Origin of the sequence: Collinsella phocaeensis (assembly GCF_900119895.1) — a bacterium.
Taxonomy (GTDB): Bacteria; Actinomycetota; Coriobacteriia; order Coriobacteriales; family Coriobacteriaceae; genus Collinsella; species Collinsella phocaeensis.
Genome location: NZ_FQLR01000004.1, coordinates 1 through 56,819 on the forward strand (window position 1 = coordinate 1; position 56,819 = coordinate 56,819).

50 protein-coding genes, 2 tRNA genes and 1 pseudogene (1 of these 53 running past the window's edge) are annotated in these 56,819 nt (G+C 64.3%); 12 read left to right on the plus strand and 41 right to left on the minus strand.

From position 1 onward, the window contains the following. Window positions 1–148 precede the first annotated feature (148 nt). The 3 genes from BQ7355_RS02180 to BQ7355_RS02190 form a co-directional block, all read right to left on the minus strand. Window positions 149–1,549: a phosphohexomutase domain-containing protein gene (locus BQ7355_RS02180; RefSeq protein ID WP_072414743.1), complete on the minus strand. Its 1,401-nt coding sequence runs from the start codon at window positions 1,547–1,549 to the stop codon at window positions 149–151. A 136-nt stretch (window positions 1,550–1,685) separates the two neighbouring features. Then, window positions 1,686–2,654 carry a homocysteine S-methyltransferase family protein gene (locus tag BQ7355_RS02185; protein WP_083581459.1) on the minus strand — a complete coding sequence of 323 codons (969 nt, stop codon included), beginning with the start codon at window positions 2,652–2,654 and terminating at the stop codon, window positions 1,686–1,688. A gap of 5 nt (window positions 2,655–2,659) precedes the next feature. After that, on the minus strand, window positions 2,660–3,082 hold the full coding sequence (locus tag BQ7355_RS02190) for a metal-dependent transcriptional regulator (RefSeq protein WP_072414744.1): 423 nt from the start codon (window positions 3,080–3,082) through the stop codon (window positions 2,660–2,662). A gap of 209 nt (window positions 3,083–3,291) precedes the next feature. Between BQ7355_RS02190 and pepT the strand changes: the two genes are divergently transcribed. After that, window positions 3,292–4,533, plus strand: coding sequence for a peptidase T (pepT, locus tag BQ7355_RS02195; RefSeq protein WP_072414745.1), 1,242 nt, complete (start codon window positions 3,292–3,294; stop codon window positions 4,531–4,533). 101 nt (window positions 4,534–4,634) lie between these two features. Here pepT and BQ7355_RS02200 read toward each other — a convergent pair whose 3' ends face one another. The 18 genes from BQ7355_RS02200 to BQ7355_RS02290 all read right to left on the minus strand — a co-directional run bounded on the left by BQ7355_RS02200 (window position 4,635) and on the right by BQ7355_RS02290 (window position 23,349). Continuing rightward, window positions 4,635–5,798, minus strand: coding sequence for an LCP family protein (locus BQ7355_RS02200; RefSeq protein WP_072414746.1), 1,164 nt, complete (start codon window positions 5,796–5,798; stop codon window positions 4,635–4,637). 14 nt (window positions 5,799–5,812) lie between these two features. Then, window positions 5,813–7,096: a UDP-N-acetylglucosamine 1-carboxyvinyltransferase gene (gene murA, locus BQ7355_RS02205; RefSeq protein ID WP_072414747.1), complete on the minus strand. Its 1,284-nt coding sequence runs from the start codon at window positions 7,094–7,096 to the stop codon at window positions 5,813–5,815. An 83-nt stretch (window positions 7,097–7,179) separates the two neighbouring features. Then, the gene (gene atpC / locus BQ7355_RS02210; RefSeq protein ID WP_338027640.1) at window positions 7,180–7,578 is read right to left on the minus strand and encodes an ATP synthase F1 subunit epsilon; all 399 of its coding nucleotides are present in this window, start codon (window positions 7,576–7,578) and stop codon (window positions 7,180–7,182) included. Window positions 7,579–7,582: 4 nt separating this feature from the next. Next, complete coding sequence (atpD, locus tag BQ7355_RS02215) at window positions 7,583–9,016, minus strand: F0F1 ATP synthase subunit beta (protein ID WP_072414748.1); 1,434 nt, start codon at window positions 9,014–9,016, stop codon at window positions 7,583–7,585. Continuing rightward, a complete protein-coding gene (gene atpG, locus BQ7355_RS02220) occupies window positions 9,016–9,939 on the minus strand; it encodes an ATP synthase F1 subunit gamma (RefSeq protein WP_072414749.1) in 924 nt (307 codons plus the stop codon). Before atpG ends, atpD begins: the two co-directional genes overlap by 1 nt. Window positions 9,940–9,944: 5 nt before the next feature. Beyond that, window positions 9,945–11,558 (minus strand): F0F1 ATP synthase subunit alpha, encoded by a 1,614-nt coding sequence (atpA, locus tag BQ7355_RS02225; protein WP_072414750.1) that lies wholly within the window; start codon window positions 11,556–11,558, stop codon window positions 9,945–9,947. Window positions 11,559–11,563: 5 nt separating this feature from the next. Further along, window positions 11,564–12,037, minus strand: a complete 474-nt coding sequence (locus BQ7355_RS02230; RefSeq protein WP_072414751.1) for a F0F1 ATP synthase subunit delta — start codon at window positions 12,035–12,037, stop codon at window positions 11,564–11,566. Continuing rightward, the gene (atpF, locus tag BQ7355_RS02235; RefSeq protein WP_072414752.1) at window positions 12,030–12,620 is read right to left on the minus strand and encodes a F0F1 ATP synthase subunit B; all 591 of its coding nucleotides are present in this window, start codon (window positions 12,618–12,620) and stop codon (window positions 12,030–12,032) included. The genes BQ7355_RS02230 and atpF overlap by 8 nt, the downstream gene beginning before the upstream one ends. A gap of 45 nt (window positions 12,621–12,665) precedes the next feature. Next, a complete protein-coding gene (locus tag BQ7355_RS02240; protein WP_072414753.1) occupies window positions 12,666–12,860 on the minus strand; it encodes an ATP synthase F0 subunit C in 195 nt (64 codons plus the stop codon). A 119-nt stretch (window positions 12,861–12,979) separates the two neighbouring features. Continuing rightward, complete coding sequence (gene atpB, locus BQ7355_RS02245) at window positions 12,980–13,777, minus strand: F0F1 ATP synthase subunit A (protein WP_072414754.1); 798 nt, start codon at window positions 13,775–13,777, stop codon at window positions 12,980–12,982. A 552-nt stretch (window positions 13,778–14,329) separates the two neighbouring features. Next, window positions 14,330–14,977 (minus strand): uracil phosphoribosyltransferase, encoded by a 648-nt coding sequence (gene upp, locus BQ7355_RS02255; RefSeq protein WP_072414755.1) that lies wholly within the window; start codon window positions 14,975–14,977, stop codon window positions 14,330–14,332. Window positions 14,978–15,003: 26 nt separating this feature from the next. Further along, the gene (gene rpiB / locus BQ7355_RS02260; RefSeq protein WP_072414756.1) at window positions 15,004–15,441 is read right to left on the minus strand and encodes a ribose 5-phosphate isomerase B; all 438 of its coding nucleotides are present in this window, start codon (window positions 15,439–15,441) and stop codon (window positions 15,004–15,006) included. Window positions 15,442–15,495: 54 nt separating this feature from the next. After that, window positions 15,496–17,040, minus strand: a complete 1,545-nt coding sequence (gene glpK / locus BQ7355_RS02265) for a glycerol kinase GlpK (RefSeq protein WP_072414757.1) — start codon at window positions 17,038–17,040, stop codon at window positions 15,496–15,498. Between the two features lies 1 nt (window position 17,041). Next, on the minus strand, window positions 17,042–17,743 hold the full coding sequence (locus tag BQ7355_RS02270; RefSeq protein WP_072415855.1) for an L-threonylcarbamoyladenylate synthase: 702 nt from the start codon (window positions 17,741–17,743) through the stop codon (window positions 17,042–17,044). Window positions 17,744–17,931: 188 nt separating this feature from the next. After that, window positions 17,932–19,068, minus strand: coding sequence for a N5-glutamine methyltransferase family protein (locus BQ7355_RS02275; protein ID WP_072414758.1), 1,137 nt, complete (start codon window positions 19,066–19,068; stop codon window positions 17,932–17,934). A gap of 347 nt (window positions 19,069–19,415) precedes the next feature. After that, window positions 19,416–20,081: a phosphoribosylglycinamide formyltransferase gene (gene purN / locus BQ7355_RS02280; RefSeq protein ID WP_143761800.1), complete on the minus strand. Its 666-nt coding sequence runs from the start codon at window positions 20,079–20,081 to the stop codon at window positions 19,416–19,418. 154 nt (window positions 20,082–20,235) lie between these two features. After that, window positions 20,236–21,345, minus strand: a complete 1,110-nt coding sequence (purM, locus tag BQ7355_RS02285) for a phosphoribosylformylglycinamidine cyclo-ligase (RefSeq protein WP_072414759.1) — start codon at window positions 21,343–21,345, stop codon at window positions 20,236–20,238. A 336-nt stretch (window positions 21,346–21,681) separates the two neighbouring features. Continuing rightward, a complete protein-coding gene (locus BQ7355_RS02290; protein ID WP_072414760.1) occupies window positions 21,682–23,349 on the minus strand; it encodes an amidophosphoribosyltransferase in 1,668 nt (555 codons plus the stop codon). Window positions 23,350–23,636: 287 nt separating this feature from the next. Between BQ7355_RS02290 and BQ7355_RS02295 the strand changes: the two genes are divergently transcribed. Beyond that, window positions 23,637–24,473, plus strand: coding sequence for a trimeric intracellular cation channel family protein (locus tag BQ7355_RS02295; RefSeq protein ID WP_143761684.1), 837 nt, complete (start codon window positions 23,637–23,639; stop codon window positions 24,471–24,473). A 58-nt stretch (window positions 24,474–24,531) separates the two neighbouring features. Here BQ7355_RS02295 and BQ7355_RS02300 read toward each other — a convergent pair whose 3' ends face one another. The 6 genes from BQ7355_RS02300 to tilS form a co-directional block, all read right to left on the minus strand. Beyond that, window positions 24,532–25,344, minus strand: a complete 813-nt coding sequence (locus BQ7355_RS02300; RefSeq protein ID WP_072414762.1) for a PHP domain-containing protein — start codon at window positions 25,342–25,344, stop codon at window positions 24,532–24,534. Window positions 25,345–25,352: 8 nt separating this feature from the next. Then, complete coding sequence (locus BQ7355_RS02305; RefSeq protein WP_072414763.1) at window positions 25,353–26,534, minus strand: pyridoxal phosphate-dependent aminotransferase; 1,182 nt, start codon at window positions 26,532–26,534, stop codon at window positions 25,353–25,355. A 34-nt stretch (window positions 26,535–26,568) separates the two neighbouring features. Then, window positions 26,569–27,393, minus strand: a complete 825-nt coding sequence (locus BQ7355_RS02310) for a DUF2238 domain-containing protein (protein ID WP_072414764.1) — start codon at window positions 27,391–27,393, stop codon at window positions 26,569–26,571. Between the two features lie 160 nt (window positions 27,394–27,553). Beyond that, window positions 27,554–29,758, minus strand: a complete 2,205-nt coding sequence (gene ftsH / locus BQ7355_RS02315) for an ATP-dependent zinc metalloprotease FtsH (RefSeq protein ID WP_072414765.1) — start codon at window positions 29,756–29,758, stop codon at window positions 27,554–27,556. A 1-nt stretch (window position 29,759) separates the two neighbouring features. Beyond that, window positions 29,760–30,308: a hypoxanthine phosphoribosyltransferase gene (gene hpt / locus BQ7355_RS02320; RefSeq protein WP_072414766.1), complete on the minus strand. Its 549-nt coding sequence runs from the start codon at window positions 30,306–30,308 to the stop codon at window positions 29,760–29,762. Window positions 30,309–30,347: 39 nt separating this feature from the next. Beyond that, the gene (tilS, locus tag BQ7355_RS02325; RefSeq protein ID WP_205407550.1) at window positions 30,348–31,907 is read right to left on the minus strand and encodes a tRNA lysidine(34) synthetase TilS; all 1,560 of its coding nucleotides are present in this window, start codon (window positions 31,905–31,907) and stop codon (window positions 30,348–30,350) included. A gap of 60 nt (window positions 31,908–31,967) precedes the next feature. On the opposite strand from tilS, the gene BQ7355_RS02330 reads away from it, so the two are divergent. Continuing rightward, window positions 31,968–32,795, plus strand: coding sequence for an MBL fold metallo-hydrolase (locus BQ7355_RS02330; RefSeq protein ID WP_072414767.1), 828 nt, complete (start codon window positions 31,968–31,970; stop codon window positions 32,793–32,795). A gap of 181 nt (window positions 32,796–32,976) precedes the next feature. Here BQ7355_RS02330 and BQ7355_RS02335 read toward each other — a convergent pair whose 3' ends face one another. After that, window positions 32,977–33,411: an Hsp20/alpha crystallin family protein gene (locus tag BQ7355_RS02335; protein WP_072414768.1), complete on the minus strand. Its 435-nt coding sequence runs from the start codon at window positions 33,409–33,411 to the stop codon at window positions 32,977–32,979. A 327-nt stretch (window positions 33,412–33,738) separates the two neighbouring features. Here BQ7355_RS02335 and BQ7355_RS09025 point away from each other — a divergent pair, with 327 nt between their 5' ends. The 5 genes from BQ7355_RS09025 to BQ7355_RS02355 all read left to right on the plus strand — a co-directional run bounded on the left by BQ7355_RS09025 (window position 33,739) and on the right by BQ7355_RS02355 (window position 35,455). Beyond that, window positions 33,739–34,092 carry a hypothetical protein gene (locus BQ7355_RS09025; RefSeq protein ID WP_143761686.1) on the plus strand — a complete coding sequence of 118 codons (354 nt, stop codon included), beginning with the start codon at window positions 33,739–33,741 and terminating at the stop codon, window positions 34,090–34,092. A 144-nt stretch (window positions 34,093–34,236) separates the two neighbouring features. Further along, on the plus strand, window positions 34,237–34,596 hold the full coding sequence (locus BQ7355_RS02340) for a hypothetical protein (protein WP_240307294.1): 360 nt from the start codon (window positions 34,237–34,239) through the stop codon (window positions 34,594–34,596). Then, window positions 34,529–34,681, plus strand: a complete 153-nt coding sequence (locus BQ7355_RS09455) for a helix-turn-helix domain-containing protein (RefSeq protein WP_083581467.1) — start codon at window positions 34,529–34,531, stop codon at window positions 34,679–34,681. The genes BQ7355_RS02340 and BQ7355_RS09455 overlap by 68 nt, the downstream gene beginning before the upstream one ends. A gap of 39 nt (window positions 34,682–34,720) precedes the next feature. Then, window positions 34,721–34,999 (plus strand): hypothetical protein, encoded by a 279-nt coding sequence (locus tag BQ7355_RS02350; RefSeq protein WP_072414769.1) that lies wholly within the window; start codon window positions 34,721–34,723, stop codon window positions 34,997–34,999. A gap of 39 nt (window positions 35,000–35,038) precedes the next feature. After that, on the plus strand, window positions 35,039–35,455 hold the full coding sequence (locus BQ7355_RS02355) for a hypothetical protein (protein ID WP_072414770.1): 417 nt from the start codon (window positions 35,039–35,041) through the stop codon (window positions 35,453–35,455). A 207-nt stretch (window positions 35,456–35,662) separates the two neighbouring features. Here BQ7355_RS02355 and BQ7355_RS02360 read toward each other — a convergent pair whose 3' ends face one another. Both BQ7355_RS02360 and BQ7355_RS02365 read right to left on the minus strand, forming a co-directional pair. After that, window positions 35,663–37,534 carry an oleate hydratase gene (locus BQ7355_RS02360; protein ID WP_072414771.1) on the minus strand — a complete coding sequence of 624 codons (1,872 nt, stop codon included), beginning with the start codon at window positions 37,532–37,534 and terminating at the stop codon, window positions 35,663–35,665. A 195-nt stretch (window positions 37,535–37,729) separates the two neighbouring features. Further along, a complete protein-coding gene (locus BQ7355_RS02365) occupies window positions 37,730–38,281 on the minus strand; it encodes a TetR/AcrR family transcriptional regulator (RefSeq protein WP_072414772.1) in 552 nt (183 codons plus the stop codon). Window positions 38,282–38,721: 440 nt separating this feature from the next. Here BQ7355_RS02365 and BQ7355_RS09310 point away from each other — a divergent pair. Next, window positions 38,722–38,823 (plus strand): annotated as a pseudogene (locus BQ7355_RS09310) (transposase); the annotation flags it as partial. A 21-nt stretch (window positions 38,824–38,844) separates the two neighbouring features. Continuing rightward, window positions 38,845–39,090, plus strand: coding sequence for a hypothetical protein (locus BQ7355_RS02370; protein WP_072414773.1), 246 nt, complete (start codon window positions 38,845–38,847; stop codon window positions 39,088–39,090). A gap of 391 nt (window positions 39,091–39,481) precedes the next feature. Here the strand turns inward: BQ7355_RS02370 and BQ7355_RS02375 are convergent, their stop codons facing one another. From BQ7355_RS02375 to BQ7355_RS02385, 3 genes are all read right to left on the minus strand, one after another. Then, window positions 39,482–41,176 carry a phospho-sugar mutase gene (locus BQ7355_RS02375; protein ID WP_072414774.1) on the minus strand — a complete coding sequence of 565 codons (1,695 nt, stop codon included), beginning with the start codon at window positions 41,174–41,176 and terminating at the stop codon, window positions 39,482–39,484. A 347-nt stretch (window positions 41,177–41,523) separates the two neighbouring features. Then, window positions 41,524–41,599: transfer RNA gene (locus BQ7355_RS02380), tRNA-Ala, on the minus strand. A 64-nt stretch (window positions 41,600–41,663) separates the two neighbouring features. Next, a tRNA-Ile gene (locus tag BQ7355_RS02385) sits at window positions 41,664–41,740 on the minus strand. 238 nt (window positions 41,741–41,978) lie between these two features. On the opposite strand from BQ7355_RS02385, the gene BQ7355_RS02390 reads away from it, so the two are divergent. Next, window positions 41,979–42,476, plus strand: coding sequence for a bifunctional nuclease family protein (locus tag BQ7355_RS02390; RefSeq protein WP_072414775.1), 498 nt, complete (start codon window positions 41,979–41,981; stop codon window positions 42,474–42,476). A 68-nt stretch (window positions 42,477–42,544) separates the two neighbouring features. Here BQ7355_RS02390 and BQ7355_RS02395 read toward each other — a convergent pair whose 3' ends face one another. The 8 genes from BQ7355_RS02395 to BQ7355_RS02430 form a co-directional block, all read right to left on the minus strand. Next, complete coding sequence (locus tag BQ7355_RS02395; protein ID WP_072414776.1) at window positions 42,545–44,986, minus strand: glycoside hydrolase family 3 C-terminal domain-containing protein; 2,442 nt, start codon at window positions 44,984–44,986, stop codon at window positions 42,545–42,547. A gap of 214 nt (window positions 44,987–45,200) precedes the next feature. Beyond that, a complete protein-coding gene (gene gyrA / locus BQ7355_RS02400) occupies window positions 45,201–47,960 on the minus strand; it encodes a DNA gyrase subunit A (RefSeq protein WP_072415858.1) in 2,760 nt (919 codons plus the stop codon). 213 nt (window positions 47,961–48,173) lie between these two features. Beyond that, window positions 48,174–50,198 (minus strand): DNA topoisomerase (ATP-hydrolyzing) subunit B, encoded by a 2,025-nt coding sequence (gene gyrB / locus BQ7355_RS02405; RefSeq protein WP_072415859.1) that lies wholly within the window; start codon window positions 50,196–50,198, stop codon window positions 48,174–48,176. A gap of 126 nt (window positions 50,199–50,324) precedes the next feature. Then, window positions 50,325–50,870, minus strand: a complete 546-nt coding sequence (locus BQ7355_RS02410) for a DciA family protein (protein ID WP_072414777.1) — start codon at window positions 50,868–50,870, stop codon at window positions 50,325–50,327. Beyond that, window positions 50,867–51,970, minus strand: a complete 1,104-nt coding sequence (recF, locus tag BQ7355_RS02415; protein ID WP_072414778.1) for a DNA replication/repair protein RecF — start codon at window positions 51,968–51,970, stop codon at window positions 50,867–50,869. Before recF ends, BQ7355_RS02410 begins: the two co-directional genes overlap by 4 nt. Window positions 51,971–51,980: 10 nt before the next feature. Further along, complete coding sequence (gene dnaN, locus BQ7355_RS02420) at window positions 51,981–53,084, minus strand: DNA polymerase III subunit beta (protein ID WP_072414779.1); 1,104 nt, start codon at window positions 53,082–53,084, stop codon at window positions 51,981–51,983. Window positions 53,085–53,320: 236 nt separating this feature from the next. Next, entirely contained in the window at window positions 53,321–55,108 is a 1,788-nt protein-coding gene (locus BQ7355_RS02425; protein WP_072414780.1) for a DnaA ATPase domain-containing protein, read from the minus strand. Between the two features lie 18 nt (window positions 55,109–55,126). After that, window positions 55,127–56,407 (minus strand): ATP-binding protein, encoded by a 1,281-nt coding sequence (locus tag BQ7355_RS02430; protein WP_072414781.1) that lies wholly within the window; start codon window positions 56,405–56,407, stop codon window positions 55,127–55,129. Between the two features lie 379 nt (window positions 56,408–56,786). Here BQ7355_RS02430 and rpmH point away from each other — a divergent pair, with 379 nt between their 5' ends. Beyond that, window positions 56,787–56,819: the 5' portion of a 50S ribosomal protein L34 gene (gene rpmH, locus BQ7355_RS02435; protein WP_022387171.1), read on the plus strand. Its footprint extends 111 nt past the window's final position; the window shows 33 of its 144 coding nt (coding positions 1–33); it begins with the start codon at window positions 56,787–56,789; its stop codon lies beyond the right edge, outside the window.

The following is a 56,819-nucleotide window of genomic DNA, read 5'->3' on the forward strand; positions in this document are numbered from 1 at the left end:
CGCAGTATCCGGTTCTCAAGGTGCCCGCCGCGGCCCGCCCTCGGGGCGCCGCGCGGCAAGGAGATATATTGCCAGACCGCGGGCGGGCCGGGGGCGGGGATCCGGGCCTCCACGGGATGCACACATTCGGATAGCCCGTCTGCATCGCTTACCCTAGTTCCCCGGTGCGAGCCAATTCGCATCCCGCTTCGAGCAGTGCGTCCCTCATTTCGACGGTTGGTGCCTCCGCGTACACGCGCACCACCGTCTCCGTCCCCGAAGGGCGCAACAGCAACCAGGACTCATCTTCGAATTCGAGACGCAAGCCGTCCATGTGGCTTACCGCCGCAGGCGCTCTTCCCGCCACCCGTGCTGGATTCAACCCCGGCAAGACGGTGCGGAGCATCTCCACCTCTTCATTAGCCAATCGAAGATCGCGCCTGGCATACGACATCGAGCCGCACGCGCCCTCCAGCTCCTCGAGAAGCGTGACGAGGCTCTTGTTCTCCCACGCCATCAGCTCGCAGAGCAACAAGGCGCTCAACAGACCATCGCGCTCGGGGAAATGAAACGGATAGCCGAAGCCTCCCGTCTCCTCTCCGCCCATCAGGATCGTGCCCTTGAGCATCTCTCTATATATATGTTTAAAGCCGACCGGTTTCACCACATAGCGGCAACCAAGGTTACGGGCGGCTCGACGCACCAACGTCGAGGTCGAGAGACCGAGCGCGACGTTTCCCGACATACCGCGGTTGCGGACCAGATGATGCAAGATGAGCGCCATCAGCTTTTGAGGACTCACGAATCGCCCGCGCTCGTCGATGGCGGCAACACGGTCCGCATCGCCATCGTTGACGATCCCGATATATCCATCCCGCGCGGCAACCTCCTGCTCGCACTCGTCGACCCACGGCTCGATGGGCTCGGGGCGCATCTCGTCCCTTCCCTCGTCATCCGCTCCGTGAATCTCATGGACCTCGATACCCAGCCGCCTCATCGCAGAGGCCAGGTACCCCGCTCCCGAGCCGAACATCGGGTCGTAGACGACCTTGATTCCCGCTGCAGATATCCTTCTGCGATCGACACGGGACACCAACTCATCTATATAGGGCGAAACGAAATCGACGGTCTTGTAGACGCCGCGCGCGGGCGTCGGGTCGGAATCAATCGCACGCTCAACATCGTCGACGAAGTCGGCAGACCCCGCGCCGCCATCGGATACCCGGAACTTAATGCCAAGATAGTCGTACGGATGATGCGATCCGGTGACCATGAGGGCGCCGCATGCGCGCTCATCTCGCGAAACCGTCCAGGATACGGCCGGCGTAGGCACACATGCGCGCGCGAGGCGCACGCTCAGGCCGCGGGCCGCCAGGACGCGGGCGCAGAGCACCGCGGCATCACGAGCACCGGTGCGCGTGTCGTACCCCACGTAGACGACCGCACCGGGATTGCGCTGGGACCACAGCGCAGCGGCGGCGTCTGCCACGCGCACGACGTTTTCCTCACGGAAATCCCCATCGAGGCGGGCGCGCCATCCATCGGTGCCAAATCGAAGTATCGTGCTCATAGCACCTACGCTCCCGTTCCTAATTCATAGTTCCTGCATCCACCTTACCCGCACCGGGCGGGCGCCAAACGATACGTGGCCCATCTTCAGAGGAACCTAAGGGGTCGGTCGATTCGATGCGCTGCAGCGGCAAATCTCACCAGGCGGCGCGACCGTCCTCGATCACCTCGGCCATCGCCGACAACGTGCGCGGACCCGCACCGCAGCACGCCCCGACGATACGGGCGCCGTCCGCGCACCACCGCTCGCACGCTTCGGCAAACGCGGCGGGATCCTCATCCCACATAAGCTCCCCCTCGTCGGTGCGATGCGGCATCCCGGCATGGGGACGCACCATGATCGGCCGATCGGTAAGACGCGCAAGGCGACGTACGGACTCCGTCGCGGCAGGGATGGAACAGCAGTTGACGCCCACGGCGCAGGCGCCAGCATGAAGCGCCTCCAGACAGGCCGCCTCAATGCTCAGGCCGTCCCCCAGAAGACTGCAATCGTCATCTACCGCGAAGCTCACCAACAGGGGCATGCCGTACAGGACGGAACCCACGCCGTCGAGAGCAGGAACGACATCCCGCATCGAGCAGAACGTCTCCAGCAGAATCCCCGATGCTCCCGCTTCGAGCAGACTTCGCGCCTGTTCCCGATAGGCGCCGACAGCCTCGGCGTGCCCGGCATCGCCCGCGAGCGTCCACTCCACCCCGCAAGGCCCCATGGATCCCAAGGTGCACGGAGCGGCGGCGCGGCGGGCGCAAAACACCGCTGCGCGGTTAACGCGCTCGACCGACTCCGGAATCGCATCTCTGGCGAGGGCGGGACCGCTCGCTTGAAAGGTGTTCGTTATCGCGATGTCGGCCCCCAGCAGACGGTAGAGCCCGTGAATCCGCTCGACCTCCGCACGCTCCGCGATGTTCCAATACGCCGCGGGGATGTCAGCGGCGCCGACCTGAGATTGAAGCAGCGAACCCATGGGGCCCTGGGCCAGCAAGACCCCGCGTTCGAGATGCTCCAGCAGCCATTCGGCGGCAGGCCGGTCATAAGTGGTGGGATCCGTCCGATCCGACTCGGAACCCGAGGCGAACCGGTCCCCGTCCACGAACAATTCGCTCATCTCCGCTAGCACGAGGACGGCGAGACGTGGCGGTCGAGGAACGCCACCAAGCGATTCATGGTGTCCTCGGACAGCGCGTGCTCCATCTGGCATGCCTCGCTGTCCGCGCGCTCGAAATCGACGCCGAGCTCAAGCACGAGGAAGTTGCGCAACGCCTGATGCCGTGCCCACACCGCTCGACCGATCTCGCGACCGAGGTCGGTCAGCATGACCTTGCCGTAATGGGACTGCTCGACGAGCCCCTGTTCCTTGAGCACGGTGACCGCTTTGTTCACCGAGGCCTTGGAGACGTCGAGCGCCTGGGCGATATCAACCGAACGGATCCCCTCGGTTGCCGGCGCCTCCTCCTCGAGACGGACGATGCACTCGAGATAGTCCTCGTTCGCCATGGTGAGATGCAGATGGTGGGCTGTGTCAGTGGTTTCCATGAATCCGTTCTCCTTCGAGCGTTTGGTGAGGACAGTGTAGCGCAATCCCATGATGGCGAGATGTCGTCGAGGCGGCGACCCCATCCCACCGCCTACTCGACGAGCGGATCGACAAGGGGATCGCGGGGAGGGAGGCCGAGTCATATTACTATGGACACGACCGCATTCCATGTCCGCCCGCGAGGCGGGCCCACCTTGAGGAGTTGCCCATGAGCACGCATCAATCCGATGTCCTCGAGCGCTTCCTGCGCTACGTCCAGGTCGATACGCAATCCGCAGACGAGCACTGCGACCGGGTGCCTTCGACCGACATTCAGTTCGATCTCGCCCGCATGCTTGCCGACGAGCTCGGCGAGCTCGGGGCTCGCGATGTCAACGTTTCCGACCACGCCTACGTCACCGCATGGATTCCCGCCTCCGAAGGCGCGGGCAACCGTCCGCGCCTTGGTCTCGTCGCGCACCTCGACACCACCGAGCAGGCGCCCGGATACGGCGTCAAGCCCCATATCGTCTCTTACAACGGAGGCAACCTGGTGTGCGGAACCGTCGACGGCGTCGATGTCTCGCTCTCCCCCGCAAAGGTCCCGGCGCTCGACGAGCTGATTGGAGAGGATCTTGTCTGCACCGACGGCACCACGCTGCTGGGCGCCGACGACAAGGCCGGTGTCGCAGAGATCATGGCGCTCGTCGCCTTGCTGAAGCAGAACCCCTCTCTCCCTCATCCGGAGATCGGCATATGCTTCTGCCCCGATGAGGAGATCGGACACGGAGCGGAGCTTCTGGATATCGAGGCATTCGGGTGCGCCTACGCCTACACCGTCGACGGCGGCCCCATCGGAGAACTCGAATGGGAATGCTTCAACGCTGCGGAGGCGACCGTCCGTTTCCAGGGCTTCTCCATCCATCCCGGAGATGCCAAGGGACGCATGGTCAACGCATCCGAGCTGTTCTGCCGCTTCCACAGCCTGCTGCCCGCCGTGCAACGCCCCGAGTACACGGAAGGATACGAGGGCTTCTACTACCTCGAGGGCGTAAGCGGCACCGTCGAGCACGCTACAGCGCGCTACATCATCCGCGACCACGATGCGAAAAAATTCCAGGCGAAAACCGACCACCTGCTGCACGCAGCCCGTTTCGTAAACGAGGAGCAGGGGGAGGAGCGCGTGACGGTCGAAGTGAAGCAGCAGTACCGCAATATGGCGGAGGTCGTCTCCGAGCATCCGGAGCTCATCGCCGTGGCGCGCAGCGCCTTTGAGGCCGCCGGCGTGACCCCGAACGTCATCCCCATTCGCGGCGGCACGGATGGCGCCCAGCTCTCCTTCCGGGGACTTCCCTGTCCCAACCTTTCGACCGGCGCATATTGCTGCCACGGTGTCAACGAGTTCATCCCCGTCTCGTCCCTGAGCACGATGGTCGATGTTCTCGTCCAGCTGGTCGCCCGCTTCGCATAGCCGCTCGGTGCCGCGACGCAGCGAATCCAACATAACGACGAAGGCCCGGAATTGCTTCCGGGCCTTCGCTTATCCACGCGCTGCTGCCAGCATCGAGTCATCTATTCCGACTCGGTTTCCTCGGATTCAGCCTCCGAACTCGCGATCGTCGCGGTTCCGTTCGACCAGTCGCTCGACTCGTTGCTCACCAGGTCACCGGTAGTTGCGGAATCATCGCCACCTTGGCCCATGGTCTGAGGACCCTTGGGGTTCTCGCCGTTATTCACGCGCTCCATCATCTCTGCGAGCTCGTCCTCGTAAACAAACACATAGCTCACGCCATCGATATAGGTGTCCTCGCCGGCCCATGAGGGCAGGTTGGCGGTCCAAATGTTATCGGTGTCCATGCCACGCATGGAGTTGGCAAGCGCCACGATATCTTGAATGGACAGATCGGTCACGACCATGTCGGACAGCGAGTTCACGAGACCCACCAGATTGCTCGCATCGACCTTGTTGAGGATCGCGTTCGCGAGGGCCGATAGGAAGATGCGCTGATGGCGCATGCGCGTGTAATCACCGTCGACAAAGGCGCGCGAGCGACAGAAGGCGAGCGCCGAGGCGCCGTCGAGCGTCTGGAGGCCCGGCTCGATCACCATGTCGCCCGCCTTGGGATCGTCGATCTTGTCGGGCACGTTCACCTCGACCCCGCCCAGGGCATCGACAAGCTGAACCATGCCGTCGAAACTGATCTCCGCATAATGCGAGATGTCCACGCCGCACAGGTCGCTGACCGCCTCCACCATGCCGGCGGCGGCGCCGTAGGTGTGCACGGCGTTGATCTTCATCGTCTCGCCCTGATACTCAACCTTGGTGTCGCGCGGAATCGAGATGAGCGTCACCTGCTTCTCGATCGGGTCGATTCGAGCCAAGACGATAGAGTCCGCGCGATAGGAGGTCTCGCCGGGCCTGCCATCGGTTCCCAGCAAGAGCATGTAAAACGGGTCCTTTGTGACGTTCGAGTCGGTAAGGGTCTCGAGCAATCCGCTCGTGATGACGCTGTTGTTGTTGAGCTTCCCCGCAATGGAGCCGACCCACACGCCGGCAGCGGTGACGGCGCAGGCCAGAACGCCCACCACGGACAAAAGGATGCCGCGCCGGACAGCTCGACGGCGTCGGCGCTGACGCGCGCGCTCGGAATAGCGGCTCACGTTCTCGCGGCTGTAGATTCTGCTCACGGCGCCGATACTGGGTCGGCGAGATTCCTGCACGGGCTTCTTCTTCATACGGATACCTGAATCTAGTCGTCGATGGGATCGGGAACGGCGACGCGCTCGACATGCGCGCCGAGTGCGCACAGCTTCTCGACGAAGTGCTCGTACCCGCGGTCGATATGATGGATGGCCGACACCTCGGTGTAGCCTTCGGCGATCAGGCCGGCAACGGCAAGCGCGGCCCCGCCGCGCAGGTCGGGTGAGGTCACCTGGGCACCGGAATAGCCGTCGACGCCGTGGATCATCGCATGATGGCCCTCTATGCGGATATCAGCGCCCATGCGAACGAGCTCGGAGGCGAACATGAACCGGTTCTCGAAAATGTTCTCCGTGATAACGGAGCTGCCCTCGGCAAGGGCGGAGAGAACCATGGCCTGTGCCTGCATGTCGGTCGGGAAGCCGGGGAACGGCAGCGTCTGGATATCAACCGGACGGATGCCTCTGGCGCGATGCACGCGGACGCCCTCATCGGTGCGCTCGACGTCGATACCCATAAGCTCGAACTTCTTGAGGACCATACCGAGATGGGCGGGGCTGAAACCCGTCACCTCGATGCCCTCGGGACCGGCGGCAAGCGCGCCGGCGACGATAAATGTACCGGCCTCGATGCGGTCCCCGATCACGCGATGCGTGACGGGGTGCAGCTCGTCGACTCCCTCGATCTGGACCACGGGCGTTCCGGCGCCCGTGATGCGCGCGCCCATCTCGTTCAACATGTTGGCGAGGTCCACGATCTCGGGCTCGCGGGCGGCGTTATCGATAACGGTGGTCCCCTCCGCGCGGACGGATGCCATGATGAGATTCTCCGTCGCGCCGACGCTCGCGAACTCGAGCGTCACCGTGGTACCCGAAAGGCCCTGCGGAGCCGAAGCGTGAATGTATCCGTGATCCGTGTCGAATTCGACACCGAGAGCCTCAAGGCCGAGGATATGCATATCGATCTTGCGGGCACCGAGGTTGCAGCCGCCGGGCATGGCGATCTTCGCGCAGCCGAAACGCCCGAGCAGCGGGCCCATGACCGCGGTGCTCGCGCGCATCTTGGCGACGAGCTCGTACGGCGCCTCCCATGAATCGACCGCAGAGGTGTCGATCGCGAGGCTGTGCTCATCCACCACTTCGATCGTGGCGCCCATGCGCTTGAGAACCTTGCCCATCACATGGACGTCGGAGATATTGGGAACATTGGTGAGCGTCGTGACGCCAGGCGCAAGCAGCGTGGCGGCCATAAGCTTGAGCGCGGAGTTCTTTGCTCCGGAGACATGGACGGCGCCCGCAAGCGCGTGCCCACCCTCGACGCGAATGATATCCAAGCCTCAACCCTTTCAATAGAATCATGCCCGGGGCACAAGGCCCCGGGCATGGTGCATCTCGTCGATGTAGCACTGCCTCTACGCTAGGCTCCGAGAAGCAGCTTGCACCAAGCTATTTCATTATAAAGATAGGCGCGCGTCGCATCGTTCTCCGACAAAACGCTCAGCTTCTCTTCAAAACCTTGAATCTCAGCTTGAACTTCATCCTTATCGACCGTTGCGATATCTTTGGCCCGGTTGGCCAAGATGATCAGCTCGTCATTGGCGACCTGAGCATAGCCGCGCGTCACCGCGAACGTGTGCTCGACGGTGCCGAGCGCTTTCTCCGCTATGCGGATGTAACCTGGCTCGATGGTGCAGATGCTGCTCGCATGGTGCATCATGATGCCGATCTCGCCGTCCGTCGAGGGAATGCTCGCAAACACGGCACTCCCCTCGAAGGCGTTGAACTCGGGACAGACGATGCGAACATGCATGGACATGGACTCACGCCCCCATCTTGCGCGCACGGTCGCGCACGTCGTCGATCGTGCCGGCATAGCGGAACGCCTGCTCGGGCAGATCGTCGCACTCGCCGTCGATAATCGCGGCAAACGAGCGCACCGTATCGGCAACGCGAACGTACACGCCGGGGTTGCCGGTGAACTTCTCCGCAACGTGGAACGACTGGGAGAGGAACTGCTGGATCTTGCGCGCGCGGCTCACGGTGAGTCGCTGCTCGTCGGAAAGCTCGTCCATGCCGAGGATCGCGATGATGTCCTGCAGGTCGGAGTACTCCTGAAGGATCTCCTGAACGCGGACGGCGACGCGGTAGTGCTCCTCGCCGACCACGGCGGGGTCGAGCGCGTCGGAACTCGAGGCGAGCGGATCGATCGCCGGGAACAGACCCAGGCTGGAGATGCTGCGCGAGAGAACCGTCGTCGCGTCGAGGTGCGTGAAGGTCGTCGCCGGCGCGGGGTCGGTCAGGTCATCAGCAGGCACGTAGACCGCCTGGACCGACGTGATCGATCCGGTCTTGGTCGAGGTGATGCGCTCCTGCAGGTCGCCCATCTCGGTTGCCAGCGTAGGCTGGTAACCGACGGCGGAGGGCATGCGGCCCAGCAGCGCGGAGACCTCGGAACCCGCCTGCGAGAAGCGGAAGATGTTGTCGATGAACAGAAGGACGTCCTGTCCGCGGTCGCGGAAGTACTCCGCCTCGGTCAGACCGGCCAGACCGATGCGCAGGCGCGCTCCCGGCGGCTCGTTCATCTGGCCGTAGACCAGGCAGGTCTTGTTGATGACGCCCGACTCGGTCATCTCGAGGTACAGGTCGGTGCCCTCGCGGGTGCGCTCGCCGACGCCCGTGAACACCGAGGTGCCGCCGTGCTCCTGCGCGAGGTTGTTGATGAGCTCCTGGATGAGGACCGTCTTGCCCACGCCGGCGCCGCCGAACAGGCCCGTCTTGCCGCCGCGGATATAGGGCTCGAGCAGGTCGACCGCCTTGATGCCGGTCTCGAAGATCTCGGTCTTGGTCGTGAGCTCGTCGAAGGCGGGCGCCGAGTGATGGATCGGATAGTACCCGTCCACCTCGGGCATCTCCTTGCCGTCCACCGGCTCGCCCATGACGTTCCAGATGCGGCCGAGGGTCTGCTTGCCGACGGGCATCTTCATGGGGGCGCCCGTGTCGGTCACCTCGATGCCGCGCTGCAGGCCATCCGTGGAAGACATGGCCACGCAACGGACCACGTCGCCCGGAAGCTGCGACTCGACCTCGAGAATGGTCTTGATGCGTCCGACCGGGGTGTCGGCATCGATGGTCAGGGCGTTGTAGATGCCCGGGACACCATGTTTGAACTTGACGTCCACAACGGGACCGATGATGCGGACGATATGTCCGACACCAGCGGTGGACGTGGTCTCGATGGCGATGGTATCTGCCATTAGTACTCCTCCAATGCAGCGGCTCCGCCGACGATCTCGTTGATCTCGGTCGTGATGGACGCCTGGCGCACACGGCTGTACGTGCGCTTGAGGTCGGCGATGATGGCGTTCGCATTCTCGTTCGCGGAATGCATGGCCTTGCGGCGCGCAGCCTGCTCGGCCGCGGCCGAATCGATCAGCGCCTGATGTATGACGGTCAGCACGTAGCTGGGAATCAACATGCCCAGCACATGACTCGCCGAAGGTGAATACTCGAACGGCGAGGAAAGGCGCTGGGGCCGATCGGTCTCGTTCGCACGGGGCCCGCGGGCGGTCCCCAAGACGGCCGGATCGAGTGGCAGGACGCGCTCGTCGCGCAACGTCTGCTCGACGCGGTTCACCGCATGAGTGTAGACGATGTCCACGCGCCCGAACTTCCCCGATCCGAAACCCTCGCACACATAGCTCTCGATCATACGGGCGGTCTCGATGGTCGGATTATCGGAGCTACCGACGAACGTCATGACGACGCGGGCGCCCTCATGCTCGTGGTGCTTGAAGTAATCCGTCGCCTTGCGGCCGCACGTGATGATCTCCACGCTCTTCGCGCCATGACGGCGGAAGTGGTCGAGGCGCTTCTCGACCTCACGCTCAACCTGCACGTTGAAACCGCCCGCAAGCCCACGGTCCGAGCTGATCACGATAACCAGTGCGGACTCGTAGTGCTCGGGATTAGCGAGCAGGGGGGAGTTGGTCTCATAGGCCGCGTCGGCGGCGACGGTGAGCATCACGTCGGTGATCGCGTTACGGTACGGCTCGGAGTTGTACTCACGCGTCAGCGCTCGCGCGATCTTGGCCGTCGAGACCATCTCCATGGTGCGCGTGATCTGCTCGGTCGTCTCGATCGAGCTGATGCGCTTCTTTATTTCGCGGAGGTTGGCCATGTGGCTTAGTTCTCCTCAGTCTCCTCGCTCGAGGCCTCCGGGGATTCGGCTGCCTTGTTGGCGAGGAACTCGTTCTTGTAATCAGCGATCGCCTGACCGAGCTGGTCCGCGAGATCGTCTCCGATCTTGGTGTCGCCGATCCTTTCCATAAGCTTGCCGTACGCACCGTTCAGATACTCAAGCAAGCCGTTGCGGAAGGGCACCACGTCCTCGATCTCGAGGTCGTCCAGGAAACCCTGGTTGCCCGCGTAGAGCACCGAGACCTGGTCCGCGACGGTAAGCGCATGGAATCGAGGCTGCTTCAGAAGCTCCGTCATACGCGAACCATGCGTCAGCTGGTGCTGAGTCGCCGCGTCGAGATCGCTGCCGAACTGGGTGAATCCCTGCAGCTCACGATAGGAAGCGAGGTCGAGGCGCAGATTGCCGGCCACCTGCTTCATCGCCTTGGTCTGAGCCGAACCGCCCACGCGCGACACCGAGATGCCCACATCGACTGCCGGACGCTGTCCCTGGAAGAACAGATCGCTCTGCAGGAAGATCTGACCGTCCGTAATCGAGATGACGTTGGTCGGGATGTAGGCGGAGACGTCTCCGTCCTGGGTCTCGATGATGGGAAGCGCCGTGAGCGATCCCCCGCCGAGTTCATCAGACAGCTTGCAGGCGCGCTCCAGGAGACGCGAGTGCAGGTAGAAAATGTCACCCGGGTAAGCCTCGCGTCCCGGCGGACGACGAAGCGTCAGCGACATCTGACGATAGGCGACGGCCTGCTTGGACAGGTCGTCATAGACGACGAGCACATGCCCTCCGGGATTGGAGGCGCTCGCAGGCTTACCGTCCGCGCCGTTATACATGAAGTACTCGCCGATCGCGGCTCCCGCCATCGGGGCGATGTACTGCAGCGGAGCCGACTCGGCCGCAGTGGCCGAGACGATGACGGTGTAGTCGAGCGCGCCGTGCTGAGCAAGCGTCTCGCGAATCGCCGCGACCGTCGACGCCTTCTGGCCAATTGCAACATAGACGCAGGTAACGCCCTTGCCGCGCTGGTTAAGAATCGCATCGATCGCGATTGCGGTCTTGCCGGTCTTGCGGTCGCCGATGATCAGCTCACGCTGGCCACGGCCGATGGGCACCATGGAGTCAATCGCGAGCAGGCCCGTCTGGACCGGCTCGCATACCGGCTGTCGCTGAATGACGCCCGGGGCCTTGAACTCGATCGGGCGACGCGAGGTCGCACCGATGCTGCCCTTGCCGTCGATAGGCTGGCCGAGCGGGTTCACCACGCGGCCGAGCATGCCACGTCCCACCGGGATATCCATGACGCGACCGGTGGTGCGGCAGGGATCGCCCTCCTTGATGGTGTCGACGTCGCCGAACAGGACGGCGCCGACCTCGTCGCGGTCGAGGTTCTGCGCAAGACCGTAGACGGTCTTTCCGGTGATGCCGCTCGTGAACTCGAGCAGCTCCCCGGCCATGGCGCTCTTGAGGCCGACGACATGAGCGATGCCGTCTCCGACCTCGGCCACATGGGACACTTCCTGGGTATCGACGGTAGCGGTCAGCTCGAAAAGCCTCTGCTCCAGGACACGCTCGATGTTCTCGGCGCTAATTGCCTCGGACATGTAAGCTATACCTCCGTCTTCTTGACATTCTGGGTCATGATCTTGCGCGCAGCCTCGAGCTGCGTCTTGATAGACGCATCCCTGCGCTTGCCGTTCGCCGAAATGATCAGGCCCCCGATGATGCTGGGGTCGACGCGCTCGATAAGGAACACGTTGGCGCCCAGATCAAGTTCGCATTTCTGCGTGATAAGCATGCGCAGCTCGGCATCGAGCGGCACTGCGGTCGTCACGGTGACGCCGACCGTCTGCTGATCGCCCTCCGCCATATCGCTGTACATCTCGAGCACCTCGGGAAGGTGATCGAGGTCGCCGTTCGCGGCCATCGCCGACAGAACGGACAGCACCTCGGGACTCGCATCGGCCTCAGCCTTGAGCGGGGTGATGTTCTCGTAGACGCGATCCTCGGTCTTCGCCGCTTCGAGGAGCGTACGGGCATACGTCTCGAGCTTGCGCTTCTGCATGCGGTCCATATCAGCCATTAAGCGTCACTTCCGAGATGTACTTCTTGATGATCTCGCGCTGCTTGGCTTCATCGTTGGCGAGCGTGTCGCCGACGATACGTGAGGCCACGGCGACAGAGACCTTCGCGATGGAGTCCGTGGCGTTCGCATAGGCGCGACGCATCTCGTCATCTGCGCGCTCGCGGGCCTTCGTGATGATCTCCTCGACCTCGGCGTGCGCGTCGGCCACGATGCGGGCGCGCTCCTTCTCGGCGTCGCCGCGAGCGGCGAGAACGATCTCGGACGCCTGGCGGCGCGCATCGGCGATCACAGCATCTGCCTGGTCGCGAATCTCAGACGCCTTCTCCTTGGTCTCGTTCGCCTCATCGATGGACGCCTGGATGGTCTTCTCGCGCGTGTCGAACATACTGAGGACCTTGGGCCAGGCGAGCTTGGCGAGCAGGAACCAGATGATCAGGAAGATGATCAGGGCCGGGATGAACTCGGCGGGCTTGGGGATCAGGATGTCGGCACCGCTGGTCTCCTCTGCCACCGCCACCGCCGGAATCGCCCCGACGAGCGCCGCGACGGCCGCAGATGCACGAATGTTTGCTGCTTTCATAGCTACTCTCCCTTGGAACAGCCTCGATGTCCCGTGACGGGCGGTTTACTTCACGACGAGCGCGACCACGAAGCCGATGAGGGCAAGTGCCTCAGCGAACGCGGAGCCCATGATGAAGACGGTGAAGACGCGATCCTGGACCTCAGGCTGGCGCGCCATGGCGTTCGCAACACCGTGAGCGGCGAGGCCGATGGCCAGACCAGCGCCGATAACACCGAGACCGTAACCGATAACTCCCACAATTCCTCCTTTAGTTGCATGCGCCCTGTGCGCATAACACACAACCGATATCTCAAACGACAAAGCGTTTGGGAACGAATGGTAGCACCGCCGCGCGGCGGCACAGAAACGTCACACGCCTAGTGGCCCTCGGCCTCGGCGCCCTGAATATAGACGGCAGTCAGCACCGTGAACACGTACGCCTGAATGACGCCGACGAACATCTCGATGCCGTAGATGACCAGCAGGATCGCACCGAACGCCAGAGAAGGAAGCGCGCCGACGACATTGGCGGCGGTCAACTGCTCGAGGAGCGGCTGGGCGAACAGGGTCACCATGATCGCGAAGGAACCCATGACGATATGACCCGCAAACATGTTGCAGAAAAGGCGGACGGCGAGCGTGATCGGACGCAGCAGCGTCGAGATAACCTCGATGACCCAGATGAGTACGTTCAGCGGAAACGCGACGCCGGAGGGGGCCAGGCTCTTGATGTACCCGATGGGACCGTGAACCTTGACGCCGCACGCGATGAAGTAGATGAACGCGACGAGCGCGAGGGCAGCGGTGGTGGAAATGGTTCCAGAACCCGGCTTCATGCCCGGAATGATGCCAACGACGTTGTTGACGAAGATGAAGAAGAACAGCGTCGCCAGGAACGGGAAGTGCTTCTTCCAGGTCTTGCCGACGATGGCCTTGCCCACGTCCTTCTCGATGAACTGGATGATGTACTCCATCATGTTCTGGAACATCCCATGGGGAACGAGGCTCATGTTCTTGACGAACGCGAACATGATGATAAGGAGCAGGATGGCAGACACGATCATCCAGAAGGTGTACTGGGTGACGCCTGTCATCAGGTCGCCGACCACCGGAATGGAATGGAATTCCGAAACCAGGTGGTTGATCTCCTCTGGCAGCAATTCAAAAGCTTCCACGACATTCCCTCCTTATGCGACGCCCGGCTGCGAGGCCTTACCTCCGACCGAGCGACATGGCCGCGAGAAGCGCCCACATCCCAAAGAAACCTATGGTCCCGCCCATGACGAACAGCAGGAAACCCTCAGGGTCATATACCCAAGCGAATGCTCCCGTCAACGCAAGAAACGCTGTTGAAACAGCAATCGCCGCCAGACCCCGGGCAACGGTCGGTCGGGCACCCGGCCTGCGCGTCGCGAGGACCGCAGCAAGCAGCGGAGAGAAACCGATCGCACCTATCGCAACGCCCGCCAGGGCCATGACGGCATCCGGAAGGCATAGCGACAAGAGTACACCCCTTTCATCACAACGGCACACCTCAGGAGGTGTGCCGTCCTAGCGTGCCCACATTATACTCGTTTGTCCTTACAGTGAGTAAATGGACATATGACGCATATCTCTGCGAGCGAAGAGATTATATCCCTGGACGATCGCAGGGCAACCGATGCGCGAATCCGTCACCTTGCCTACATATTGCAAGGCAGAAACGGTCGCATTGCAGTCGAGAGGCCCTATAGCGTGCCGAATATCCGGTCCCCCGCATCCCCGAGGCCGGGGACGATGTAGGCCGCCTCGTTCAAACCCTCATCCACCGAGCACGTGTAGACGCGCACCGCGTCGTCTGAGTCGAGCACGGTCTTGAGCCCCTCGGGGGCAGCGACGATGGACAGGAAGCGGATGTCCTGGGCGCCCTGCTTGCGGAGGTACTGAAGCGCGGCGACCGCCGAGCCGCCCGTGGCGAGCATGGGATCGACCACCAGGCAGATGCGCTCCGCGATATCTCCGGGGAGCTTCGCGTAGTACTCATGCGGCTCATGGGTGACCTCGTCGCGATACATGCCGACATGGCCGACGCGGGCAGCGGGGATCAGGTCGAGCAAACCGTCGACCATGCCGAGGCCGGCGCGGAGAATGGGGACGATCGCGAGCTTGCGGCCGGCGATCTTCTTGCAGGTGGCCTCGCAGATCGGCGTCGTGACGGAAACGTCCTCCAGCGGGAGGTCGCGTGTGGCCTCATAGCCCTCGAAAACCGCCAGCTCGCGGATAAGGTCGCGGAACTGCTTGGTTCCGGTCTGCTCGTCGCGCAGAATGGAAAGCTTGTGCTGGACGAGCGGGTGGTCGACCACGGTAACGCGGTCGGAATCAAACGGTACGGTCATCTTCTCTCCCCTGAATCGATGGGAACCTAGTCGAGCGCCATGATCTTAGCGACGCGGTCCGCATGGCGGCCGCCTTCGAATTCCGTCGTCAAGAAGACCCGGACAATCTCGCGGTTGACCTCCGGCTCCACGAAGCGGCCGGAGAGGCACACGACGTTGCCGTCGTTGTGCTGGCGGAACAGCTCCGCGAATTCAGGCGTGGTGATGGAGGATGCGCGAATGCCGGCGACCTTGTCGGCGGCGAGCGCCACGCCGATACCCGTGCCGCATACGAGCACACCGCGGTCGGCATCGCCCTGAGCGACGGTGCGGGCGACAAGGGCGGCGTAATCAGGGTAGTCCACACGCTCTTCCGAGTCGGGACCAAGATCGATCACATCCTGGCCGAGCTCCGACGCGAGATAATCGACGAGGGCCTGCTTCTGCTCAAAGCCGGCATGGTCGGATCCGATTGCGACACGCATAGGTAGATACCCTTTCCCAGTTAAGGCGACAGATTGCGGGCGATGGGCCCCGACTCACTGTACCACGGTTCTCGTGCGCGCCACCGCATCATGCCAACCGGACAGGCAATGCGCGACCCGCTCCGGCTCGTTGACCGGCTCGAAGCGCTCCCCGACGGCATGGTTCTGCATCAGCTCGTCTCGGTCCTCCCAATAGCCCACGGCGAGGCCGGCGAGATACGCGGCGCCGAGCGCCGTCGTCTCGACGGCTTCCGTCTGGACGACGGGAATGCCGAGCAGGTCTGCCTGGAACTGCATGATGAATCCGTTGCGCGAGGCGGCGCCGTCGACCGACAGGCTTCCCAGCCGATGATGCGCGTCCGCCTCCATCGCCCGCAGGACGTCGAACGTCTGGTACGCCATGGATTCACAGGCGGCGCGGACGAGCGTCGCCCGGTTCGAAGCCGCCGTCAGCCCGGTGATCATGCCGCGGGCGCCGGGATCCCACCAGGGCGCTCCCAGCCCGGAGAACGCGGGGACCAGATAGCACCCATCGTTGCCCTCGACGCTCAGGGCTATCTCCTCGGTCTCCCGGGCGCCGCCGATGATGCCGAGCCCGTCCCGCAGCCACTGTATCGTCGATCCGGCATGGAAGATCGATCCTTCAAGGGCATAGGAAATGCGGCCGCCTTCGGCGATTCCGATGGTGGAAAGCAGCCCGTTCGATGAGTGCACGACCTCGTCGCCCGTGTTCATGAGCATGAAGCACCCGGTGCCGTAGGTGTTTTTCGTATCTCCGGGCTCGAAGCAGCAGTGCCCAAAAAACGATGCCTGCTGGTCGCCGGCGACGCCGGCGATGAGCGGCATATGCGTCATGATCTCGCTCGAGACGCGGCCGAACTCCCCCGAGCTCCAACGGACCTCGGGCAGCATGCTCCGTGGGATATCGAGCATCGCGAGAAGCTCGTCATCCCATTCGAGCGTGTGGATGTTGAACAGCATCGTGCGGCTCGCGTTCGTGTAATCCGTCGCATACACCTCGCCGCCGGTCAGGTTGTAGATCAGCCAGGTATCGATGGTTCCGAACATGAGCTCGCCTGCGTCGGCGGCCTCGCGGGCACCGCTCACGTTGTCAAGAATCCACCTGATCTTAGTCGCGGAGAAATACGCATCGGGAGCAAGCCCGGTCTTGGACCGAATCGACTCTTCGCACCCGTCGAACACGAGGCCGTCCACGATATCGGCCGTGCGGCGGCATTGCCATCCGATGGCGCTGTAGATAGGCTGGCCCGAGTCGCGGTCCCACACGACGCAGGTCTCGCGCTGATTGGTGATGCCGATCGCCGCGATGCTATCCGAATGGATTCCGCTTTTGAACTGAACCTCCATCATGACGGCGATCTGGGAGGCCAGAATTTCCATGGGATCCTGCTCGACCCAACCGGGCTGGGGGTAAAACGCCTTGACCGGCTTTGAGGCCTGGGCAACGATGCATCCGTACTCATCGACGATGATGGCACGCACCGATGTCGTGCCGGAGTCGAGGGCCATGATGTACCCGCTCGGCTGCAGCGGATACACGCGGTCGACAAGCCCCAAGTCCTTCAGGCTGAACGCCATGTCAGCACCCTCCTTCGGAAATCTGCGTCATATCGGAAATCACGGATAGAACCTGGCCGGCGGACAAGGCTCCCTCGCGCAAGATGGAGACCTTTCCGTCGCACGCGGCGACGATCGTCGAGGCGTCGCGACACCTGGTCGTGCCGGCGTCCACCGCCACGTCCACCCCTGCGAGCACACGCCGCTCCACGTCATCAAACGACGCGGGGGCTGGCGCGCCGTGCGTGTTCGCGCTCGTCACCGCAAGCGGGCATCCGCAGGAGCGGATGATCGCCTGGATGACCGGGGATGCCGACGCGCGGAGCGCAACGGTCCCGTCACCTGCCCGCATGAATGCGGGAACACGATGAGAGGCGGGCACGACGACGGTCAGCGCGCCGGGCCACAACGCAGATGTGAGCGCCCTGATCTCCGGTGCCACCGATTCGCCGTACTCATCAAGCGCCTCGGGTCCCGAAACCAACCAAGGAACCGTCTGCGTCAGCTCTCGGCACTTCAAGCTGAATATCCGCCGATATCCACTTTCGGGCCCGGGCATATCCCCCTGCGCCGCCGCCTCGGCCGCCGACACCGCGACGCCGAGTCCGTACACCGTTTCGGTAGGAAGCAGCGCAAGCGACCCCGCGCGCAGCATGGCGGCGACGTCCCGAGCCACCAGCGGATGCGGAGCGGCGTTCCCCCATGTCCGATAGACTCGTCGCATGCTCGCCATCTTCCCTTTCTCGTTATGCCTTGCGTGCAGATGTGCACAATCCAGGGCGCATTGTCTCACGCATCATGCGGTCGCGCATTCCGTCGCGACGAGCGACCGGCCAAACGGGCGAGGCCTTCGGCGAAATGGCCCGTTCGTGACCACATTGTGAACCGTCGTGCGCAAAACGCGCACAATCGCTACGCTGGCGCCCGTCCGTCTTCCTCTTCCGCGCGGGCGACAACCGATGCGGGAACGCGCGCCAAAAGGTGACGCGGGCGGCCGGCGAGATCCTGCACGATCTCGACGTCCTCGAATCCTGCGCGGCGGGCGAGGTCCGCGGCTTTCCCCAAGGCGTCTTCATGAAGCTCGCATGCGAACAGCCCATCCGCCCGCAGCATGTGCGGAGCGGCCCGCAAAAGCCTCCGATATATATCCAGGCCATCCGTCCCGCCCGCCAACGCAAGCTCCGGCTCATAGGCCGACACCTCTCGAGGAAGCTTGCGCATCACATCAGTCGGTATATACGGGGGATTCGAGACCAAGACGTCAAACGTCCCCCATTCCGTCGCGCGGTCAAGCGGGGAGACGAGGTTGCCCTCCCGTACGTCCACGTCAGCTTCGGTCAACCCGAGCGCCCGTCGATTGCGCTTCGTCAGATCCACAGCGCGGGGCTCGATATCCGTCGCGACGCACCGAACCCTACCCGGGCGCTCGGATGCAAGCGAGAGCGAAATGACGCCCGTGCCGCAACCGACCTCCAGGACGCGGGCGCACGGCATCGCATCGGACGCGGGCACGGGCGCCTCCTCCGCAACCTCCTCGTCGGGCGCCTCGTCATGATTTCGGGCGTCCCGCGTGTCCCGGTCTTCACCTGCGGCGGCCTGCTCTTCGCGGCGCTGTTCCTCCACCATCTCGTTCCACGGCAGCACCGCGCGAGGGTGCGCGCGAGGGTGGGCGGCAGCATCGACGGGTCGGGGACCCAGGACCTCGGCGTCGAGATAGGAAAGGACCTCCTCGACGAGTACTTCGGTCTCGGGACGGGGGATGAGCACCCCCGGCTCGCACGCGACGTCGATGGTCCTAAACGCGGTCTCCCCCGTGATGTACTGCAACGGCTCGCCCTTCGCGCGGCGAACGACAGCATCGTGCATGCGGGCAAGCTCCGCTGAATCAAGCGGGCGATCGAACTCGGTATACAGCTGGATGCGACTCATCCCCGTCACGGACGTCAGCAGCCATTCCGCGGAAACGCGCGGCCGCTCGATCCCCTTCCGGGCAAGATAGTCATTCGTCCAGTCCAAGCAGCGTTTGATCGTCCACATCTCGTCGGTCATGGCACACCCCGTCCTTCATCGCGCTGTCGTCTGGTGAGGATTCTAATGCACGCGATCGGGACAGGCGACGCGGTCGGCAAGAAGCAGCACAGCGCGCGCCACCTCGCCATTCCTCCATACAATCCAACAGCGAACACGAAGGTGCCGACCCCGCTCCGACACGCATGCGGTCGGCGAGACGACCGGGGCGGCGCGATGCGGGACGCCGTCCGAGCATCCAATGCGTGACCCGCAGACATCTCGCCTCACCGACGGCTCCACGGACATCAGGTTGACGCCCATGTAAAAGCGGGCCCGGACAACGGACGTCCAGACCCGCTCGATGGCTCGCGTACCGTGCGCAGCGCTTATCCGCGCGGGCGCACCTCGACCGTCAAATCCTCACGGACGTGCACGCGCCCGTCGGCAAGGAGCTGGACGACATCGGGGTACAGCGCGTGCTCGATCGCGTGGATATGTTCCTCCAGCATCTCGACATCCCATCCCTCCTCGACCGCCAGCGCGCGCTGGGCGATGATGGGACCCATATCGTAGGCCGCATTGGCGATATGCACGGTCACGCCGGTGACCTTGACGCCGCGGTCAAACGCATCCCGGATACCATGAGCCCCGGTGAAGCTCGGCAGGAGCGCGGGATGGATGTTGATCACGCGATTGGGAAACGTTGCCAGCAGCGGGGCGTGAACCATGCGCATGTAGCCGGCCATGACCACGTACTCGCATCCGGCGGCCAGCAGTTCATGCGCGATGACCTCGTCGGCCTGGATGGGATCCGCGTAGACGTCTTTCGAGAGCGTGAGCGTCTGGATGCCCGCCGCCTCGGCACGCTTGAGGCCATACGCTGAAGGACGGCTGGCGACGACGAGCTTGATCTGGGCATTGAGCGTCCCAGCGGCGATGGCGTCGATGAGCGCCTGCAGGTTGGTTCCCGAACCGGAGAGCAGCACACCGATGGGAAGCGGAGCGCGCGAGGAGGCTTCCTGCGCCGCGCGCGCATCCTGCAGATCGTTGATGTCGAGCGGCTTGCGGACGGCGGCGGCGCGGCCGGCATCGACCTCGCGCTCGGCGCTTTCGTCGAAAAACACTTCGCCCGGCAGGGCCTCGGGAGAAAGCTCCGCGCCCTCGACCAGGCAGCGGTATTCCTCGGAGGCCGTGACCGAATCGTCCCTACTGCTCATCGGTGTACTTCACCTCGCCGGAACCGGCGATGCACGAACCCACGCGGAACGGCTTCTCGCCCAGAGCGGCGAGGGCCTCGGCCACAGCGGTCTCGTCCTCGGGAGCCACGATCAGCATCAGGCCGACACCCATGTTGAACGTCTTGCAGGCCTCGTTGGGGGCAAGCCCGGCATGCTCGGAGACATAGGTGATGACCGGCGGGACGTCCCAACCCATCCGGGAGCCGTCGCGCTGCACGAGCGCATCGACATCCTGGGGCAGGGCGCGGTTAAGATTCTCGGTAATGCCGCCGCCGGTGATGTGCGCGATGGCGTGCACCTTCGAGCCCGCCTCGCCACGAAGCAGCTCGAGGATGGGCTTGACGTAGATGCGGGTGGGAGCGAGAAGGGCGTCGGCGAGGTTGAGGCCGGGCGCGACCTCGATACCCTCGAGCTCTGCCTTCTTGGCAGCGGCCTCCGGCGTTCCGGGAACGATCCCGTCGACACCGATGACCTTGCGAACGAGCGAGTACCCGTTGGAGTGAACGCCGGTGGAGGGCAGGCCGATGATCACATCTCCCTCGCGCACGTTGGCCGGGTCGATCATCTTGGGACGGTCGACGACGCCCACGGTAAAGCCGGCGAGATCGTAATCATCCGGGCGCATGACGCCGGGGTGCTCAGCCATCTCGCCGCCCACGAGCGCGCAGCCCGCGAGCTTGCAACCGTCGGCCACGCCGCGCACGATCTTGGCCATGTGATCGGCCTCGATATGGCCGATGGCGACGTAATCGAGGAAGAAGAGGGGCTCGGCGCCGGAAGCGAGGATGTCGTTCACGCACATAGCCACGAGGTCCTGACCCACCGTCTCATGGCGATCGAGGATCTGGGCGAGGACGAGCTTGGTGCCGACGCCGTCCGTACCGGAAATGAGGATCGGGTCCTCCATGTCCTTAAGGGCGGCGGCGGAGAACAGGCCGCCGAAGCCGCCGATGCCGCCGATGACCTCAGGGCGATTCGTGTCGGCGACCATCTGCTTGATCGCATCGACCGCACGGCCGCCCTCGGCCGTATCGACGCCGGCGTCCTCATACGTTACATGCTTAGGTGTATCGGCCATGAGAGGTTCCTTTCGACCCAGGGAATTCCTAACTCAGCATGATAGCAGGCACTATCGCGCGGGGCACCTCAGGAGCTCGCGTCGGCCACCTCGCCTCAGAGATGAGGCGGCCGACGCGCCCGCGAGGTCTTGCGACGATGCCAAGACCCCAAATGGGGGCAGGCGCTTAATTGGGGCAGCGACAGGAGGGGACGCCGGGCGCTGAAGAGACGGCGGTCGAATGTCCCGGCCGCCGAATTGCGCGCCGTCCGCGCGCCCGCCTTCGGATTCGCGCCCCGCCTCAATCCCGCCTCAATGTAGGGACTGCCCCCAAATTGAGGCGGATCGGCATGGAGGCTACTGCCTGTGCGCTTCCTCCCAGCTGCGGTCGCTGGCCTTCTCGACAACGCAGCGCCCGGTGACGGGCTCGGGCTTGGAGAGGTTGCGCGGCACGTACCCCTCGATGAATTTATCGCGGCCGAAGCTCTCGGGGATCGCGACGGGATACTCGCCGGTGAAGCACGCGGTGCAGTAGCCCGCGTCGGGCACGCACTCGAGCAAGGCGTCGACCGACAGGAACGCCAGCGTGTCCGCCCCGATGAACTCGCACACCTCGTCCACGGACTTCGTAGCCGAGATGAGCTGGGACTGCTCGCCCGTATCCACGCCGTAGAAGCACGGCCAGATATCCTCGGGGCAGTTGATGCGGATATGGATCTCCTTGGCGCCCGCTTGGCGCAGCATGCGCACCAGCTGCACCATGGTGGTGCCGCGCACGATGGAGTCGTCCACGACGACGATGCGCTTGCCCTCGATCACGTCCTTGAGCGGATTGAGCTTCAGGCGCACGCCCATGGCGCGCAGCTCCTGCGTCGGCTCGATGAACGTACGGGCGACGTAACGGTTCTTGATGAGGCCGGTGCCGTACGGAATGCCGCTCTGATACGCATAGCCTTCAGCAGACGGCAGGCCGGAATCCGGTGTACCGATGACCATATCGGCCTCGACCGGGCACTCGAGCGCCAGCTTGCGACCCATGTCGTAGCGGCAGGCATAGATGGACTTGCCATCGACGATGGAGTCGGGGCGCGCGAAATAGACCTGCTCGAAGATGCAGTGCGCGCTCTTGTCGGCGGCAGGCACCCCCTGCTCCGACACCAGGCCCTCGGCGCTGATGCGCAAGATCTCTCCGGGACGGATGTCGCGAACGTACTCGGCACCGATGATGTCGAGTGCACAGGTTTCGGAGGTGACCACCCAGCCGGCGGCGGAAGCGACGACCTCGTCGCCCACCAGGTCTTCAGCGGAGGCGGCGTCGCTCGGCAGCGCGGCGGCAGCGGCGGCGGCGCCGGCGGCGGCAACGCCCTCGTCGTTCGTCAGGCGGCCCAGCACCAGCGGACGGATGCCATGGGGATCGCGGAACGCGTACAGCGCCTCCTCGTTGATGAGCGTCATGGCATAGCCGCCGCGGATGAGCTCCATAGTCTTGCGGATGCCCTCGCGCAGGTGATGCGTTTCCTGGGTGAAATACCCGATCAGCTTGGCCGCGACCTCGGAGTCCGAGCTGGAGTTGAAGTTCACGCCGAGCTCGATCAGCTGGCGGCGCAGCTCGTCGGTGTTCACCAGCGTGCCGTTGTGCGCGAGGGCCACGATCACGTCACCGATGGTGGAGAGGTGGGGTTGCGAGGACTCCCAGCTCTTCGCTCCGGCGGTGCCGTAGCGCACGTGGCCGACAGCGAGCTGGCCTGAAAGCGCGTCGATGTCGGCGTTGGAAAAGACGTTGCTCACCAGCCCGAGGTCCTTGCGGACCATGACGGTGCCACCGTCGCCGGCGGCGATGCCCGCGGATTCCTGTCCGCGATGCTGCAGGGCCCTTAGACCGAAATAGGTCAAGCGGGCGACGTCGCGATCCGGCGCCCAAACGCCGAAGATACCGCACTCCTCGTGAAGCGTGTCGCCGTCCAGATCGGTGAGCAGAACCTGCTTCGCGGCGTTCTCCGCCGCGCGCATGGTCTCTTGAGACATATCTTCCCCTGTCCGTCCCAGGATTGCCGTTACCTGCCCATTATGTCACGTCCCCATGCGCCGCGGCATCGGACGACACGCATTTCCGCGTTCTTTACAGGCCCCTTCCCCGCGTGTCAAAAGGAACGTACCCTAACGGCGCGCGGGGCGCCGTCGACCGGAGCGAAGCGCGCGCTGACGGCGAGAGCCGCTCGATCCGAACTCGAGCGGACGGAAATACCCCAGGACGTGTACCATGGATGCGCCCGGGAAACCGCCCGCGCGCATCCGACCCGAAAGCCGCACGCATGCACCTGATCTACCCGATACTGTGCTCCGCCTCCATCACGGCGATAACCGCCGTGCGCGCCGCGGAGTCCATGGTTCCCGTACCCGTGTGGATGGAGATGGTCGCCATCGTCGTCGCGTCGATAACCGGCACCCTCGCGGCGCGGGAACGCAAGCTCGACCTGGTGGGAGCCATATGCCTCGCCGTGCTCGTCAGCCTGGGCGGCGGTCTGCTCCGCGACGTCATCCTGCAGGTCGGCAACGTCTACATCCTCAACCAGCCCCTCGCGCTACCCGTCTCCGTGATCACCGCGGCTCTGACCTTCGTCTTCCCCTCGCCCTTTCTCAAGCAGGATCGAGTCATCGCGCTGCTCGACATCTTCTCCGTCGGCCTCTACGCAGCCACGGGCGCAGATAAGGCCCTGGTATACGGGTTTGAGCCCATGGTCTGCGTGATGATGGGCTTCTTCACGGCAGTCGGCGGCGGCATGCTGCGAGACGTGTGCCTCGGAGAAACGCCTCGCATCTTCCAGCGCAGCACCTTCTACGCCGTCGCGGCGATCGGCGGGTCGGTCTCCTACACCCTTCTCACCGGCATCGGGTACTCCCATATCGTCGCCCTCGTCGCCTGCGTCGCCGTGACCATCGCCCTGCGTTTCCTCTCCCTGCACTACAACATTCAGAGCCCGACCGATGAGGACATCGCGCGGGCCGCGCACAAGGTCAAGAATCGCGCATCCGCCCTCCGCAGCGCAGAGAGCCTCGAGCGGCGTCGCGGACGCATCCAGGCCGATATCTCCAGAAGGCAGCGCGAGGAGATTCGCCGCGCCTGGAGGGGGCGCTACCGCAGACGCTGACGGCGCGGACGGCTTGCACTCGACCGGGGGGCGCCCCGGTCCCGCCGCCCTCGGATGCCTACGCCACCCGTGCACCGACGGCGCGCTCAAGGGCGGCGAGCAGCGATGCACGGCTCCTGTTCATGATGAGCTCCTCCGGGAAGTGGATCTCCGCGAGCATCTCCTCCGCCCGCGGGAACTTCCCGATGCGGCTCGCCATGTGCGCGTCGCTGGATACGGTGATGCCGCACCCCATCTCGGCGGCGCGCTCGGCGATGTGGGAACACGCCGCGTGGTAGCGGCCGTCCGGCGCGTCCACCGCGAGGCTGTGCTCATTGATCTCGACGAGCTTTCCGAGCTCGGCGGCTCGCTTCAGCACCGTATCGACATCGTAGCGAATGCCCGCGCGACCCGTATGGCCCAAGATGAACACCTTCGGGTTCTCCAGGGCTGCCAGGTACATATCGGTTCCCTGGGCTATGGTGGCCCCGTCGGCGAAGCTCGTGGCATGCACGCTTGCGACCAGATAGTCGAGATGGGCGGTGACGCGATCGATGAGCGGCAAGTCCTCCCCGTACGGCGTGTCGAGGATGGTCTCGGGGCACGAGATGTTCTCTCCGAACAGCGTGCCGTCAAGGTCGACGATGTCGACTTCGGCGCCCCTCAGAAGCGTGACGCCGTCCCATTCACGCGGCCAGATCCTCTGGTTGATGAAGAACTGGAAATTCTTGATCGTAGGCTCATCGAAGAGCATGGGGCTGAAATGGTCCGCACTTCCCAGGACCTCGAGGCCGGCCGCGCGTGCGGCGGCCACGTTCTCGGCGATCGTGGAATACGCGTGGCGCGTGAACAGAGTGTGGGTATGAAGATCGCCTGCGATACGGTACGACATGGGCACCCCTAACGGTAGCTTTGGGCAAGCGCCTCCCAGGCGGGAAGCGAGCGCTCGATGGTCTCATGGCTCACACAGTACCCGATACGGACCCAGCCCGGCACGCCGAAGCTGTCCGATGGAACCGGGAGCAGCTCATAGGCTCGAGCGCGGGCGCAAAACGCCTCGGCATCTTCCTCGAGCGCGCGCATCCATAGGTAGAACGCTCCGTCGGGTTCGACATAGTCGTATCCGTACTCGGACAGCGCCCGCGTGAGAACCTCTCGATTGCGCGCATAGGACTCCACGTCGCACGGCTCGTCCACACAATCGATGACCACGCGCTGGAACAGCGCGGGCGCGCATACGAACCCGAGGCATCGGGCCGCACCGGCCACAGCGGCCATGATGCGGTCATGATCGGCGCACGTGTCGGGAACGAGCACCCATCCGACGCGTTCGCCGGGAAGCGACAGCGACTTCGAATACGAATAGCACACCACCGTGGGAGCATAGATGCTCGGCACCCAGGGAACCTCGGCCCCGTAGACGACCTCGCGATACGGCTCGTCCGAGATGAGGAAGATCGGCTCATCGCGCCCCGCCGAGGCCTCCTGGAGGGCGGCGGCGAGCGCCTCGAGCGTCGCGCGCGTGTACACGGCCCCCGTCGGGTTGTTGGGGGAATCGATGATGACGGCGGCCGTGCGCTCCGTTATCGCCGCGCGCAGCGCATCGACGTCGATCTGGAACGTCTTCTGATCGGCTAGGACCTCGACGCAGGTCGCGCCGGCGTTCTCGATCCATACGGCGTACTCGGGGAAGTACGGCGCGATGACGATGACCTCGTCCCCTGGGGCGACGAGCGCGTGGAGGCAGCAGCTCACCGAAGCGGCGGCGCCGACGGTCATGAAGACATCTTGGGCGCCATACGCCGTCCCGAACCGACGGTTGAGCGATGCCGCGACGGCCGCGCGGGCGGCGGGCAGACCGGGCGCAGGCGTATACCCGTGCAGCACCGCGGGATCGACCTCCGCGACCGAGCGCTCGATCGAGGCCCGGACGGAAGCCGGGGCGGGGACGCTCGGGTTGCCCAGGCTGAAATCGAAGACGTTCTCCGACCCGATTTGAGCCTTCCGTTCGCAGGCGTACGCGAAGATCTCGCGAATCTTCGAGCTCTCTGCTCCGCGTTCATACATCGTCCGGTTCACCATGGACGCCTCCCCTTTCTTGCGCGCAACGACGCAATCATACCGTCCGCCGGCCGCGCCCGCGGCGCACCCGCGGTATGAAACGCGCTGCTAACGAGCGACCGTCGCGCGTCTTCACATATGCATAGCCGATCACTGCGAACACGAGGGCACCGATGAGGTTCACGATGAGGTCGGCCATGGAGTCGTGGATACCGATGTCCAGATAGCCACCAGGAATCTGGACGACCTCACCCGAGGTCAGCAGGATCTGCGTGGATGCGATCCCCTGCACCGGTACCGTCACGTTGGAGTTGGTCGGATCGAGCCATACGGTGTTGAAGCCCTGGACGAGCGTATCTTTCTGCATGTCGACACCGATGAAGCAATCGGCGCCGTACTCGAAGATCTCCCAGCACGCGCCGATGCACATGGAGAAGGCGGCGGCGGAGACCGCCATATAGAGTGGCGTCAGGTGAATCTTGGACGACTCGCTGCGATTGAGGATATCAAAGAGGGCGAATCCGATCCCCGCGCAGAGAAAGCCCCACGTAGTGTGGAGAATGGTATCCCAGAAGGGAATGCGGATGTAGAACGCATCGATCTCACCGAGTATCTCGGCGGCGAAGATGAAGAGCAGGATGATCGATTCAAGAAGATCAGGCAAGTCGATATCGAGCGTATGCTCGATGAACGAGGGAATGAGCAGGAGAACCAGGGTGAGCACGCACAGCATCATGTGTTCGTAGTGACCGAGGAACGCGGAGCGAACCAACGTCACCAGGACGAGGGCGCGCAGGACGAAGTAGAGGACGAACACCGTGGGCTCCTCTTCCCGCTTTCGGTGCATGACCTCTTTCGAGCGCTTGATGAAACCCGACATGACCTTTCCTTTCGAGCGCGGGCGGAAACGCCACGCGTGACGACTCGGCACGCGCGAAGTCTGATGGGAACTAAGCGGCCAAACCTGACCGTAAAGAGCAGGGAGGCGCCACGGCGCTCATGCACCGCAGCGCCTCTTCGTGCGTGAAACGTCGTTTCCCCTACGCGTCGGTCGGGGGAGCGTCGACGGAAGCATCCGATGCGGACCGCTCCGCCGCAACCGCCGCCTCGGCGAATGCAGCCGCGGCGGCGGCGATCTCCTCGTCACTCTGCCTCGACTTCTTCGAAGGCGCGGGGCTCGAAGGAGCCTCGCCCTCCGCTTCCTCGGATGCGACGAACTCGTCCCAACGCCCGTCGAGCAGCGCCTCGACGGCGGCGCCCTCGACGGTCTCGCGCTCGAGCAGCACGCGCGCCATCAGCTCGAGCTGGTCGCGATGGTCGGTGAGGATCTTCTCGGCGCGCTCGTGGGCCTGACGCATGATGCGCTGGACCTCCACGTCGATGCGGTGGGCCGTCTCCTCGGAATAATCCTGATGATCCGCATAGTCTCGGCCCAAAAACACCTGGTGGTCAGCCTCGCCGAACACCTGGGTTCCCAGTTCCTCGCTCATGCCGAGGCGCGTGACCATCTGTCGCGCCATCTTGGTCGCGCGCTCGAGGTCGTTGCTCGCGCCGGACGTGATGTCATCGCACATGAGCTCCTCCGCCACGCGGCCTCCGAGGAACACGGCGAGGTCGTCGAGCATCTCGTTTTTCGTCGTGAGGAAGTGATCCTCCTCGGGACGGGACATGGTGTAGCCCAAGGCCTGCCCGCGCGGGATGATCGTGATCTTATGGACCGGATCGGCGTGCTCGAGCAGGTGGCCCACAAGGGCGTGCCCGCTCTCGTGGTAAGCGATCGTCGTGCGCTCCGTCTCCGTCATGACGCGGGCCTTGCGCTCGGGACCGGCTATCACGCGGTCGATCGACTCCTCGATCTCGGACATGGAGATGTCCTTGCGGTGGCGACGCGCCGCCAGCAGGGCGGCCTCGTTCAACAGGTTCGCGAGGTCTGCGCCGGTGAACCCGACCGTGAGCTGAGCCAGGCGCTTGAAGCTCACGCCGTCCACAAACGGCTTGTTCTGCGCATGCACGCGCAAAATCTGCTCGCGGCCCGCCACATCCGGACGGTCCACCGTGATCTGGCGGTCGAAACGGCCAGGACGCAGCAGCGCCGGATCGAGGATATCGGGGCGGTTGGTCGCGGCGATGAGGATCACGCTCTCGCTCTCCTCGAAGCCGTCCATCTCGACCAGCAGCTGGTTCAAGGTCTGCTCGCGCTCGTCGTGACCGCCGCCGAGACCGGCGCCGCGCTGGCGACCGACCGCATCGATCTCGTCGATGAAGATGATCGAAGGGGCCTGGGCCTTGGCGTCCTTGAAAAGGTCGCGCACGCGGCTCGCGCCCACGCCGACGAACATCTCGACGAAATCGGATCCGGAGATGCTGAAGAACGGCACGCCGGCCTCACCGGCCACCGCTTTCGCGAGCAGGGTCTTACCGGTGCCCGGAGGGCCGACGAGCAAGACGCCGCGGGGAATCTTGGCTCCCAGCTTGCGGAAACGCTCGGGCTCCGCCAGGAAATCGCGGACCTCCTCAAGCTCCTCCACCGCCTCGTCGATGCCGGCGACATCGGAGAATTTCACCTTGGGACGCGTGGCCTCGTTGGTCTTCGCGTTGGTCTTCCCGAACTGCATCGCCTTGTTGTTCGCACCCGTCATCTGCCGCATGAAGTACATCATGAGCAGGATGAGCGCGAGGGTCGGCAGCAGGGTCATGACCAGGTCGGACCAGAAGTTCGGATCATCCGTATCAACCGTGTACGTGGTGTCGGGGTGCTTCGCCATGAGCTCGGACAGCGAATCGGATCCAACGTAGGTCGAGGTGAACGGCACGAGGTTCTTGTCGTCATGCGCGGCGTCCTCAGGCCAGTACTCGCCCGTCATGGTTCCATCCATGACGGTATAGACGACGCTATCCACGCGGTCGTCCTTCACGGCGGTGACGAACTCGCTCGTGGAAAGCTCCTTCGCATTCGAACCGCCTTGGAACGCGCCGCCCATGCTCATCGCCATATAGCCCACGAGCGCGCAGGCGAGCAAGAAGTAGAGCCAGCTCACGCGGGACGGCGGCTTGCGTCCACCCGACCCCTCGGGCCCCCTGCCGGACCCGCCGAACAGGTTTCCCTCGAGCTTGTCCATGAGGCCGCGGGAATCGTCTTCGGGCGCGTTGCCGCGCGGTGCGGAGCCGTCCTCCTTGCTGGGGCCGTCGCTCTCCGCGAAGCGCGCGGCCGAGCGGTCGTCGATACGGTTGTGCAGATTGGTCATGCTACGAATAAACCTCCGGCTTGAGCACGCCGACGTAGGGAAGATTGCGGTAGCGCTCGGCGTAGTCCAGGCCGTAGCCGACGACGAACGCATCCGGGCAGTGAGTGCCGACGTATTTGGGATTCACGGCAGCCTGCTTGCCCTCGACGTCCTTCCACAGGAAGGTGGCGACCTCCAGGGAGGCGGGCTTGCGGCTGGCAAGGTTCTTCATCAAGTACTTGAGCGTGAGGCCGGAATCGAGGATGTCCTCGACGATCAGGACGTCGCGGCCCTTGATGTCGATGTCGAGGTCCTTGATGATGCGGACGATGCCCGAGGACTTGGCGCCGTCTCCATAGCTGGAAACGGCCATGAAGTCGATGGCGACCGGACAGTCGATGGCGCGCATGAGGTCGCCCATGAAGACGACGGCGCCGCGCAGCACCGCGATGAGAACCAGGTCGCGGCCGGCATAGTCGCGGGAGATCTCCTCACCCATACGCTTGACCATGGCGGCGATGTCCTCTTCGGAGAAGAGCACGGTTTCAACATCCGGATGCATTGCGTTCATGACTTGCCTTTCTTGACGTCCGGGCCGGTATGTGTGAGCTTACCCCATCGCCGCGTCCTCGGGGGCGCGATTCAAGGGACGAACAGCCAATTTTATCAGCAGCCGTGAAGCCGGCGTGCATTTGAAACGGTCGTCCAGCCGAATACCCGCAACCCACACAACGGCCCCTCCGGGCGCGGTGCGCACCACGGGAACCGACGGACGGTCCGCCACGGACACGTGGGCCTCGTTGAGAATATCCGAGAGCTTTTTCGTCCGGCCGCTCATCCCGAGCGGGCACATGATGTCGCCGGGGGCGGGGGCGTCCACCCACAAGCGCGCGGAGCGCACGTCGGCCGGGATCGTCGCGTCGGCGCCGCGCAAATGGGACGGATCGTGCACCGCATACCCTAACGCCGCCGCATCGATGTACGCCACCGATCCGTCGGCGGCCCCCCGATCATCCAGGGCGAGCGCGACGGGGTTCGTCCCGGAGGGCACGCGCACGAGCTCGGAGACGAGCATCGCCTGATTCGCCAAGGGGATCGAGGCGGGAACCCCCAGCCATGCGGCGACCAGGCGCTCGCGCGCACATGGAGTTCGAAACGCAAGCGCGCCGAACTCCATGCGCGCGTCGACGCCGCCCGGAAGGCTCAACGAGCCGCTCCCCGAGGCGACGCAGGCGAGCACCTGCTCCACATGGCGCATCTCGATGCGGGCATCGGGAGCGAGGCGCTTGTGGGCTAGGCGCACCATGCGGCGCGCAAGCGCCAGCTCGGCCGAAGCCAGGCGCGAGGCGTCGATGACCATGAGCCCCTCATCGGTCCTCAACGTGCAGGCCCGCAGGGCGCTGGCGGCGAGATGCGCCATGAACGCATCCTCCTCCCCAAGAATGTCGCAGGTCGATCCAATCGCCCGCTCCAGCTCCGGATTCCTTTCCCGGGCCTTCGGGACCACGCGGTGCCTCACGAAGTTGCGCAGGTAGGAGATATCGCCATTTGACTCATCCTCGCGCCAGGGAATACCGGCCACCTCCAGGTAGCGGCACAGGTCCTCATGCGTGCGCTCGATGAGGGGCCTCACAATGATGTTGCGGCGGCGGGGGATGCTCGAGAGCCCTGCCGGCCCCGACCCTCTGATCGCATTCATGAAGAACGTCTCCGTGCGATCCGAGGCCGTGTGCGCCGTGAGGATGCGCGCGGCCGACCGAGGCGTCCCCAGCTTCTCGGACAGCTCACGCACGTAGCGCCGCGCGGCGGCATAGCGAACCTCCCGAGCGGCCGCCTCGAGATTCGACCCCCCGAGATCGGAGAAATCCGCATGCTCGACGCAGAGCGGCAGGCCGAAACGATCGCACAGCTCGCGCACGTAGCGCTCGTCGCCGTCCGATGCGTCCCCGCGTAGATGGTGGTTTACATGCAGGACGTGCAGTCGCTCGCGGGCGACGCGGGCGGTGCCGCGGCCATCTCCGATATCAAGCCGAGACGTGCACGCCATGACGAGAAGCGCCGTCGAGTCCGCGCCTCCTGATACCATGAGCACCACGGGCGCCGCGGCGGGCGGGGCCCCCGCGGCCGCCCGCGCGGGTACCGTCCTGTAGTGCTGCGCAACCGTCGGCATATCACATCTCCCGTCTTATCGTCCGCCCATATTGTATCTGCACGAAAGGTCGTACGCCGCATGCCTTCTTCACGGGACAGACTGCATCTCTACGTTCTCGCCAGCGGCTCAAAAGGCAACTGCTCCATCGTCGCGGGCCCCGGCGGCCTCGTCATGATCGATGACGGGCTTTCGCGTCGCGAGGTTCTTTCGCGGATGGAGGCCTGCGGGCTGCGACCGCACGACGTCCGGGCGCTGGTACTCACCCATGAGCACGGCGACCATACAGGGGGCATCGCCGTATGGCACCGAGCCTTCCCCGTCGAACTCTTCGCATCCGAGGGCTCGACCGAACTGCGGCGGGCCCTCCGCGAGCTCCCGTTCAATCACTTCGCCCCCGGAGAAACCCTCGAGCTCGCCGGGATGCGCGTCGACACCTTCTCGACTTCCCACGACATCGCAAATCCGGTCGGGTTTCGCTTCTCGTGCGACGGCGACGCCATAGGGTACGCCACGGACACCGGGATCATGACAGCCGCGATGCGCAGCGGACTGCGTGGCGCGCGCATCATTGCGCTCGAGGCCAATCACGACGTCCCGATGCTTGCGTGCGGCCCGTACCCCCGCTATCTGCAGGACCGCATTCGCTCAGACCGCGGCCACCTCTCGAACGAGCAGGCGGCGAGCGCGGCCGCGGAAGTTGTTGGCGAACGCACCGAGCACCTCATCGCCATGCATATCTCCCAAGAGAACAATAGGCCGAGCCTTGCTGTGCGCGCGATCGCGGGGACCCTCGGCGCCGAGCTCGATGACGAGTTGGGGTCGACGGCGACGCTCGAGCGCAGCGGCGGTCTCCCTTCTCTGCATATCCGTGCGGCCGGCCAAAACCGTCCGGTCGCCATCCTCTGATCGATCACGCGTCCTGACGCGCGATCGGCCCAACGCCCCAATCTTCTCGTACCGCAGCACGGATCGCACGCGATCGCGCGCCGGCACCTATCTCGCGCCGGCGCGCCAAAAAAACGGGGCGGGCGCACACCGTGCACTCGCCCCGTCCTTGCGTACCCCACCTTGGCGGCAACGCGTTCGACTAGTCGATAGCGATCTTGGTCACGTTCTTCTTCTCCACGATCTTGGGGACCGTGACCGTAAGGACGCCGTCCGCGTAGCGGGCGGACAGCCCCTCAGAAGAGGCGTCCTTCAGGTAGACGCCGCGCGTGGCGCTATAGGACGCGAACTCCTTCTGCAGGTAGTTCTTGCCCTGATCCTCCTCCTTCTCCTCAACGTTGACGGAGATGGAGAGGCGACCCTCATTGAGCTCGACATCGATATCGTCCTTCGAGACGCCGGTGAGGTATGCCTTGACCTCGTAGGCATCCCCCTTGTCCTCGACGTCGATGGGGAACGCCTTGCTCGAAAGCGGCGCGGATGCGAAATCCATCATGTCGTCGAACGCGTCGAGAAGGGAAGCGGTGCTCGCCGGACGCAGACCGAACACCGAACGATACGGAACCATGCTTGCCATTACGACCACTCCTTTGATGTCGCGCCGCACCCGCACGAGCGGATGGGGCCTTCTCTTGACGCTTGGAGTTATTCCCGCTCCACCTTGATTTAAACCATATGCCGAAGATTTTTTAAGCGTCACACCATCATCAAATCTAAGTCACTTCTACTTAAGTTTGAATGCGACCCGTCGGCGGTCGCGAGACGGCAAAAGCGAGACGATGCTCGACGAAGACGTAGCGACGACTCGGATGCATCCCGATTTTGTGTCGCAACCTATTAATCCGGTACGAATACCTCAACCCCCATACAATGAGCTCGTGACATCACGATCCAAGGTGGCCCGATGAGCGAAGACAACGAATCCATTCGTTCCGCGCGAAGCGAAACGCACCGCAGCCAGGCGGGCGTGCGGCATGGCAGACACCTGGACATGGGAATCGCGTCGAGCGACCCCGACTACCTTGCAACAGGCGACGGCACGGCGAACCATCCGTTTCGGGGCAACACGCCAAGCGGAGCCAGAAGGCCGATGCCGGAGGGACGGCCCGACTTCGCTCACCTGCTCGAATCGCCGGCGCCCGGCAAGCCCATCTTCATCGCCCAGCGCAAGCGAAAGGCGCGGCGCGGGCGGATCGCAGCCATCGCCGTGATCGCGATAGCGGCCTTCATCCTCATCTGGTACGCCGTCACTCGCTGACACGGACCGCGCCACCCAATCGATCCAACAGACGATATGAGTTGAACATTGGGACCCCTCCTCTTGTAGCTCTATCGTGGGTCGGGCGACAATGGTCGTAGCGCCAACCGTGGCCGCGCGCCACATGCGACGGAGAGGGGCTCCATGTCCAATTATGTCACAGCCATCGGTCTCGACGTCCACGCCAGGAGCATCAAGGCCTGCGCCCTGAACCCCATGACCGGGGAGGTCGAGCGCGCGTCGTTCGGCTACGACCCGGCCTCGGTCGCCGAGTGGGCGCTCTCCTTCGAGTCGCCCAAGGCGGTCTACGAGTCCGGCGCGACCGGCTTCCACCTCTGCCGCGTCCTGCGCGCCCTCGGCCCCGACTGCGCGGTGGGCGCCGTCTCCAAGATGCAGCGCCCCGCCGCCGGGGCCCTGGCTGGCTACCCCCTACCTGATGACTCCCTCGCAGGTCGCCGCTTTCACCCAGACGACCCCCGCGGGCGTGAGAAAACTCCTCTCTAGCGGAAGGCTCAAGGGGAGCAGGATGGGATCCCGGTGGGTCATACCTAAGTTCTGCCTCCTGCGCTACCTGAACGGGGCCGGCTAGGCCGGGGGGGCGAGAGGGGCTTGCCGTGGAGAGGCTGAGATGCGACAAACCGTACGACGTCGACGAGGCGCGGGCGAGGAAGGGTCTCCCTCGGAGGAAGAGGAAGAACCCGAGGTCGACCTGCTCGAACTCGTGATTCGCATCCCCGAGGAGTGCCAGAGCGCGCTCGGGAGGAAGAAGGTCACGAGGACGGTCTACGCCGTCAACAAGCGCGAGGACCTCAAGGGCCAGATCAGAGATTTCAAGGGGAATGAGCCCCGCGCCGCCGCTGGTGCGTACATAGATATGCAGTCGTCTGCCGCTATAGTACCGATTTGAGCAAACAAAACGCTCTCATCAATCTCAAGGAGGATTCATTTGTTTGGCATCGTCGCAGAAATCATCAACCGTCGTTTCAGCGATTGCCGCGTGCTTAATTGGATCGTGCTGCTAAGCTTTCTGCTAAACGTTTCCGTATTCCTTGGATACAAGTGGATGCTGCCGTATTTTCTGACATTATCTGTCCCGAGCGGCACCGACTGCGCGTCGCTTGCTGAATATACATCCATTGCCCTCGCGCCGATCTTCCTCGTCGACCTTGCAAGCTGGATGCGCTTCGTCTGCTCGTGGAAGAAGAGTTCCGGGAAAAGCGACGGCGAGCTGATGGCGGCCGTTTCGGCCTCGACCCTCATGAGATGGTCGAGCGGCTCCCTTGGATACGTCGTCGGCCAGATTGCCTCGGCACTGCTCCTTTCGGCCAATCTGTTCGAAGACGCTTGCTCGGAGCTCGCCTAAGCCTTTGCCACTGGAACCACGTGAGGCGCCAGAGGAGGCTGAAGGGCCTGACCCCGGTTGAGTTCCGGGAGCAGGCCCTTCGGGAGGCCGCCTAGTGGTTATGATTTAGCGCGTCCAAGTTTTGGGGTGCAGTTCATTATCGGGGCGGCTTCTTTTTGTCGAAAACCACCACAAAGGTGCCTGCCCCTTTGTGGTGGTTCTTGTGTGCTAGATTGCGCCGTACTCCTTGAGGAGTTTGGCGATGTCGGTTCCCTCGACCTTCTTGAGCACTTCTTTGAGAGCAATCCGCTCAACCATAGGCAGCTTCATGCTGGTGATGGGCTCACCGTCGCGTAGTTTAACGCTGCTCATAAGGAGGTCACGCACGTCAAAGACCGAACCCCAGACTTCGGGTACGCCGCGGTCGACATCGCAGAGCGTGTAGACGGCTTCCATGCCGGTGCGCATGGAGTACTCAGTCGTAAAGATCGTGTCACGCGGCGTCTCGGCAAACTGGCCCAGGAACGCGAAGTTCACGGCGCCATCGGGCACCACGTCGGGGCGGTCGCCTGCTTCACGCGGCATAAAGAAGGCGGTGATGTAGGGCATCATGACGGGCACGGTGTTGGCGTGATTTGCCGCCAGCTCAGCAATCTTATCCTCGGGAACGCCCAGGTGATACAGCCATTCCTGGCAAATCTCCTCGCCGGTGCAGTCGCGCATGGTCTTCTTAACGTAGTCGCCGGGCTTGTCGGTAAACAGGCCATACACCCACACGCAAAGCTGGTCTTTGGGCTGATCGCGGAACTGCTGTTGGCGGTTGATCGTCCAGCTCATAAGCCAGCCCGAATCCTTGCAGGTCACAATGCCACCGGTCACGACGTGCCCGGTAAAGGGATCGCGATGGCAGATCCTTTGGATATAGGGCACAATCTCGCCGTCGAGCGTGGTGACCGTGGCGCTCATCCAGTTGCTCTTCTCGGGGTCACCGCAGAATTTATCGGGATGACCAAAGCTCGGATCTTGCGCTGCGATACGACGCCACATGTCCCAACCGCCACCGGGGCGAATCGTCGGATCCCATGCGGCGGGCTTATCCTGCGCGCCGATCGTCGAGTTTTCCACACAGCCGCCGTTGGTGATAAAGACCAGGTCATCCTCAGTGAGGTCGATGTTCGAAATCTCGCCTGCATGCGTCACGGTGATGCGACGCGCGACCTTCTTGGTGCTCGTACTGTAGGGGTTGCGCGCAAAGGCGGCCTGCTGGATGCGCTGAATCGTGTCCTGGCCGGTGCCAGTGACGGCGCGGCGCGGACCCTCGCCGCCGCCAACCTCAAACACCACGTTTTCGACCTTGGTGTCAAAGTGGAACTGCACGCCGTGCGCCTCGAGATAGCGCTGCATGGGCAGAATCATCGACTCGTACTGGTTGTAGCGGGTGAAGCGCAGGGCGCTAAAGTCGGGCAGTCCCGCGATGTGGTGGATGTAGCGGCGGATATAGAGCTTCATCTCGAGCGCCGAGTGCCAGTTCTCAAAGGCGAACATGGTGCGCCAGTACATCCAGAAATTCGAGTTGAGCACCTCGTCGTCAAAGAAATCGGTGATCGGACGGTTCGCCAGTTCCTCGTCGGGCGTAAAGAACAGGTCCATGATCTCGGTCGCCGCCTTGTCCGACAGGCCGAACTTGCCATCGGTGCCGCCGTCTTGGCCACGGTTCTTAGTCGAGCGGCACAGCGAGTAGTTGGGATCCTCCTTATTGAGCCAGTAGTACTCGTCGAGCACGGAGATGTCCGGATCTTCAATCGAGGGAATGGAGCGGAAAAGATCCCACATGACCTCAAAGTGGTTGTCCATCTCGCGGCCGCCGCGCATGACATAGCCCACGCCGGGGATGTCGGCACCATCGCAGGCGCCGCCCGCAACGGGGTCCTTTTCGAGGATATGGATGTGGCTTCCGGGCATTTGCGCGTCGCGCACCAGATAGCAGGCTGCGGTAAGCGCGCCCAGGCCGGTGCCGATGATGTAGGCGCTCTTGTGGTCGATGCCCGCAGGCTTCTTGGGACGAGCAAAGGCTTCGTAGTTTCCGCTTGAATAGTACATGGCTCCTCCTTGCCAACGAAGTTCGTTAACAAGCTTTTGCCCTGATCAGCGCGGCCTAACCGATACAAGATCGTCACCTTGTACGATTTTTAATCAACGGGGGCGGATTGTACAAATCTGCTTGGCTTTGGTCTCCCAAGGTCACGCCGGCCCGGCGTGACGCACTTGGCCGCTTTGCGCTCCAACGTGTAATAGTCAAAATCTCGCCAGCGCTGCGTCAATCTGGCCTTCGCATATTTTGGAAACGCGCTCGGCTACTGCGCTCGGGTCCTCGGCCATGCCTGCGGCAATCCAGTCGAGCATTACACCGATAAATGCATGTGCGAAAAAGCGGGACAGAAAGACCTTGTCGCTTTGTGAGACGCTCTTGCCTGCGGCGTGCTCTTCGACCACGCCTTCGATCAGGTCGAATGTCACGGGCTGCAGAAAACGCTGGATGCGCTCGGCGCTCACACAGTGATAGACGTTCATGATAAAGGGCTTGTTGTCGCGCACCGCGAGCATGATGTTTTCCAGGCCCACCTGCCAGGTATCGGCCGTCTTGTTGTTGGCGAGCGCGCGGCCGGCGTCTTCCTCACATGCCCATTCAACCAGGTCGTAGATGTCCTGAAAGTGATAGTAGAACGTCATGCGGCTGACCCCACAGTCCTCAGTGAGGTCCGCGATGGTGATCTTAGTCAGTGGCTTTTGAAGCAGTAGTCGCTTAAGAGAATCTTCCAACGCGCGCTTTGTCAGTTGTCCAGCCATTGCTCTCCCGCCATCGAAGTTGAATCATGAAATATTCCCATGGTACCCCGCATGCAATCACCATCCACGAAGGGAACAGACACCTTTGTGGCGGCTCGATTCGTCTCAATCTGTAACATCTAGAGCCAGAAACAGCCGCTAGATGTTACGGCTTGAGATAGTAAGGGGACGAGGCCGTAGCGGGTGAGCGTGCCTGCTCCCTATCTCTCAACCACTCAGAAAATCTTATATATGGAGACTTAGATTTGTGTATAAGATCGTACAAAGCTTGCAATAATACTTCTCGAACAACGTGAAGCCGCGCCGTAGGGCGGCCGCCCCAAGAGAGGTGATTCCATGAGAATCGATAAGCTAGCAATGACGTCGCGCGAGGCGCTGCAGACCGCCATGATCACGGCTGCCGACGCGCAGGCCGGCGCGGTAGAGCCGATTCACCTGCTATCCGCCCCGCCCGGTTCCCGAGCGCGCCGTCGTTCGCCTCGCGGTGCGGGCTCGCGCCCTCGGAGCACTCGAGCGGCGAGACCTCGTCGAGGGGCGGGATAACCCGCGCGGGCAACGCCCACGTGCGCCGCGCGCTCGTCGAGTCCGCCTGGCACGTCCCGATGTCCTCGCACGACCCGAAGCCCCTCGCGCCCGGCCAGGAGGTCGCGCCCGCGGTGCGGCGCCACGCGACGAAGTGCAACCGCAGGCTGATCGAGCGCAGGGAGGCCATGGCCGCCGCCGGCAAGAGGCCGTGCGTGGCCAACTGCGCCACGGCGCGGGAGATGGCGTGCTGGGTGTGGGCGATAGCGCGGATGGCGACCTCGTAGCGCGGGCGCCCCGGACAACAGGGTCCGACCCCGGCGCGCGCCGCGCTCGAGGCCGTTGGGAGGCCACTCGAGTTCTTTTTTTGGGCGGCGGGGACACCGCCACGCCCGCCAACAGACTCCGATTTCGCCGCGAGGCCCCCAGCCGTAGCAACGAAATGCGCAGCCGAGAAGGCCACGCGCGGATATTAGAATGCCGAACGTGCGTCGAGAAGACACGCCCTCAAACGGCGCGGTCGCCGGGTGAAGATAGGTAGGCCCGGCCGTGCGCGGTAGCTCCGCGGACGGCCGGGCCGGTTTTGCCTCTTGACAATGTTCAACTCATATTAGAAAAAAGCGGCTCCGCCCCCTAACGGGACGGAGCCGCCTCACTTCGCGATGGCGTCGCAGCAGGCTACGAGAGCAGCTCGCGGCCGGACGCCTCGATAGCGTCGAGCAGCGCGTCTGCGGCCGCCGCGTCCTCGCCCTTGGCGAAGACATACAGCTTGATCTTGGGCTCGGTGCCGGACGGGCGCACGATGGCCTTGTTGCCGCCCTCGAGGTCGAACTCGACGACGTCGGCCTTGGGCAGGCCGTTCACGCAGGTGGCGTAGTCGACCACGGCCTCGACCTTCGCGCCCGCGATCTCGGTCGGTGCGTTCTCGCGCAGGCCCGCCATGATGCCGGCCATCTTGGCGGCGCCGTCGGCGCCGGGATAGCTCAGCGAGATGGTGCGGTTGTGATAGTAGCCGTACCTCTCGTACAGCTCGCGCATGGCCTGGACCAGGTTCTTGCCCTGCAGCTTGTAGCACTGGGCCATCTGGCAGATGAGCAGCGATGCGTTGACGGCGTCCTTGTCGCGCACGTGGTCGCCGGACAGGTAGCCGTAGCTCTCCTCGAAGCCGAAGATGTAGCGATCCGCCTCGCCGGCGTCGGACAGGCCGGTGATGATGTCGCCGATGTACTTGAAGCCGGTGAGGCAGCGACGCAGCTCGAAGCCGTACTCCTCGGCCAGGGCGTCGACCATGGCGGAGGAGACGATGGTGGTGACGGCGACCTTGCTGGAGAGGTCCTCGCCGCGCTCGGCGCGCATCTTGCAGATGTAGTCGAGCAGCAGCACGCCCATCTCGTTGCCGGTGAGCAGCGTGTAGTCGTCGCCGTCGGCGCAGGCGACGCCCACGCGGTCGGCGTCGGGGTCGGTCGCCAGGAGCAGGTCGGGATGGACCTCGTCGCACAGCTCGATGCCCTTCTGCATGGCCTCGCGGATCTCGGGGTTGGGGTACGGGCAGGTGGGGAAGTCGCCGTCCGGGTCGCGCTGCTCGGGGACCACGGTCACGTCGGTGATGCCGGCGCGGGCGAGCACGGTGGTCACCGGGATGAGGCCGGTGCCGTTGAGCGGCGTGTAGACGAGCTTGAGCGGAGCGCCCGCGATCTGCTCGTCGGTGAGGTTGTTAACGGACTGGGCGAGGACGGCGTCGTAGTAGGCGTCGAGCACCTCGTCGTCGATCCATTTGACCAGGCCCTGCTCCACGGCCTCGTCGAAGTCCATGGTCTTGACGTCGGCAAACGGGTCGGTGGCCTCCATGGCAGCCGAGATGGCCGCGGCCGCCTCGGACGTGATCTGGCAGCCGTCAGGACCGTAGGCCTTGTAGCCGTTGTAGGGCGCGGGGTTGTGGCTCGCGGTCATGCAGATACCGCCGGAGCACTTGAGATAGCGCGTGGCCCAGGACAGCGTGGGCACGGGGGAGATCTTCGGATACACGTAGGAGGTCACACCGTTGGCAGCGAGAATCGCGGCGGTGGTCTTCACGAAGAGCTCGCCCTTGTTGCGGCTATCGCGCGCGATCGCCACCGTGGGGTTCTCGAAATTCTTCACCAGGTAATCGGCGAAACCCTGCGTAGCGCGGCCGACCGTATAGATATTCATGCGGTTGGTGCCGGCGCCGATCGTACCGCGCAGGCCAGCGGTGCCGAATGCGAGGTCCTGGAAGAACGCATCGGTGATCGCGCCCTCGTCGCCGGACTCCTTCATGCTCTTAAGCTCTTGCAGCAGCTCCTCGTCGGTGACGTGGGCGATCCACGCATCGAGCAGCTCGTGTACATCAACCATCGAACGTACCCTTTCAGACCATCGGACTCCCGGCATGCGGGAGGGGCGTAAAACACGCACCCACCGTTACTATACGCCATCTTGATAAAGCGTCCCTCCACGTTGCGGCAAGCGCGCCGTTGCGTATGCGGACGGCCGGGCCCCACGAGCTCCTCTATTCGAAAACGCCTCGATTGGGAATAGACGCTTTCTTGAGACCGTGCGAAGTCATCGTTGGGGGAGTGCACCCCCCTCGACACGCCGGACCTCAATGTGGGGACTGTTCCCGAATTGAGGTCCGGCGGGGTTCGATCCCGTGCAGCGGTAACAAAAAAGCCGGGGCACGCGGCCCCGGCTCGTACATTCTATGGTGGAGGTTAGGGGGATCGAACCCCTGACCTCAGGCTTGCAAAGCCCGCGCTCTCCCAGCTGAGCTAAACCCCCAAGAGTAATAAACACCCCAGCGGCGACTCGGCTCTCGCTGGGGTGTTTATTGCGAAAGAAAAGGTGGTGGACCTGACAAGATTCGAACTTGTGACCTCCCGGTTATCAGCCGGACGCTCTAACCAACTGAGCTACAGGTCCTTCGCACTTGACCTATAGTACAGGAGCCCTATCGCGTATGCAACAAGATTTTCCAATTATTTTGAAAATGATTCGCGCATGCCGACACGCGCTCCCGACCTGCGCTTTTGCAGCCCATCGTCGAACGAACCCCTAAGCGAGTGGACAGAATGCATGTATCTTCCCTTCGCTCGACAAGAATTGGGTACCATGTCCGATACCCAATCGCGGCGAACGAACCAGACCAGGAGGTGCCATCATGATTCGCGTTGACGTTGAGACCATTCTCATGGCGGGCGGGCCGATGCCCTCCGTCGTCGTCCTGCGCGAGAGGCAGGCGAGTGAATCCGACGAGGCGCCGTCGCGCTCCCTCTCCATTCAGACCGGCGCATTCGAGGCGGCGGCCATCGGGCGCGGCATCGACGTGGGCCGCTCGGAGCGTCCCCTCACCCACGACATCATGCTCGACGCCATCGACGCGCTCGACGCCAGGGTCGAGCGCGTCGAGATCACGCGGGTCGACGCCCCGGTCTTCTATGCATCGGTCGTGATCTCCGGCAGCGGTGCGGAGCACCAGCTGGATGCGCGGCCGAGCGATGCCATCGCCCTCGCCGTGCGCTCAAACGCCCCCATCTACGTCGAGGACGACGTCATGAACCGTGCGGGCACGGCCAGTTCGGCGGATGCGGAGGACGGCGAAGGGGAGCTCGAGCGCTTCGACCGCTTCGTCCAGACGCTCTCCCCCGACGACTTCTAACGCATAGCCGCCATCATCGCCCGCGGCCCGGCATGATGCGCCCTCCTCGCGGCGGGGCGCCCGGCGAGCTAACTCCCATCTCTCGCATCGCGGAGATGCAGCATCTGCGCCAGACCTTTCATCATGGACGCAAAACCGCGCAGGCGGCGGCCGTTGAGCATCTCCACGAAGCCGTCCACGGCGGCGGCGGGAACGCCGCTCGTGATCATGGACCGCAGCGGCATGTCCCGCGCCATCTCGCGCATCATTTCACGCTGGTCACGATCGAGCTTCCTCGCCGGCTCGTCAAGCACGAGGCGAACCAGGCCAAGCACCCGCCGCCCCAAAAACGTCGCGGCCAGGTCGGTGACGGGGGAATCCTTTGTATAGGGCGGGACCGGGTCTGGTTCGGGCGCGGGCCCGCCGTTCAACATGTCGAACATGGCGCGCGTGTACCCGCCGGAGGGGACATCGACATAAGGGGCGGGCCACGCAACGGGGGAGCGGCCGACGTCGCCTCCGTAGTCGTGGACGTCAAACGGTGCGCTCGAGGCGGCCAGCTCGATCACGCTGTGCAACCTCATGTCCCGGCTCGAGGATGCGGCGAACAGGTCGTAGAGGCCCTCCACCGCGACCCACGCGCCCGCCGAGCGGTCCCAAACGCGGAAGGCATCGAAGTCGAGGCGCATGTGGGCAGCGGTCATTTCACCGGGCGGCACCGACACGCGCTGAAACCCGACGAGACGGCGGGGGCAGGCAAAGAGACTCCGGTCCCGGGCGGCGAGATAGAGCTGGACCACCTCAGCCCCCTCCCGAGACCCCGTGTTCGCCACCTCGACCCTGACCTCGAACGCCCCAGGCACGCGGGACACCGCGATTTCCGTGTAGTCGAACGTTGTGTATGAAAGCCCGTATCCGAATGGATACGCAGGATCGGTTCCCGTGGCATCGAAGTATCGATACCCCACATGCGGACCCTCCATATAGCGCACCGTGCGGTCGAGGCAGGGATACGTCCCGCCGAGAGCCGTGTCATCCAACTTGACGGGCCAGGTCTCCGCGAGCCGTCCGGAAGGGCAGGCGCGCCCATAGAGCAGGCTGACCGTTGCGGCGCCTCCCTGACATCCGGAAAGATGCATGAGCAGGATCGCCGCGGGCAGATCTCTCCAAGGCATCTCCATCGGCGCACCGCCCTGGAGCACGACGACCGTGTTGGAGTTCGCGGCGCACACCGCCTCGATGAGCTCGCGATGGCCGCGGGGCATGACCATCTGCTTGCGATCGAATCCCTCGGACTCATATCTCCCGGGCAATCCGGCCACCACGAGCGCGACATCCGCACGGGCGGCCGCACGGGCGGCCGCACGGATGTGGCGGGGGTGCGCATCGCCCGTCTCCGGATCATAGCCGTCCTCATATGTCAGGTCGGCGCCCATGAGCCCCATCTGATACCAGATGTTGTCGAGACGGACAGGGTTTATCCTCGAGGAGCCCGACCCCTGGTAGCGGGGGCGGCGAGCGAACGAACCGATAACCGCCACGGACAGCTGGGGGTCGAGGGGGAGGAGGCCGTCGTTTTTGAGCAGGACCGCGGACCGCTCGGCCGCCACCCGGGCAAGGGCGAGGTGCGCATCGAGATCGAAGCGATACGGGATGCAGGAGCCGCGACGGACGCGGTCCGCGAGCTCGATGATGTTTGAGGCCGCGGCGTCGAGGGCGGCGGGGTCGAGGGCACCCGCAGCGGAGGCGGCGCACACCGCAGAGGCGTGATCGGGCCGAGGGCCGGGCATCACCAGATCGAGCCCGGCGGCGACGGCGGCGACCGAATCGCTGAGCGCCCCCCAATCGGATATCGTCGCGCCGTCGAACCCCCATTCACCTCGCAGCACGGTCCCGAGTAGCCACGGATGCTCCGAGCAGTACGTGCCGTTCAGGCGATTGTACGCCGTCATGATCGACCAGGGCCGCGCATCGCGCACGACGCGCTCGAACGGAGCGAGGTAGATTTCGCGGAGCGTGCGCTCGTCGATTCGGGAATCCGAGATGAGCCGGGCGTGCTCCTGGTTGTTCGCCGCGAGATGCTTCACGCACGCGGCGACGCCGCGCGACTGGATGCCGCGGACCATCGCCGCCCCCATGATGCCGGAAAGCAGCGGATCCTCGCTGAAGTACTCGAAATTCCTTCCGCACATAGGGCTGCGCTTGATGTTGACGCCCGGACCGAGCACAACGCCGACACCCTGCTCGCGGGCCTCCTCGCCGATTGCCGCGCCCACGCGCTCGACGAGGTCGGGGTCGAACGAACAGGCAAGCGCGCTGGCGGTCGGATAGCACACGGATGGAACGCTTTGACCGATACCGAGATGGTCCGCCTTCCCCTCCTGTTTGCGCAGGCCGTGCGGACCGTCTGAAAGCCACAGCGGAGGAACGTCGAACTCCGGAGCCGCATGCGTCTCCCAATGGGTCGCGCCGGCGAGCAGGCGCGCCTTGGCGCTCGGGGCCATCCCCGCGACGGTCCGATCGACATCCATGCGCTCAACCTCCCGCTCACACCGCATTTCCAAGGGCAACGCTCGGTACCCGTTATCTCACAGTTTCCCCTTGGGGATGGACGAAAGCCCGCCCGCGGCGCGAAACGGCGGACAGGTGACGGGCGAGCCCGCCCGCGGGGGACGGATGCAACGAGGCCCGCCACCGGGATGCATCTCCGATGGCGGGCCCGGCGGGCCTCATGTCTCAGGACGGTTACTCGTCGAGCAGGTCCTCGAGAGCCTCGTCGCCCGATCCGATGTCGACGTGGCCCTCATCGCTCGAATCTTCCGCCGCTCCCGGCGCAGGCAGGCCAGAATCCTCCTGGCCCTCCGCAACATCCGCCTCCGCGGCCTTCTTCTTGGCGCTCGTCATGCGGGCCACGGCGCACACGCGGTCGCCCTCGTCCACGGACATCATCTTCACGCCCTGGGTGGCGCGGCCCGTCTGCGAGATCTCGGTCGTCTTCACGCGGATGACGGTAGCGCCCTCGGTGATGATGAACAGCTCGTGCTGCGGGCCGACCACCTTCATCGCCGCAAGGGCGCCCTTGCGATCGGTCATCTGGATGGTGTAGACACCCTGGCCGCCGCGGTTCTGCTCGGGGTAGTCGGCGATCGGGGTGCGCTTGCCGTAGCCGCGCTCGGTGACCACGACCAGCTCGCCGCGACCGTTGGTGATCTCCATGCCCAGAACCTTGGCGCCGTCCTTCATGGACATGCCGCGGACACCGCTCGTGTCGCGGCCGGTGGCGCGGACCTGATCCTCGGAGAACATGATCGCCTTGCCCGCCGAGGAGGCCAGGATGATCTTGTCGCCGGGCTTCACGCGGCGGACGCCGAGCAGGGCGTCCCCGCTCTTGAGGTTGATGGCGATGATGCCGTCGCGCCGGCTGCGGTCGTAGGCACTCATGACGGTCTTCTTGACCATGCCCTCCGCGGTGGCGAACATCAGGTACTCGTCGTCCGGGAACTCACGGCAGGAGATCACGCTCGCGATCTGCTCTCCATCCTCGAACGGCAGCAGGTTCACGATCGCGGTGCCGCGCGCCTGGCGCGTGCCCTCGGGCAGCTCGTGGACCTTGAGGCGGTACACCTTGCCGCGGTTGGAGAAGAAGAGCACGTACTCATGGGTGCTGGCGATGAACATCTCGTCGATGACGTCATCTTCCTTGAGGTTCACGCCGGAGACGCCCTTTCCGCCGCGCTTCTGGGCGCGGTAGGCGGCCACCGGGATGCGCTTCACGTAGCCGGTATGGGTGATGGTGACGACCATGTCCTCGTCGGCGATGAGGTCCTCGACGTTGAGGTCCTTCTCGGCGGCGGTGATCTGGGTGCGGCGCTTGTCGCCGAACTTTCGGGCGATCTCGCGCATCTCCTCCTTGATCACGCCGAGGATCTTCTCCTCGTGCGCGAGCAGGTCCTCGTAGTAGGCGATCGCGCGGCGCAGGCCCTCGAGCTCTTCCTCGATCTTGTCGCGCTCGAGGCCGGTGAGGCGGCGGAGCTTCATCTCGAGGATGGCCGCGGTCTGCTCGGGGGAGAAGCCGAAGCGCTCGATGAGGCGGCTGCTGGCCTCGGCGTCCGTCCGCGATGAGCGGATGATGGAGATGACCTCGTCGATGTGATCGAGGGCCATGAGGTAGCCCTCGAGGATGTGCGCGCGGGCACGGGCCTTCTTGAGGTCGAAGCGGGTGCGGCGGGTCACCACGTCGACCTGATGGTCGATGTAATGCTGCAGCATCTCGCGCAGCGACAGGCGCTTGGGGATACCGTTCACGAGCGCGAGGTTGTTCGCGCCGAAGGTGGTCTGCAGCGAGGTGTACTTATACAGGTTGTTGAGCACGACCTGCGGGATGACGCCCTTCTTGAGCTCGATGACGAGGCGCAGGCCCTTGCTCGTGGACTCGTCGCGCATGTCGGAGATTCCCTCGATGCGCTTCTCGTTCACGAGGCTCGCGATCTTCTCCTGCAGGGTGCCCTTGTTCACCATGTACGGGATCTCGGTGAACACCAGGCGGTTGCGACCCGTCTTGGTGGACTCGACGTGCGCCTTGGCGCGCACGGTGATGGAGCCGCGACCGGTCTCGTAGGACTGGCGGATGCCGTCGGTGCCCATGATGAGGGCGCCCGTGGGGAAGTCGGGGCCTGGCATGATCTGCATGAGCTCGTCGACCGTCGCGTCGGGATGGTCGATGAGGTAGCAGGTCGCCTCGACGGCCTCCCCCATGTTGTGCGGGGCGATGTTCGTGGCCATGCCGACCGCGATGCCCTGCGAGCCGTTCACCAGCAGGTTGGGGAAGCGGGCGGGCAGCGCCGTGGGCTCGGCGAGGGACTCGTCGTAGTTGGGCTGCCAGTCGACGGTGTCCTTCTGCAGGTCGCGCAAGAGCTCCATGGCGGGCTTGGCCAGGCGGGACTCGGTGTAACGCATGGCGGCGGCGCCGTCGCCGTCGATGTTGCCGAAGTTGCCGTGGCCGTCGATGAGCGGGGTGCGCATGGAGAACCACTGGGCGAGGCGGACCATGGTGTCGTAGACCGCGGAGTCGCCGTGCGGGTGGTACTTGCCGATGACTTCGCCGACCGTCCAGGCGGACTTCTTGTGCGGGCGGTTGGGGAAGATGCCGCTCTCGTTCATCGCGTACAGGATGCGGCGGTGGACGGGCTTCAGGCCGTCGCGGACGTCCGGCAGGGCGCGGGCGGTGATGACCGACATCGAGTACTCGATGAAGGACTGCTTCATTTCCTTGCCGAACTCGCTGATCTGCAGCGAGCCGCCGTTCACGTCCGTGCCGGCGTCCTCGCCGCGGTCGTTGGCGCCGAAGCTCTCCTCGAGCTCCTCGTCGTCATCCTCGTCCTCGTCGGACTCGACGTCCGGATCGTAGCCAGAGGCGTCATCCTCGCTGGCGCGGGCGAGCAGGCGCCTGAGGTCCTCGGGCATGCCCTCGGACGCACCGCCCCGCTCGAGCTCGTCGTTGTTCATATCGTCAGCCACGTAAACTCCTTATCGGTCGTGGTTTCGTTTCGACTTGTAGGTCGAGTACTCAGTCAGCGAGCGGCTGGCAAGTGCCTCGGATTGCCGTGAAAGAGGAGGGAAGCGTACTTGGGTACGCGACCGACGATTGAACGGCAAGACGTGGTGCTTGACAGTCGCGCAGCGTCGAGTCATTCCGCCGTTTGTTAAAACGGCGGAACATCAGGCGTCCAAGAACCTAGCGTCGTGTGCATGCTTCTCGATGTACTCGCGGCGGTACCCGACCTCGGAGCCCATGAGCTCACGGACGGCGCGGTCTGCCACGACGGCGTCCTCGATGGTGACGCGCTGCAGGATGCGGGTCTTGGGGTCCATCGTGGTCGAGGCCAGCTGCTTGGGGTCCATCTCTCCCAGGCCCTTGTAGCGCTGGACGGTGTAGCCGCGGCGCTTCTTGGTGACCTTGCCGTTGGACTGCTCGTCCTCGGGCTCGTCGGGATTGAGCCCGAGAGCGGCGATGGAGTCGCGGAGGATCTCGTCCTCAGCCTGACGGCCGTTGGGATAGACGTAGTGGATCTTGTTGCGGACCTTGATGCCGAAGATCGGCGGGCAAGCGACGTACACGTAGCCGGCGTCGATGAGCGGGCGCATGTACTTGTAGAAGAAGGTCAGCAGCAGGATGCGAATATGGGCGCCGTCGACGTCGGCGTCCGTCATGATGATGATCTTGTGGTAGCGGGCCTTGGTGATGTCGAAGTCGCCGCCGTCGCCGTTTCCGGTCGTCACGCCGCAGCCGATGGCGGTGATGAGCGACTGGATGGTATCGGACGAGAAGGCGCGGTGGTCGCCCACGCGCTCGACGTTCAGGATCTTGCCGCGCAGAGGAAGGATCGCCTGGATGTCTCGGCGGCGGCCGTCCTTGGCCGAACCGCCCGCCGAGTCACCCTCGACGATGAAGAGCTCGGTCATCTCGGGCTCTCGGACCGAGCAGTCGGCGAGCTTGCCGGGGAGGCTCGCCGTCTCCAGCAGGGATTTGCGGCGCGTCGCCTCGCGGGCCTTGCGAGCGGCGTTGCGGGCCTTGCTCGCCTGCTGCGCCTTCTTGATGATCTCGCGTGCCTGCTTGGGGTGCTCCTCGAGATAGTCGGACAGGCCCTCCGAGACGACCTTGCGGGTAAGGGTGCGCATGAAGGAACTGCCGAGCTTGGCCTTGGTCTGCCCCTCGAACTGCGGGTCGGCGAGCTTGACGGAGACGACGGCGGTGAGGCCCTCGCGGATGTCGTCGCCCGTGAGGTTGCCCTCCTTCTCCTTGATGATGGCGTTCTTGCGTGCGTATTCGTTGATCACGCTGGTGAGCGCCGCGCGAAAGCCCTCCATGTGCATGCCGCCCTCGATGGTGCGGATGTCGTTGGCGAAGCTCATCACCGTCTCGGAGTACGAGGTGTTCCACTGGATGGCGACCTCGACCTCGCCGGTCTTGTCGACCGGGACGCCCTCCTCGGACGCACCGGACAGATAAATGGGGCTCTTGAGGCCGTCGGGCACGTCCTTGCCCTCGTTCAGGAACTTGACGAAGTCGATGATGCCGCCCTCGTAGCAGAATTCCTCGACATGCGGCGTCGACTCGCGCTCGTCGGTCAGGACGATCTTGAGGTTCTTGTTGAGAAATGCCGTCTGCTGCAGGCGGTCATGAAGGATATCGTAGTCGTAGACCGTGGTCTCGAAGATCTCCTCGTCCGGCCAGAAGGTGACGGTGGTGCCCGTCGACGGGGAGTCGCCGATCTCCTTCATCTTCTGCGTGGTCTTGCCGCGGGAGAACTCCATCTCGAAGACCTTGCCGTCGCGGCGGACCTGAACGTTCATCTTCTTGGAGAGCGCGTTGACGACGGAGACGCCGACGCCGTGCAGGCCGCCGGAGACCTTATAGGCCGAGTTGTCGAACTTGCCGCCGGCGTGCAGGATCGTCATGACGACCTCGAGGGTCGGGATCTTCTTGACCGGATGCTCGTCGACTGGGATGCCGCGGCCGTTGTCGACGACCGTGATGGAGTTGTCCGCATGGACGGTGACCCGGATCTCGGAGCAGAACCCGGCCATCGCCTCGTCGACCGCGTTGTCGACGATCTCCCACACCAGGTGGTGTAGACCCGTCGAGGAAGTCGAGCCGATATACATGCCCGGTCGGACGCGAACGGCCTCGAGCCCCTCGAGGACCTTGATCTCGCTTCCGCCGTATTCGTTCTCTTTCGCCACGCACATCCCCTTCTCTTGAACGATATGGTGTGAACCTAACCATTCTACCGGAGATTATCGGGCATCCCTTCAACGTTGAAATACCCCTACAAAGCCACCAGACGCCGTTTGCGGCGCGTTGGGGGGCTACCCGGTGACCTCATGCTCAAAACTCGCCTTCATGGCGTTTTTGAGCGCTCGGGCGAGGCGCTCGTCGGCGATCGGGCTCACGCTCTCGTCGAGGGCGGACTCTTGCTCGGGCGTGAGCCCGATCGCCGACGAGCCGCCGCGGCGACCATCCTGGGCGGACCCCGCCGCCGCGGCGGCCGCGCGCTGGGCGGGAGACTGATACTCGGCGCGCGAGACCTTGATCACGAACCCGTCGATGCTCGCGCCGGCGCGCTCCATGCGGGCGCGCAGGATCTCGCGCGCCATCGTGAGCTCGCAGGCCATCGCCTCCGAGTCGGCGTACACGAGCAACTTGTTGGATTCTGGCAGGTAGCGAACGCCGCTCACATGCGCCGCCTCGCGCGTGCCGGCGACGACGGCGCTCCAGGCGCGGATCACGCGCGCCGACCCCTCGGCGGCGCGCATCTGCTCGCGCCGCTCGGGGGTCGCCGCCGCGAGGATGCGGGCGCGCTCGGCCGCCATGAAGTCCCCGACGCCGCGCGCCCCGCCGGCCCGGTCGCTCATCGATCCCCTCCGATCCGGACGACCCGGGAGGATTCCAGGGCCCCCTCGTCGAAATACCCAAGGTTCGTCGTGGTTATGACGGTCTGGACCTCGTCGGCGGCGAGCTCCATGATGGCTGCCCTGCGCACCGCGTCGAGCTCGCTCATCACGTCGTCGAGCAGCAGGAGCGGCGGGCGGCCGAGGATATCGCGCGTGACGCGGACCTCGGCGACCTTCCACGCGAGCACGAGGCTTCGCTGCTGCCCCTGGCTCGCGAAGGAGCGGGCGGGGCGGCCGTCGACGAGGAATTCGACCTCGTCCCTATGGGGGCCCACGAGCGTCATGCCGCGGCGCGCCTCCTCTGGGGCGCTGGATGCAAGCGCGGCGCGGAAGAGGTCCGCGATCTGCTCGCGGTCGCGGGGCAATCCGGCGGCGGCGTCCGGCAAGACCGTCGAGCGGTAGCGGACGTCGACCGTTTCACGTGGAGCGATCGCCGCGTACGCGGCGACGAGGTGCGCCCGCACCCGCTCCAGCAGGGCCGACCGGTGCTGAAGAACCGCCGATCCGGCGCGGACGAGCGCCTCGTCCCACGCGAACAGGAGATCGCGCGAGGCGCACGGGTCCTTGAGGAGGCTGTTCCGCTGCTCGACGGCACGCGCGTAGGAGGACACGAGCTGGGCGTATCCGGCGTTGAGCTGGACACCGAAACCGTCGAGCGCCTCGCGGCGCACGCGGGCGCCGCGCTTCACCATGTCGAGGTCGTCGGGGCAGAACAGGATGCTCGGGAGCACGCCGCGGATGGACGCGGCTCGGCAGCGCTTCCCGTTGCGCACGAACGAGCGCTTGCCGCCGTCCACCGCGACCCCCAGCTCGAGCACGCGCCCCTCGCCCTCGAGCGCGAGCTCGAGGGCACATCGGTGCTCCCCATGCCGAACCAGGTCGGCCGGCGAGGGGCGGCGGAACGAAGCGGCTGAGCAGCAGAGCTGCAGGGCCTCCACGAGATTGGTCTTCCCCGCGGCGTTGGGACCGACGAGCACCGTGGTGCCCGCGGAGAGCTCCAGGAGGTAGTCGGCGTAGCTGCGGAAGTTGCGCACCGCGAGGGTGCGGGCGGTGATGGACATGCGAGGGGCGCTAGATGCGGACGGGCATGACGAGATACAGGTAGTTGATCTTGTCGTAGGACTTGAAGATGCCCGCCTGGCTGTAGGACTGCAGCTCGAGCGTGATCTCCTTCTCGCGGGAGATGGCGTTCAGGCACCCGAAGATGTAGTGGTAGTTGAACGCGATGACGCCGGACGCGCCCTCGACCTCGACGTCGACGGTCTCGCTCGCGAGGTCCTGGTCGTTGGAGATCGCGGAGAGCCCCATGAGGCCCGCCTCAGCGTCGATCTCGAACTTGACCGCCGAGTTCGCCTGCGCGATGACGGCCACGCGCTTGAGCGCCGCGGAGAACGCTTCGACGTCGATCTTCACCTTGGTGGCGCAGCTGGCGGGGAGCAGGGCCTTGTAGTTGGGGTACACGCCCTCGATACGGCGAGACACGTAGGTGGTGTTGCCTGCGACGAACACGACCTGGGTGTCCGTCGACCCGATCATGATCATGCCCTGGCCGCCGGTGATGGACAGCGCGTCGTTGAACGCCTCCGCGGGCACGTTGAGCTCGAAGCTCCCCTCGAGCGAGGATGTCTCGACCTGCGTGTCGCACACCGCGAGACGGTAGGAATCCGTCGCGACGAGACGCACGGTGTTGTTCTCGACCGTCATGTACACGCCGTTGAGGACGGGGCGGTTCTTGTCCGTGGACGTAACGCGCCACACGCGCCCCACCATCTCCGTGAGGATGTTCGCGGGCAGCTCGACGGAGCTCTCGAGCGCGAAGGCCGGGAACTCCGGGAAGTCGCCCGCATCGAGCGTATTGAGCCTGAACGAGCTCTTCTCGCAGGTGATGGAGACCTGGCGCTCGGCGACCTCGAAGGAGACCGGGGCATCGGGGAGGGTCTTGGTGATGTTCGAGAGCATCTTGCACGGGACGACCATCTCGCCCTCTTCCTCGACGCGGGCGGCGATGCGATGGCGGATGGAGATGGTGTAGTTGGAGGTCTGGAACTCGAGGACCCCGTCGGTGGCGCGGATGAGCACGCCGGACAGGATGGGGAGCGTGCTCGCGCTCGCCACGCCCTTCATGACGGTGGCGAGTGCCTCGGAGAGTGCCGGCTGGCTGACGGTGAACCTCATGTGCGTGCCTTTCTTTCTTATATCTATAGATATATATGAGTAAATAGTAGTAATAAGTCGGTGGACGATGTGGAAAATCGGAATCTGCGCAGGTGGGAGCAGGAAAAGAATCCACGGTGCCGCTGTGGAACACCGGGGTGCTTTTCAACAGCCCTCAAGCGGCCGTCCAGAGTTCCACTCATGATGCGCGCTTTCCAACTGCTTTTCAAACGAGTTTCCCGTGGGTTTTCCACATGCTACGAGCGAAGCCGAATGATGTTGCGCAGCTGCTGGATATCTTCGGCGAAGTGCGGGTCCCCCTCCTTGTCCTGAAGCTTCTTCTCGATGACCTTGAGGCTGTGGAGCACGGTCGTGTGGTCGCGCCCGAACTCCGCCCCCACGGCCTTGAGCGACATCTCGCACATCGTGTTGATGAGGTAGATGGCGACGTGGCGGGGGAAGGCGACGTTCTTCGTCTGCTTGCGTCCGATGAGGTCCTCGTGGCTGACCTGGTAGAAGTCCTCCACGACCGCCTGCACGGTTCCCGGTCGAATCACCTTGTGCTGCGTGTCGAAGTACTCCTCGGCGACCGCGTCGATGTCGGAGCTCGCGAGCGCCGATCCGGCCTGCTCGCGCTCGGCGGAGAGGCCGGCGCACCGCTCGCAGAAACCCTCGAGCTCGCGGATGTTGTTGCCCGATATCTCGGCCATGTGACGGAGCTGCTCGTCGGTCAGCTCCCCCACCGTGAACGGGGCGGACCCGAGGATCGACGGCCCGGACGTGCGGGCCTCCTCGGCGCTTCGGCGCGCCCGCTCGTGGTAGTTCTTGAGGATGGTGTACTTCATCTCGAAGCCGGGTTCCGAGACCAGGCAGAGCATGCCGGCGTTGAAGCGGCTCGTGAGGCGCTCGTCCATGCCGAGCTTCTTGGGCGCGCGGTCGGACGCGATGGCGAGCTTCTTGCCCGTGCGCATAAACTCGTCCACGAGCTGGAAGAAGAACTCGACGCTCGCCTGCTTGCCCACGATGTTTTGGATGTCGTCGATGATCAGCACGTCCGCGTCCCGGTACTCGCTCATGATCATCTCGCCGGGCTTGCGCTGGAGCCCCAGGTTGCGCATGTAGTCGTTGAGGTACGACTGGCTGTTGGCGTATTTGACGCGCGTTCCGGGGAGCTCGTGCTCGATGTAGTTCTTGATGGCGAAGAGCAGGTGGGTCTTGCCCAGGCCCGAGTTTCCGTAGATGAACAGGTTCGTGTACTGCCCCGGCTCGTCGGCGAGCGCCGCGAAATACTGCGCGCTGCGGTACGCGTGCATGTTCTCGGCGCCCGAGACGAAGTTCTCAAAGGTGAATTTAGACATGACGCCCACGGCCGCCCCGGCGCTTTCCGCCGGTTTTTCGGTTGCCTGCTCGATCGCCGCCGGAGCCGCCGGCTCCGCCTCGCGTCCGATCATCGCCTGGAACGCCTTGGGGGACATGGTGTTGTTGATGCGAACCTGCCGCGCGCCGTCGGGCGCCCCGAGCGGCGCGCGGCCCGGATGGGGCGCCGCCTGCCATCCGCTGGCCCCCGTGGCCGGGGGCTCTGCTTCCTGCTGGCCCATCGCCGCCCGCGCCGCCGCCGCGGCTGCGCGTATCTGGGCGAGGGCGTCCTCGGCCGGCGCTCCCGCCTGCTCCCGTGCGTTCGATGCCGGCGGCATGGAGGCTCCGGGGGCGGCGGTCCGTGCGGCGGCGCCCGACGGGCGCGTCGCGGGCGCCTGCTCCGGGGTCTGCGGGTTCGACGGCTCGACCGGGCTCGCCGCCGCCCCCTCCGCGACGAGCTCGAGCGCTATCGGTGCGAAGGCGATCTGCTCCAGGTATCCCTCTATGGTCGCCCGTTGCTTTTCCAGGTAGGTGTGGGCGAATCGGCTCGGCGCCTGGACGGTGAGCGTCTCTTCGGTAAGGCGTATCGCCTGAGATTGCGACAGCATGTTGATGAGCCGCGCCTCCAGGCCGTCGCGCCGGCAGAAGTCGATGGCGTCATCGAGTAGCATCTGGGCTTCGTTATCCATCTTGCGTCACTCCCGCCTTTACTGTCCTTGCAGCCACATGCTGCCCATATCGGTCAATACGTACTTCTGGCCCTGTTTGATGATGAGCCCGCTGCGCGCGAGCGTTGCGAGCTCGCGCGACCACGTCGGGTTTGAGGACCCGAGCGCGCAGGTGAGCTCCGTGGGGCCGCAGCTTCCATGCTGCTGGATGTATGCGAGCGCAGCCTGGCCCCGCTCGCTTGCATGGTAGGCGCCCGCGGCCTGCGCTCCCGGGGCGCCCGGCGCTCCGGCCTGACCGGGCGCGGTGGGGTAGCCTCCGCCCATCGGCTGCGGCCAGCCGCCTCCCCACGGCATCGCCTGGGGCTGCTGCCATGCTGCCGGGCTTTGCTGGACGTGCCAGCTTCCCTGGTTCCAGGGTTGGCCGTATGCGCCGCCCTGGGCCTGCTGTTGAGGCCAGGGGATCTGATTCGTCCACGGCTGTGCCTGCATTCCGCCCATTGCCACCTGTGCCTGCGCTCCCGCGGGCATCTGCTGCGGGTATGCCATCGGTTGCTGCGGGCCGAGCGCCTGGCCGCCCGCCCATGGATCGGACGGCGCCGCGGGTGCGCCTCCGCCCCACGTTGCGCTGTCGGCCGTCACCTGGGGCTGAGCCGGCCACGCACTCGGCCCGGCCGGCGTCCATCCCGAGCAGTCGGGCCGAACGGCCGCCCCCCGGGCATGCGCCCGCTCGATCTCGACCACGCGGGCGGGGTCGAGCGTGACGGTCACGACCGTTCCCGCGCCCATGTTGTCCTCTATGGACACCGCGCCCCCCATGTGGGTCAGGTAATCCTGGACGATGGGGAAACCCGATCCCGTGCCGCGTATGTAGCGTTTCTGCTCGCGGTCGGCGCTCGTCACGCCGAACTCGAACGCGCGCTCCTTGTCCGCAATCCCGGGACCCTGGTCCGCGAAGCGTATGGTGTTTCCCCCGTCGAGGACGGAGATCGTCGGCTCCTGGAAGTCCGCATGGATGAAGTTTTCGCAGATCTCGCGGATCACCTGAAGGGAGATGGAGCCTCCCTGCTCCTTCATGCAGCGGTAGACGGTATTGGTGATCTCCTCAAGGAATGTCCGGACGTCCGACGGCGCGATGACGATGACGCGCGGTGCCGACAGCATGTCGTCGTACACCGCGATGCGGCAAGCGTATGCAGCGGCCCGCCCGCCCGGGGCCTCTTCCGCCCCCGGGGACTCCGGCCGTTCCGGCCTCCCGGTGAGGTGAGCGTTGTCCGGGGTCGGGTCCCCGGAGTCAACGAAGGGGTAGAAATCATCAGACATGGTGCCGCCGCATTCTCTTTGACGTGTGTTCCACAAGGATACCAGCTGGCCCGTGGAAACATTCAGCGGGCAGCTGCATTCTTTCAACAACTTTTCAAAAGATGTTGAAAAGTGAAGAAAAGAACTGAAAAGTTATCAACATCTTCAAGTTTGCCTGTGGAAAAGTCTGTGAAAGATGATGAAAAGTAGAGTGGAGACCTCATCGGTCGTCGGATGTCCATTCGCGAGGTCTGCACAGTTTGGGCGCAGTTGCAACGATTTCATGAGGTTTCGTTGACATTCCATGCGGCGATTCCCTACAATCTTAAAGCTCACGTGTCTATATCGTGTGCGCATCACGCGTGCGCACAACGCAAAATGCAGCAGGAGGACTACCACCATGAAGCGTACTTATCAGCCGAACAAGCGTAAG

What these genes read in the sequence shown, in the direction of transcription:
- BQ7355_RS02180 (WP_072414743.1), bottom strand. Translation starts at nt 1,549, where the DNA reads ATGAGCACGATACTTCGATTTGGCACCGATGGATGGCGCGCCCGCCTC.
- BQ7355_RS02185 (WP_083581459.1), bottom strand. Translation starts at nt 2,654, where the DNA reads ATGAGCGAATTGTTCGTGGACGGGGACCGGTTCGCCTCGGGTTCCGAG.
- BQ7355_RS02190 (WP_072414744.1), bottom strand. Translation starts at nt 3,082, where the DNA reads ATGGAAACCACTGACACAGCCCACCATCTGCATCTCACCATGGCGAAC.
- pepT (WP_072414745.1), top strand. Translation starts at nt 3,292, where the DNA reads ATGAGCACGCATCAATCCGATGTCCTCGAGCGCTTCCTGCGCTACGTC.
- BQ7355_RS02200 (WP_072414746.1), bottom strand. Translation starts at nt 5,798, where the DNA reads ATGAAGAAGAAGCCCGTGCAGGAATCTCGCCGACCCAGTATCGGCGCC.
- atpC (WP_338027640.1), bottom strand. Translation starts at nt 7,578, where the DNA reads ATGTCCATGCATGTTCGCATCGTCTGTCCCGAGTTCAACGCCTTCGAG.
- atpD (WP_072414748.1), bottom strand. Translation starts at nt 9,016, where the DNA reads ATGGCAGATACCATCGCCATCGAGACCACGTCCACCGCTGGTGTCGGA.
- atpG (WP_072414749.1), bottom strand. Translation starts at nt 9,939, where the DNA reads ATGGCCAACCTCCGCGAAATAAAGAAGCGCATCAGCTCGATCGAGACG.
- atpA (WP_072414750.1), bottom strand. Translation starts at nt 11,558, where the DNA reads ATGTCCGAGGCAATTAGCGCCGAGAACATCGAGCGTGTCCTGGAGCAG.
- BQ7355_RS02230 (WP_072414751.1), bottom strand. Translation starts at nt 12,037, where the DNA reads ATGGCTGATATGGACCGCATGCAGAAGCGCAAGCTCGAGACGTATGCC.
- atpF (WP_072414752.1), bottom strand. Translation starts at nt 12,620, where the DNA reads ATGAAAGCAGCAAACATTCGTGCATCTGCGGCCGTCGCGGCGCTCGTC.
- upp (WP_072414755.1), bottom strand. Translation starts at nt 14,977, where the DNA reads ATGACCGTACCGTTTGATTCCGACCGCGTTACCGTGGTCGACCACCCG.
- rpiB (WP_072414756.1), bottom strand. Translation starts at nt 15,441, where the DNA reads ATGCGTGTCGCAATCGGATCCGACCATGCCGGCTTTGAGCAGAAGCAG.
- glpK (WP_072414757.1), bottom strand. Translation starts at nt 17,040, where the DNA reads ATGGCGTTCAGCCTGAAGGACTTGGGGCTTGTCGACCGCGTGTATCCG.
- BQ7355_RS02270 (WP_072415855.1), bottom strand. Translation starts at nt 17,743, where the DNA reads ATGCGACGAGTCTATCGGACATGGGGGAACGCCGCTCCGCATCCGCTG.
- BQ7355_RS02275 (WP_072414758.1), bottom strand. Translation starts at nt 19,068, where the DNA reads ATGACCGACGAGATGTGGACGATCAAACGCTGCTTGGACTGGACGAAT.
- purM (WP_072414759.1), bottom strand. Translation starts at nt 21,345, where the DNA reads ATGGCCGATACACCTAAGCATGTAACGTATGAGGACGCCGGCGTCGAT.
- BQ7355_RS02290 (WP_072414760.1), bottom strand. Translation starts at nt 23,349, where the DNA reads ATGTCTCAAGAGACCATGCGCGCGGCGGAGAACGCCGCGAAGCAGGTT.
- BQ7355_RS02295 (WP_143761684.1), top strand. Translation starts at nt 23,637, where the DNA reads ATGCACCTGATCTACCCGATACTGTGCTCCGCCTCCATCACGGCGATA.
- BQ7355_RS02300 (WP_072414762.1), bottom strand. Translation starts at nt 25,344, where the DNA reads ATGTCGTACCGTATCGCAGGCGATCTTCATACCCACACTCTGTTCACG.
- BQ7355_RS02305 (WP_072414763.1), bottom strand. Translation starts at nt 26,534, where the DNA reads ATGGTGAACCGGACGATGTATGAACGCGGAGCAGAGAGCTCGAAGATT.
- BQ7355_RS02310 (WP_072414764.1), bottom strand. Translation starts at nt 27,393, where the DNA reads ATGTCGGGTTTCATCAAGCGCTCGAAAGAGGTCATGCACCGAAAGCGG.
- ftsH (WP_072414765.1), bottom strand. Translation starts at nt 29,758, where the DNA reads ATGACCAATCTGCACAACCGTATCGACGACCGCTCGGCCGCGCGCTTC.
- hpt (WP_072414766.1), bottom strand. Translation starts at nt 30,308, where the DNA reads ATGAACGCAATGCATCCGGATGTTGAAACCGTGCTCTTCTCCGAAGAG.
- tilS (WP_205407550.1), bottom strand. Translation starts at nt 31,907, where the DNA reads ATGCCGACGGTTGCGCAGCACTACAGGACGGTACCCGCGCGGGCGGCC.
- BQ7355_RS02330 (WP_072414767.1), top strand. Translation starts at nt 31,968, where the DNA reads ATGCCTTCTTCACGGGACAGACTGCATCTCTACGTTCTCGCCAGCGGC.
- BQ7355_RS02335 (WP_072414768.1), bottom strand. Translation starts at nt 33,411, where the DNA reads ATGGCAAGCATGGTTCCGTATCGTTCGGTGTTCGGTCTGCGTCCGGCG.
- BQ7355_RS09025 (WP_143761686.1), top strand. Translation starts at nt 33,739, where the DNA reads ATGAGCGAAGACAACGAATCCATTCGTTCCGCGCGAAGCGAAACGCAC.
- BQ7355_RS02340 (WP_240307294.1), top strand. Translation starts at nt 34,237, where the DNA reads ATGTCCAATTATGTCACAGCCATCGGTCTCGACGTCCACGCCAGGAGC.
- BQ7355_RS09455 (WP_083581467.1), top strand. Translation starts at nt 34,529, where the DNA reads ATGACTCCCTCGCAGGTCGCCGCTTTCACCCAGACGACCCCCGCGGGC.
- BQ7355_RS02350 (WP_072414769.1), top strand. Translation starts at nt 34,721, where the DNA reads ATGCGACAAACCGTACGACGTCGACGAGGCGCGGGCGAGGAAGGGTCT.
- BQ7355_RS02360 (WP_072414771.1), bottom strand. Translation starts at nt 37,534, where the DNA reads ATGTACTATTCAAGCGGAAACTACGAAGCCTTTGCTCGTCCCAAGAAG.
- BQ7355_RS02365 (WP_072414772.1), bottom strand. Translation starts at nt 38,281, where the DNA reads ATGGCTGGACAACTGACAAAGCGCGCGTTGGAAGATTCTCTTAAGCGA.
- BQ7355_RS02375 (WP_072414774.1), bottom strand. Translation starts at nt 41,176, where the DNA reads ATGGTTGATGTACACGAGCTGCTCGATGCGTGGATCGCCCACGTCACC.
- BQ7355_RS02390 (WP_072414775.1), top strand. Translation starts at nt 41,979, where the DNA reads ATGATTCGCGTTGACGTTGAGACCATTCTCATGGCGGGCGGGCCGATG.
- BQ7355_RS02395 (WP_072414776.1), bottom strand. Translation starts at nt 44,986, where the DNA reads ATGGATGTCGATCGGACCGTCGCGGGGATGGCCCCGAGCGCCAAGGCG.
- gyrA (WP_072415858.1), bottom strand. Translation starts at nt 47,960, where the DNA reads ATGAACAACGACGAGCTCGAGCGGGGCGGTGCGTCCGAGGGCATGCCC.
- BQ7355_RS02410 (WP_072414777.1), bottom strand. Translation starts at nt 50,870, where the DNA reads ATGAGCGACCGGGCCGGCGGGGCGCGCGGCGTCGGGGACTTCATGGCG.
- recF (WP_072414778.1), bottom strand. Translation starts at nt 51,970, where the DNA reads ATGTCCATCACCGCCCGCACCCTCGCGGTGCGCAACTTCCGCAGCTAC.
- dnaN (WP_072414779.1), bottom strand. Translation starts at nt 53,084, where the DNA reads ATGAGGTTCACCGTCAGCCAGCCGGCACTCTCCGAGGCACTCGCCACC.
- BQ7355_RS02425 (WP_072414780.1), bottom strand. Translation starts at nt 55,108, where the DNA reads ATGGATAACGAAGCCCAGATGCTACTCGATGACGCCATCGACTTCTGC.
- BQ7355_RS02430 (WP_072414781.1), bottom strand. Translation starts at nt 56,407, where the DNA reads ATGTCTGATGATTTCTACCCCTTCGTTGACTCCGGGGACCCGACCCCG.